This window comes from Heyndrickxia vini (assembly GCF_016772275.1).
GTDB lineage: Bacteria > Bacillota > Bacilli > Bacillales > Bacillaceae_C > Heyndrickxia > Heyndrickxia vini.
Genome location: NZ_CP065425.1, coordinates 979661 through 1037331 on the forward strand (window position 1 = coordinate 979661; position 57671 = coordinate 1037331).

Below are 57671 nucleotides of genomic sequence, written 5' to 3' on the forward strand. Positions count from 1 at the left end.
GTTCGAAGTGAATGAGCAAGGAAAGCCCAAAATATTACGAATTACACATAGTTCGCATCGTTCCAAACAGGAATTGGAATCAGAGCTAGACTGGATTCAACATCTATATCGTTGTGGAATCAAGATACCAAATGTTTTACTTTCACCTGAAGGAAACACAGTAGAAAAATTTACTGTTAAGGATTCCGCTTTTTTCGCGAGCCTTTTTGAAAAAGCCTCCGGTCATCCGATTTCATTAGAAGATTCCATTTTTAATGAAAAACTGTTTTATAAATGGGGAAAAATGATAGGGAAGATGCACCGCCATACGAAAGAATATCAGCCTTCAGAACGAATAGTTTCAAGGCACCATTGGGATGCAAATGATCTTCTTGATTTTGAAAAATATTATGGTAAAGAGGAGTCACAGCTTCTTGAGCATGCAAAAAATGTAGTGCAAGAGATTAAACAGTTAACGAAAAGTAAAGATAATTATGGTCTAATCCATTCTGATATTCATCACGGAAATTTTTTCTATGATGGTGAGATGATCCATGTGTTTGATTTTGATGATGCATGCTACCATTATTTTGTTTCTGATATAGCGATTCCGCTTTACTATGCAACCAATTCAAAGCATTTCATTGGAACAAGGGAAGAACGAAATCGGTTTGCTAAGAAATTTTTAACCGCCTTCCTCGATGGCTATCAAGAAGAAAATAAATTACCTCGTGAATGGATCAAAAAGATTCCTTTATTTTTAAAACTTCGGGACATTGATTTATATGCAGTTTTTAATAAAAAAGTTGCTCCCGAACAACGGAATGATCGTGTGAAACATTGGATGCAAGAAATTAAAGAGCGAATGAAAAAAAATGAAGCCATTGTCGACATCGAATTTTTAACGTGAAATCGAAAATTCGACATGATTTTTAAAAAAGGACAAATTCGACAAAAAAATCTTTCGTTTTAAGCAGGAATATGAAGGGTTATAATAGAAATATATAAACATAGCATGATAATAGGAGGCAGTTTCCAATGATTAAGAAAATGGAAGCAGCACCCATATAATAAGGAGGAGTCCATATGATGAACTACAACATACGTGGCGAGAACATTGAGGTAACTCCAGCAATTAGAGATTATACAGAAAAAAAGGTAAGCAAGCTTGAACGATATTTTACAGAAGTACCTGAAGCAAATGTACATGTGAACCTTAAAGTATATCAAGATAAAACAGCAAAAGTTGAAATAACTATTCCCCTTCCGCAACTAGTCTTACGGGCAGAGGAAATTAATAATGATATGTATGCAGCGATTGACTTAATTGTTGACAAGCTCGAACGACAAATTCGTAAACATAAAACAAAAGTAAATCGTAAATTAAGAGAAAAAGGAAATGCGATGGAATTCTTCGCTACAAGTGGTAGCCAAGTTGAGCCTGAAGATGAATCTGAATTAGAAGTTGTTCGTACGAAGCAATTTGATCTGAAGCCGATGGATAGTGAAGAAGCGGTTCTTCAAATGAACATGCTCGGTCATAATTTCTTCGTCTTCACCGATGCGGAATCAAATAACACAAATATCGTATATCGTCGAAAAGACGGGAAATACGGTTTAATTGAAACGAAATAAGTGAATGGAATGATTCAAAAAAAGGTGAGTACCTACTAGTGTAGTGTCTCGCCTTTCTTTTTCCTTAAAAGTGGGTGATGAAATGAAGTTAGATGATATCGATCGAAAAATTCTTCAAATTTTAACAGAAAACGGACGGGTTTCCTATGTAGATATTGGCAAGGAATTAAATTTATCTCGTGTAGCAGTGCGTGAACGCGTACATCAATTAATGAATAATGGCGTCATTGAAAAATTTACTGTTGTGATCAATTCAGAAAAAATAGGAAAACAAGTATCCGCCTTTTTTGAAGTTGATTGTGAGCCAGCTTATTTAGTTCAAGTTGCACAGGCGCTTGCAGATAATCCAAGTGTTGCCAGTTGCTATCAAATGACAGGTCCTAGCACATTACATATGCATGTTTTAGTCGAAGACTTTATCGCATTGGAGCACTTTATCAATAATGAACTATATGCGTTAGACGGAATAACGAGAGTCGAAAGTAATATTTTATTAAGGCGATTTAAAAGCAGAAACGGATTGAAGCTTTAAGTGAAATAATAACATGTTAAGCGTGGAATTTGAGTTCGTTGTCGTGGAGCCTGGGACCTAGTGGACGAATCCGCCGGATGCGGGAAGATAAAGGTGGAAAAACCGAGCTCAAGTGGACGAATCCGCCGAATGCGGGAAGATAAGGTCAGTAAAACCATGCTCAAGTGGACGAATCCGCCGGATGCGGGAAGATAAGGTCAGAAAAACCATGCTCAAGTGGACGAATCTGCCGGATGCGGGAAGATAGGGCCAGTAAAACCATGCTCAAGTGGACGAATCCGCCGGATGCGGGAAGATAAGGTCAGAAAAACCATGCTCAAGTGGACGAATCTGCCGGATGCGGGAAGATAGGGCCAGTAAAACCATGCTCAAGTGGATGAACCCTCGAAATAAACTTTAAAAATGACATAGCGTACAAATTACTAACATGCGCTTCAAACGAACCGAGCATCTTTTTTTTGCTCGGTTTTTCTAGTTATAAAAAAATTTGTAGAATAAAATGAAAATTTTCTATATAATCATAATTAAGTAAAAATAATTCCGTTTGTAAATTATTTTTAGAAAAAAGACGAACAAATGTTAATTGAAAAGATCATTTTAATTTCAAGGAGTGAAAAGGAAGTGAAATTGGATCATCTGTATCAACCATATTCTTCGGTTCGTAACACAGTATTTGCGAAAAATGGAATGGTAGCGACTTCGCAGCCATTGGCGGCTCAGGCTGGACTAAGTATTCTTCGAAAAGGTGGAAATGCGATAGATGCGGCAATTGCCACGGCGGCAGCTTTAACTGTTGTCGAGCCAACTTCGAACGGAATTGGCGGGGACGCTTTTGCACTCGTTTGGACGAATGGGAAATTGCATGGATTAAATGCGAGCGGACCTTCACCTAAGTCCATTTCTATCGATGAAATCAAGGCAAGAGGGCATGAAACCATGCCGACACACGGTGTCATACCGATTACCGTTCCTGGGGCACCAGCTGCCTGGGTAGAACTATCAAAGAAGTTCGGCAAGCTGCCGCTGCAAGAAGTGCTTGAACCAGCGATTCGCTATGCGGAAGACGGATACCCGCTCACCCCGATATTAGGAAAGTACTGGATGTCTAGTTTTAAACGCTTTAAAGAAATCTTTCGGGGGGAAGAATACCAGCCTTGGTTTGACACATTTGCCCCCAATGGAAATGCACCACTAATAGGTGATATTTGGCGTTCACCGGGGCATGCTGCCACATTACAATCAATTGTAGAGTCAGATGGGGAAAGTTTTTACCGTGGAGAATTAGCGGAAAAAATCGCGAACTTCATTCAGAAATATGATGGATTTTTATCAAAAGAGGATTTAGCTGATTTCAAAGCAGAGTGGGTCGAACCGATTTCTACTCATTATCGCGGCTATGATGTTTGGGAAATTCCGCCGAATGGGCAAGGACTCGTTGCATTGATGGCCCTAAATATTGCACGCGGCTTTGATTTTACCGAAAAGGAAACAGTTGAAACTTATCACAAGCAAATCGAAGCGATGAAGCTTGCTTTTACTGATGGAAAAGCATTTATTACTGATCAAAGGCATATGAAGCTTGAAACAGAGCACTTATTATCTGAAGAATATGCAAGAACTAGACGTGAATTGATTGAAAACATGGCACTAGTCCCTGATCCTTATAAACCGCCAAGCGGAGGTACTGTTTATTTGGCTGCGGCGGATCAAGAAGGAAATATGGTTTCATTTATTCAAAGTAATTATATGGGATTCGGATCAGGAATCGTAATTCCGGGAACGGGAATCGCTTTACAAAATCGCGGACATGATTTTTCTTTAGATCCGGAGCATTCTAATGCCTTACAGCCTGGGAAGAAAACATATCATACGATTATTCCTGGTTTTCTAACAAAGGACAATCAAGCTGTTGGCCCGTTTGGCGTCATGGGTGGTTATATGCAACCGCAGGGACATTTTCAAGTTGTCATGAATACGGTTGACTTTCATTTAAATCCGCAAGCAGCTTTGGATGCCCCGCGTTGGCAATGGATAGAAGGGAAAAAAATTGTTGTCGAAGCGAATTTTCCGAATCATCTTGTCCAGGCATTGATTCGTTTAGGTCATCAAATCGAAATTGCGCCTGATACAGGCGGTTTTGGTCGGGGGCAAATTATTTGGCGAAATCCCGAAACGGGTGTTTTAATGGGAGGGACAGAATCTAGGACAGATGGATCGATTGCTGCTTGGTAGTGAATAGGATTGGTTCCAACTATTATGGTCAATCTAACAATATCGGTCATTTTGTGGTGAGGAATTTTTCAACGAGAATAACATCAATAGAAATGATTAAAGGGTTGTGATAGTTTTGAAACAAATGGATATTTTTATTGCTTTTTTCCGATCGGGTATGCTCGGCTATGGAGGAGGATTATCAGCCATTCCGCTCATGCATAGGGAAGTTGTCGAAACGTATAAATGGATGGATGATGAAGAGTTTTCCGACATATTGGCATTGGCTAATACACTTCCCGGTCCGATTAATACGAAAATGTCTGGATATATTGGCTGGAGGATTGGCGGCTTTTTAGGGATGTTAACAGCCCTTGCTGCAACGGTTCTTCCCACAGTTATTCTGATGATTATATTATTAACGGTATTACATGCGTATAATGATAAACCGTGGGTAAGAGGCATGTCGAAAGCCGTTGTGCCGATTGCCGGTGTCATGTTAGGTGTACTTACTTGGGATTTTATTAAAAAGTCGAAGAACTCGATGGGATGGATATCAACTCTTATTGTCATCGGGATTAGTATTGTCGTAATAAATATTTTAGGACTTCATCCAGCGATTATGATTGTCGGACTTTTAGTTGCTGCTCTATTTTCGAAACAGGAAGAGAAAGAAAAGCAGGTGAAAGCATCATGATCTATTGGCAAATTTTCGTAGCAAACTTTATGGCGAATTTTTTAGGCTATGGAGGAGGACCCGCGTCAATTCCCCTGCTGGAACATGAAGTAGTTGATCGTTATAAATGGTTTACCGTCCATGAATTTAGTGAAATGGTCGCACTAGGGAATGCCTTGCCAGGACCAATCGCGACCAAATTAGCTGGTTTTGTTGGTTACCAGCAAGGGGGAATATTAGGAGCCATTGTCGGTTTATTTGCGACCATTGCGCCCTCCATTATTTTACTAATCATTTTATTGGGGATTTTACTAAAATTTAAAGAGTCTCCGAAAGTAAAAAATATGACGAAACTGGTTCGTCCGGCGATAGCAGTATTATTAGGAGTCATGACAATTGACTTTTTCTCCAGTTCATACGAAGGAATCGGTATCCTACATACCATCTTTTTAGGTGGTGCGAGTCTGCTATTATTAGAAAAGTGGAAAGTAAGTCCCGTCTACGTTATATGTGGAGCTTTAGTATACGGAGCGATCTTTCTTGGGTAAGTAAAATTTTGGCCTGATACATGTTATCAGGTCTTAATTTTTTTCTCCCACTTGTTGTGAGTTGTCACTTCATAGGATACAATGGTAAAATTTAATCAGGTTATAAAATAAAGAATGCTTGGTGAGAGGATTTTTGGTCTTTCATCACGAAAGAGTATAGACCTAACCACAAGTTCCCTCACATTTAATATAAAGGAGCGTTTACTACATGGCAGCTTTTTTAGAAAAAGTTTTTGATGCAAACAAACGTGAAATAAAACGACTTGATAAGATGGCGAATCAAATTGAAGAATTAGCGTCTGATATGGAAAAAATGTCTGATGATCAGCTTCGCGAAAAAACAGAGGAGTTTAAACAACGCTACCAAAACGGCGAATCATTGGATGATTTACTAACTGAAGCTTTCGCTGTTGTTCGGGAAGGTGCTCGTCGTGTGCTTGGTCTTTACCCATACCATGTACAATTAATGGGTGGGATTTCCTTACATGAAGGAAATATTTCCGAAATGAAGACAGGTGAAGGAAAAACTTTAACAGCAACAATGCCGGTTTATTTAAATGCGATTTCCGGAAAAGGTGTCCATGTTGTTACGGTCAACGAATACTTAGCCAGCCGTGATGCGACAGAAATGGGCGAGTTATATGAGTTTCTTGGATTAACCGTCGGCTTAAACTTAAATAGTATGTCAAGTGAAGAAAAGCAAGAGGCGTACGCTGCTGACATCACTTACGGAACGAATAACGAATTTGGTTTCGACTATCTCCGTGATAACATGGTGTTGTATAAGGAACAGCGCGTACAGCGTCCATTGTTCTATGCAGTAATTGACGAGGTCGACTCCATTTTAATCGATGAAGCGCGAACACCTTTAATTATTTCTGGTCAAGCACAGAAATCTACTTCTCTATATATTCAAGCGAATGCATTTGTTCGTACATTGAAAAAAGAGGAAGACTACACGTACGATGAAAAAACAAAAAGTGTTCAATTAACAGAAGAAGGAATCAATAAAGCGGAACGATCTTTCTCAATTGAAAATCTTTTCGACATTTCTCATGTGACATTGAATCACCATATTAATCAGGCGTTAAAAGCAATTGTCAGTATGCATTTAGACGTTGATTACGTTGTACAAGATGGTGAAATCGTGATTGTCGACCAATTTACTGGTCGTCTCATGAAAGGACGCCGCTTCAGTGATGGTCTTCACCAAGCCATTGAAGCGAAAGAAGCCGTTGAAATTCAAAATGAAAGCATGACAATGGCTACCATCACATTCCAGAACTACTTCCGTATGTATGAAAAGCTTGCTGGTATGACCGGTACAGCGAAAACGGAAGAAGAGGAATTCAGAAACATTTATAATATGAGAGTTATTGTTATTCCGACGAATAAGCCAATTGCACGTGATGATCGTCCAGATTTGATTTATGCAAGTATGGAAGGGAAATTTCGGGCTGTCGTTGAAGACATTGCTGAACGTCATAAAAATGGCCAACCGATTCTTGTTGGTACTGTAGCAATCGAAACATCGGAATTAATCTCCAATTTATTACAGAAAAAAGGCGTTCGCCATAATGTATTAAATGCGAAAAATCATGAACGTGAAGCCGAAATTATTGCTGAAGCGGGCCACAAAGGCTCAGTAACGATTGCAACTAACATGGCTGGTCGTGGTACAGATATTAAACTTGGCGAAGGCGTGAAAGAGCTAGGTGGATTAGCGGTTATCGGTACAGAGCGTCATGAGTCTCGACGGATTGATAATCAGCTTCGTGGACGTTCAGGACGTCAAGGTGATCCAGGGGTCACACAATTTTATCTTTCCATGGAAGATGAATTGATGCGCCGTTTCGGGTCAGACAATATGAAAAACATGATGCAGCGTTTAGGAATGGATGACTCCCAGCCAATTCAAAGTAAAATGGTATCGCGAGCAGTTGAGTCAGCACAAAAACGAGTCGAAGGAAATAACTTCGATTCACGTAAACAACTTTTACAATATGATGATGTGTTGCGTCAACAACGTGAAATCATCTATACTCAACGAAATGAAGTACTTAATTCCGAGGATTTACGTGAAATCGTTGAAAAAATGATTCAGTCTGTTCTTGAACGTAATATTCAATTATATGCTTCAACTAACGAAGATGAAGAGCATTGGAATCTTCAAGGCTTGGTTGATTTTGTTCATGGCAATCTTTTACCTGAAGGCGACATAACGGTTGACGAATTACGAGGTAAGGAACCAGAAGAGATGGCTGACCTTATTATGGAAAAAGTCAAAGTTCGTTATGATGAAAAAGAAGAGTCATTAACACCTGAACAAATGCGGGAATTTGAAAAAGTTGTTCTTCTTCGTGCAGTGGATTCTAAATGGATTGACCATATCGATGCAATGGATCATTTACGACAAGGGATTCATCTTCGTGCTTACGGTCAAGTAGATCCATTACGAGAATATCAAAGTGAAGGATTTGCGATGTTTGAAGGTATGGTTGAAGCAATCGAAGATGATGCTGCGAAATATGTCATGAAAGCTGAAATCAGAAATAATCTTCAGCGTGAAGAAGTAGCTAAAGGCCAAGCCGTGAATCCTAAAGAAGAAGGGGAAACGGTGAAAAAGAAACCAGCGAAAAAATCTGTTGATATTGGCCGCAATGCCCCGTGTCCATGTGGAAGCGGCAAGAAGTATAAGCAATGTCATGGTAAGAATGCGTAACTTTAAGAAATAGATTGATTTTTTAAAGGACAGGTGAACATGCCTGTCCTAAACTCATTACAAAATACACCCTGAGGTGATACAAAATGGAATTATTTGAAATACGTTCAGAACTTGAAAAAACAGCTAAAAAATTAGCGGACTTTAGGGGGTCTCTTTGACTTAGAAAACAAAGAAGCCCGCATTGCCGAATTAGATGAAAGAATGCTTGAGCCAAACTTTTGGAACGATCAGCAAGGAGCACAAACGGTCATCAATGAAGCCAATGGTTTAAAGGATTTAGTAAATGAATATAAAGAACTTCTAGATAGTCAAGAAAACCTTGAATTAACGCATGAGCTTGTGAAAGAAGAGAATGATCCGGAACTTGCTGCAGATCTAGAATCCGAATTGGAAACATTAGTGGAGAGAGTAAATCAATTTGAATTACAACTTCTATTAAGTGAACCATATGATAAAAATAATGCGATATTAGAGCTTCATCCAGGTGCTGGTGGCACTGAATCACAAGACTGGGGTTCAATGCTATTACGTATGTACACACGGTGGGCAGAGAAGAAAGGGTTCAAAGTTGAAACACTCGATTATTTACCTGGTGATGAAGCCGGAATTAAAAGTGTCACATTATTAATAAAAGGACATAATGCGTATGGCTACTTAAAAGCGGAAAAAGGGGTTCATCGACTTGTTCGAATCTCGCCATTCGATTCCTCCGGACGTCGTCATACATCATTTGTTTCTTGCGAAATAATGCCGGAGTTTAACGAAGAAATTGAAATCGAAATTCGCACGGAAGACATCAAAATAGATACGTACCGTGCTAGCGGTGCTGGCGGACAGCATATCAATACAACCGATTCAGCGGTTCGTATTACCCATATCCCAACAGGTGTCGTTGTTACATGTCAAAATGAACGATCTCAAATTAAAAACCGTGAACAAGCAATGAAAATGCTTCAAGCTAAACTTTATCAGCGTGAACTCGAAGAAAAGGAAAAAGCACTTGCTGAAATTCGCGGAGAACAAAAAGAAATCGGCTGGGGAAGTCAAATCAGATCCTACGTCTTCCACCCGTATTCAATGGTCAAAGACCATCGTACCAACACAGAAGTAGGAAACGTCCAAGCCGTAATGGACGGCGAACTCGACAACTTTATCAACTCCTACCTCCGCTCTCGCATATAAGTACCTTCCATCAGTGACAACACAGGTGTCATTACATCGGTGCCAGGCACCGTTTGTGGTAGATTCTTTTTAATAAACCTTCACCTTTGTTGTGAAGGTTTTTTACATTACACCCGAAAACTGCAAATCTTAACACGAAATACTAAATTTTCCATTGTAAACCTATAATATTCAGCCCCTATTTTCCCAATAATACAAAATAATCTATACATTTCAAAACATATAGACACATGCAGTGCCTCATGCTATAAATAGGAAGGATATTAAGCTAAAGGGGAATGTGGGATGAATAAAAAACGGGGCGTATATTTAGAAGATACAACGTGGTCAAAAGTTAAAGATTACCTATACATATTAATTGGATCAGCAATAGTCGCTATTTCATTTAATGTTTTTTTATTGCCCAATGAGGTTGCTTCAGGTGGGGTAAGCGGAATAAGTACGATTCTACATGGATTGTTTGGATGGAAGCCTGCTTATGTTCAGTGGGCATTTAATATACCATTATTCATTGCTGGACTTATCTTTCTTGGAGTTCAGTTTGGAATAAAAACACTAGTAGGGACAGCATTTCTTCCTTTCGTCGTTTATTTAACAGAAGGGTGGGAACCGTGGACAAATGATCCGCTTTTAGGTGCACTTTTTGGAGGAATTGGAGTCGGATTAGGTTTAGGTATTGTTTTTCGTGGAAAAGCTTCAACAGGGGGAACGGATTTAGCTGCACAAATAATCAATAAATACACCGGATTTACACTAGGGATGTGTGTTATTTTCATTGATGGTTTAGTCGTTCTTTCAGCGGCAATTGTTTTTGATATTGAAAAAGGCCTGTATGCTTTAATTGGTCTATTTGTAACTAGCAAGACCATTGATCTTGTTCAAGTTGGACTAAATCGATCAAAGGCCGCATTAATTATTACCGAAAAACAGCAAGAAATTCGTGAAGGAATTTTGAATAAAATTGACCGTGGTGTGACAAAACTAACTGCATATGGTGGTTTTACAGAGAGTGAGAGACCGGTTCTTATGTGTGTGGTCGATCAAACAGAATTCACAAAGTTGAAACAACTAGTGAAAACCCTTGATCCAACAGCATTTGTCGTGGTTATGGATGCTTCAGAAGTACTCGGGGAAGGTTTTAAAAGAAGTTAAAAAGGTATATAGTAATAATGATAAAGGATTAATTTTCCAACATCTAAAGGAGGAAACAAAATGGTTAAAAAACTAATAGGGATTCTCATGATTTTCACTTTAGCATTTGGACTTGCTGCTTGTGGATCTAGTAACAAAGACAATGATAATGCTAATAAAAACGAAACAACGACAAATAATAACAAATCGACAAACACAGCAAGTGCTGGAGATGCAGAAAAAATATTTAGTCAAAATTGTTCAAGCTGCCACGGTGGAAACCTTGAAGGCGGCGTTGGTCCAGATTTAACAAAAGTTGGAGCAAAATATAACAAAGATCAAATTCTAGATATCATTAAAAATGGAAAAAAAGGCGGAATGCCTGCAGGAGTTATTAAAGGTGATGACGCTGATAAAGTAGCTACATGGTTATCTGAGAAAAAATAATAGCAATACAAATGACCTGATGTTAGTATTACAAACATCAGGTTTTTTCTTTGTCCATTTTTAACAATGGATTGAAGGAACGGCAAATATATTGCTTAGCTGCGCCCTGCAATAAAAATAGAACTTTCATACTATTGAAAAACTGGTTTAAATATGGAATTTTCTCTCTTAAAAGTGGCGGCATTTTTTTTAGAGATAAGCATTGAAATATAAATGTAATAATATTTTCCATTAACATTCAGGTTTATGATGTTATAATAGTTTTGTGATTAAATTTCGCTATTTTACGGCAGCATTCGAGTTAATTGCGAAAGTTAGCGAAATAGTAAAGAAAATGACAGTTATGAACTATGGACATCTAGTAAAATGATCCTAGAAGAGTAAGGTGATTAAATGATAGAAATGCAAAATGTATATAAAAAATATCCCAATGGGATTATAGCTACAAATGATTTGAACATTCAAATCAAACAAGGTGAATTTGTATATGTCGTCGGACCTAGTGGAGCAGGTAAATCGACTTTTATAAAAATGATGTACCGTGAGGAAAAAGCAACACAAGGTAACATTATGGTTAATGGAATTAATTTAAGTAAGTTGAAAAATAACCGAATCCCATATTTCCGTAGACAAATTGGAGTCGTATTCCAAGACTTTAAATTGCTGCCAACATTAACTGTTTTTGAAAATGTTGCTTTCGCATTGGAAGTAATCGAGGAACAACCAAAGCAAATTAAACAACGGGTAATGGAAGTTCTTAATTTAGTCGGTTTGAAACATAAAGCAAGAATGCTGCCGACAGAGCTTTCCGGTGGGGAACAACAGCGTGTATCGATCGCACGATCCATTGTAAATACACCAAAGGTTGTAATTGCGGACGAGCCTACAGGAAATCTTGACCCGGAAACATCATGGGATATTATGAACATCTTAGAAGAAATTAATACAAGAGGGACAACTGTGGTTATGGCAACACATAACCGTGAAATCGTTAATACGATTAGACATCGAGTGATCGCTATAGAAGGTGGCCGCATTGTCCGTGACGAGCAACGGGGGGATTACGGATATGAAAGCTAGAACAGTTAGACGGCACCTTCGTGAAAGCTTCAAAAGTTTAGGACGTAATGGATGGATGATGTTTGCTTCTGCAAGTGCAGTAACCATTACATTATTGTTAGTTGGTGTTTTCTTTGTCATTATGATGAATATGAACAAAATTGCATCAGATATTGAAAAGGATGTCGAAGTCAGAGTTCATATCGATTTAACAGCAAAACAACAAGATCAAGATGCACTTAAAAATAGAATCGAAAATTTAAGCCAAGTAAAATCTGTTGAATTTTCTTCTAAAGAGCATGAACTTCAAAACTTAATAAATAGTATGGGGAATGACATGAAGTTATTCGAACAAAACAATCCCCTCTATGACGTATTTATCGTAAAAACAAAGAAACCAACAGACACGCCGGCAGTAGCGAAACAAATCGAATCATTTTCCCATGTTGAATCTGCAAAATATGGTGAGGGAAAAGTTGAGAAACTATTTAATGTGTTAAAAATAAGCCGTAATGTTGGACTAGTATTAGTGATTGGTTTATTATTTACCGCAATGTTCTTAATCTCAAATACAATTAAAATTACGATTTTTGCTAGACGTAAAGAAATTGAGATTATGAAATTAGTAGGAGCAACCAACTGGTTTATTCGATGGCCATTCCTAATGGAAGGTCTTTGGTTGGGGATCATCGGATCAATTCTTCCGATCCTCATTATAACTTTCGGCTACTATTATATGCATAGCTTCCTAGCACCGAAATTACAAAGTAATATGATTCAAATACTAGACTTTAATCCATTTGTATTTGAAATTACCGGCGTACTCCTATTAATGGGTATCCTAATCGGGATTTGGGGAAGTACAATGTCCATTCGACGATTCTTGAAAATATAAACATATATCCCGGGGCAGTGTTACTGCCTCGGCATCCATACATATACATATAGAATTTTTAAGGGGGAAAAATTTTGAAAAAACAGTCATTGCTTTCGGTTACTTTAGCATCAGTACTTGGTTTTGGTGGTTTATTTGCCTATCAATCAGATGCATTTGCATCCAAATTATCGAATTTACAAAATCAGCAAAAAGATGTGCAAAATAAACAATCAAATATTAACTCGAATATTAAACAAAAAGAGAATAAGATTGATGAAATTAAAGGAAAACAAAACAATCTTGAAAGCGAATTAGAAACATTAGACGTAAATATTGCCGATACGGATGAAAAAATTCAAGAGAAGCAACAACAAATTAATGTGGCTAAAGAAGAAATTGAAAAGCTACAAACCGAAATAAATGCATTAAAAAAGCGAATCCAAGAACGTAACGAACTATTGGATAAACGCGCACGTACCATGCAAACAAATGGCGGGAGCTCAGTAAATTATTTAGATGTTATATTAGGTGCAGATAGCTTTGCAGATTTGCTTGACCGTGTATCTGCAGTTACTACGTTAGTGAATGCCGATAAACAAATTATTGATGAGCAAAAGAAAGATCAGGCACAGTTAGAAAAGAAACAAGCTGAAGTTACCAACAAACTAAATAAACTTCAAGAAATGCAACAAAAATTGCAAGCGATGAAAGCTGAATTAAATCAACAAAAGTCACGCAAAAATGCAATTTTGAAAGAACTTGGCAAACAAAAGAAAAAGCTAGAACATGATAAAATGTCATTAGAGGAAGAAAATGCAATTCTTTCTGCTCAAAAATCAGCGATTGATAAAGCCATTCAATTAGAAAAAGACCGTATCGCTGAAGAACAACGTGCCGCAGCCGCTGCTGCTGCAGCTCGTCAAAGTAGCTCAGGCGGCAGTTCTAGCCCAGGTGGCGGAGGAGATTCTTCCGGTGCACCACCTGTTTCGTCTGGAACATTTACACGTCCAGCACAAGGCTATGTTTCATCTGAATTTGGCAGACGCTCATTCGATGCAGATGGATTCCACTCAGGAATTGATATTGCCAAGGGAGGAACGGTTCCTATTGTCGCTGCTGGTGATGGAGTTGTAACTCGTTCGTATTTATCTAGTAGTTACGGAAACTGTATCTTTATTACACATTCTGTTAATGGAAAAATCTATACGACAGTTTATGCACATATGAGTTCTCGCAGTATTGGCGAAAATGCAACAGTAAGAAAAGGACAAGTCATCGGGTACATGGGAAGTACTGGACAAGCATATGGTCAGCATTTACATTTTGAATTCTACATTGGACCATGGACAGCATCCCATTCAAACGCAGTAAACCCTAGAAACTATATTAACTTTTAATTAGGCCATCTCCATAACTTTGCGCTTTTTATTAGAGAAAACAGCCTTTAAGAAAGGACCACTTTATGTGGTTCTTTTTTTATGCAACCAATGTGAAATCCGTTTGCTTACATGTAAATAATTAGTATTTGCATTAATGATGTTACAATTTGAAATATATGATATGATACATTGGAGTAAGTGACTAAACTTTTTCTCATCACTATTACAAATACTTTACGAAAATAGCCTAACAAAAAGAATAAGGTATCTTGTTAAAGGAGTTCAGGATGACAATTATTACAATTTTATTGGCATTTTTTTTTATTTTAAACTTTATTTTATCAGGTGCCGTCATCTTTTTAGAACGGCGAAACATAGGTGCTACATGGGCTTGGCTGTTAGTTTTGCTGTTTATTCCTGTAGCGGGGTTCATTATTTATTTAGTTTTTGGACAAAACTTGAGCAGGAGAAGAATCTTTTATTGGAAAGACCAGGAGAAAATTGGAATTAAAGAAATTTCCCATCGTCAGATTGAGTTGTTAAGAAATAATGCCTTCCCCTTTCATGATGAGCGGACTGTTCAATATAAAGAATTAGTTTATATGCTTCTTGTCAATGATGATGCAGTGATGTCACATGATAATGAAGTGGAAATTTTCATCGATGGTGAGGATAAATTCCAATCCCTATTTGAAGATGTGAAGCGGGCAACTAATCACATCCATCTGGTCTATTACATCGTTCGGAATGACTCATTAGGTCAAAAGCTAGTTAAGTTGTTGACTGAAAAGGCCAAGGAAGGGGTCAAAGTTCGATTTTTATATGATGACATGGGTTCACGAAAGCTTCCAAGGAAGTTTTTTAAAGAACTAATTGAAGCCGGTGGAGAGGTAGCGGCATTTTTCCCTGCAAAAATTCCGATGTTGAATTTACGAGTCAATTTCCGAAATCACCGCAAGCTTGCCATTATTGATGGGAGCGTTGGCTATATCGGGGGATTTAATATTGGTGATGAGTATTTGGGTCTGGACAAAAAATTCGGCTATTGGCGAGATACACATTTGAAAATAACGGGTAAAGCTGTTTATGCTATGCAAACACGCTTTGTTTTGGATTGGAATCAAGCCTCAAGCAAAGAAATACGTTATGAAGAAAGGTATTTCCCGGATATACAATCTGTCGGGTACACAGATGTTCAAATTGTATCCAGTGGTCCTGATTCAGAATGGGAGCAAATCAAAAATGGCTATATCAAGATGATTAATGAGGCGAAAAAATACATATACATGCAAACTCCGTATTTTATCCCTGATGATAGTTTATTGAATGCACTTAAAATTGCGATCTTATCTGGGGTGGATGTTCGTTTAATGATTCCGAACAAGCCTGATCATATGTTTGTTTATTGGGCAACTTATTCTAACGTAGGGGAATTATTGAAAACAGGTGCAAAGGTGTATATTTATGAAAATGGATTTATTCATGCGAAAATGCTTGTAGTCGATGGGAAAATTGCAACAGTCGGTACCGCAAATATTGATAATCGCAGTTTCCGCCTAAATTTTGAAGTGAATGCCTTTTTGTATAGCCATCATCTTTCCAAAAAACTAGAAATGATTTACAAAGCAGATATGGAAAAATCAAAAGAATTGACGTTAGAGGATTATTTGCAACGACCAAAATCAATCCGATTCAAAGAATCTGTCTCAAGATTGTTGTCTCCAATTTTATAAAACAGCCTAATGGTAGGGTTTTTCCCTATCATTTTTTGTAGTTTTCTTGAAATGTATGAGAGAAAAAAAGTACATTTCCTTCTAGTAGTTTTTGAGAGAATAAACAGTAACTATTATTTTTTTGACAAAAACACGGAATGGGCGTACAATTTATAAAATTTGAAATCATTTTATAATTAGAGGTGCTTGCATAGTGAATCAATCATTTGAAACGAAAATCGTTCATCAATCTTTAAAAAAAACCAACCATATTCGAAGTAAAACCACACCGATATTTCAAACCTCCGCTTTTACTTTTAATTCATTAGAGGAACTTGAGGGTTTTTATGATGGTGATGCGTCATACTTATATACGAGAACGGGCAATCCAAACACAGATGAACTAGGACAAATGGTGGCAAGTCTTGAAGGGGCACCAAGCGGGGTGGCAACCTCCTCGGGATTGTCGGCAATTCTAGCCGGTGTGTTATCTGTTGCTTCAGCTGGGGATCATATCGTTGCAGCTGAAGACATTTATGGTGGTACACATCATCTATTAAAGCAGGAATTAAAAAATCTAGGAATTGAAACAACCTTTGTCAACTTTGCTGATGAAGCTGCCATTCGGCACGCAATACGGGATAATACAAAACTATTATATTCCGAAACAGTTACGAATCCCTTTTTGCGTGTTGAACGGATTGACAAACTTGTGCAACTAGGTGAGGAATATAAGTTGTATACAATGGTAGACAATACCTTTGCAACGCCATATTTGTTGAATCCTTATCTGGAGGGTATCCATATTGTCGCCCATAGTGCGACGAAGTATTTGGGTGGTCACAGCGATGTAACAGCCGGGGTAGTTGTTGGTTGTGAAGAATTAATGTCGAAAGCACGTCAAAAGGTAGTTAATCTCGGAAGCAATTTGAGCTCATTTGAAGCATGGCTTACTTGCCGTGGTATAAAAACAATGGCATTACGTATGGAACGTCAATCCGCAAATGCGAAACAATTGGCGGAGTCACTCTATCGAAATTCCTATGTGAAAAAAGTCTATTATCCTACCGATCTTTCAAGTAGAGGAAATGGAGCGATTGTCACAATAGAATTAGCAGACACATGTGATATCCATCGATTCTTTTCATCGTTGGGCTGGGTGAAAATTGTACCTACTTTAGCCGGTGTTGAAACGACCGTATCCTACCCGTTAGGTACCTCCCACCGAGCACTGTCACTCGAAGAACAGCAGAACATAGGAATCAACCAACAAGTTGTGCGAATTTCGATAGGAATTGAAGATGCAGATGATATCATTAAACAATTTGATAAAGCCATTCAGGCTTCGGTTTGAAAAATTCCTTTTCCGAAGGATTGTTGCTTTTAACAAGTGCAGAGTGGATTGGAGCGAAAGGAACCTGACTCCTGCGGGATATAGAGGAAAAGTCGAGACCCCGCAGGCGCAAAGCGCTGATGAGGCTCGACTTCTCACCGCGAAAAAGCAGGTTCCTGTAGCGGAAAGTAACGGTCATAGTTTATTCTTTAGAAAAACTTTTAAAAAAAAGGTTGACGAAGTAACAATTCGTCTACTATAATGCAAAACAAGAGCAATTTTAAATTTTCCAAAAAAACTAAATGTATCACTCTTATCGAGAGCGGCGGAGGGACTAGGCCCTTTGATGCCCGGCAACCTTCAAGCAAATTTGCTTGAAAAGGTGCTAATTCCTACAGATCCAATAGAGATCTGAAAGATAAGGGGAGGAACCTATTAATGAGCCCTCTTCTTATGAAGAGGGCTTTTTGCTTCCCTTCGTATAAAAACCACCAACGATAACACTTCAGGAATCTCTCGACTCGCCTAGCGAAAAAATCAAAAACTTTGGAGGAATGTAAAATGACAAGCGAACAATTTCAACCCGAAACATTATTACTGCACGGAGGGCAAGAACCGGATCCTACAACAGGCTCACGTACAGTTCCTGTTTACAAAACAACATCCTATGTATTTAAAGATACCGATCATGCACAAGGTTTATTTGCATTAGAACAGCAAGGTTATATCTATTCGCGAATCGGCAATCCGACAGTAGATGTTTTTGAACAGCGAATTGCCCTATTAGAAGGTGGAACAGCCGCTGTTGGGCTGTCTTCAGGAATGGCTGCAATTGCCTTCTCCATCCTAAATATTGCCGGAGCAGGGGATGAAATCGTCGCTGCTGGAAATTTATATGGTGGAACATTTAATCTGTTTTCAAATACACTTCCGAAATATGGTATTAACGTAAAATTCGTTGATGCAACAGATCCGGAAAATTTTAGATCAGCGATTACACCAAAAACAAAGGCAGTATTTGCCGAAATTATCGGAAACCCTAGCCTACATGTTCTCGATGTTGAAGAAGTTGCAAAGGTTGCTCACGAAAATGGAGTACCACTTATCGTTGATAACACATTTGGTACTCCTTATCTTTCAAACCCTATTAAGTGGGGGGCGGATGTAGTCATCCATTCAGCTACAAAATGGATCGGAGGACACGGAACAACCATTGGCGGAGTGGTCGTTGATGGAGGAAAATTCGACTGGAACAGTGATCGATTCCCAGACTTTAAAGAACCAGACTTGAGCTATCATGGTATCCGCTACGGTGTCGATGTTCCGCAAGCAGCCTTTGCAACAAAATTACGCGTACAAATTTTGCGAGATTTCGGTGCAAGTTTAAGTCCGGATAGTGCGTTTTTGTTATTACAAGGATTGGAAACATTGCACTTGCGTGTACCTAAGCATAATGAAAATGCAGGTAAAGTCGCACAATTTTTGCAAAACCATCCTGCAGTTTCATGGGTCAATCATCCAAGTCTCGAAGAACATCCATCACATGACCGTGCAGTTAAATATTTAAAAGGCGGATTCGGATCCATTGTCAATTTCGGAATTAAAGGCGGAAGAGAAGCAGGGCGTAAAGTCATTGATAACATTCAATTATGGTCACATGTAGCAAATGTTGGCGATGCCAAATCATTAATTATTCACCCGGCATCGACTACCCATCAACAGCTAAGTGCAGAAGAGCTAAAAGTATCAGGAGTGACGGAAGAGTTAATTCGCTTATCCGTCGGACTTGAAGCCGTGGAAGATATTACGGACGATCTAAACCAAGCCATTCTCAAAGCAACAAGTGTAACAGTTTAATCTAAGGTGCCTGGCACCGTACTTCAATATATTGGTAAATTTGTGGTGCCGATGATGATTTGTATAAAATGCCTTCCCGATGAAAGAAATGAAGTTTGGTAAAGGCAGGTGGGAGTTAGTAATGTCAGTTATTAAAGTTGCATTGTTAGGTTTTGGAACGGTGGGTGAAGGTGTTTACAGTGCTATTCAATCACATCAAGCCCAGCTTAGAAAACTTTTGGGAAAAGAAGTTAGGATTGTTGCGATTCTTATTCGTGATCAAACAAAAGAAAGAATGATTGATGCGAATATTCTTGTGACAACCAATTTTGAGGATATTATCGAAATTCCAGATTTAGACGTGATTTTTGAGGCAATTGTTGGGGAGGAACCCGGTAGATCCTATTTGCTCCAAGCCATTGAAAAAGGAATCCATGTGGTTACTGCCAATAAAGAAATGTTTGCTAATCATGGTCATGAACTAATTCAAAGGGCACAGGAAAATGAAGTGAATATCGGCTTTGAAGCTACGACAGCTGGAGGCGTTCCGATCATTCGAACCATTAAACAGCTCTTACAAGTAAATCAAATAACCAAAATTCAAGGGATATTAAATGGAACATCTAATTTTATTTTAACTGAAATGAGAGAACGAAAGCTTTCGTTTGCTGATGCGCTACAACTTGCTCAGAATAAGGGATATGCAGAAGCTGACCCAACGAACGATATAAGCGGGATTGATGCTTTTTATAAATTAATGATTTTAAGTCAATTAGTCATTAATCAACAACCTAACTGGTCGGAAGTAATAATAGATGGTATTAAATCAATCACGCAGGAACAGATTGAACAAGCAGAAAAACGGGGACAACGTTTTAAACATATTGCTGAAATTTCTTTTAATGACCACTCTTTAGTAGCATCCGTTCAGCCAATCATCGTTGATTCGAATCATCCCCTTTATTCAATTGAAGGTGTTGAAAATGCCATTGCAGTAGAAGCGAGTTTAGTCGGAAAAATAACCCTTCAAGGCCCTGGAGCTGGAAAGTTTGCAACTGCAAGTGCGATGATCGAAGATTTTGTAGACATCATCCAACACTCAGCAACAAAGAAAAGACGGGAATATCAATCCATTAAATGAACAGAAAAAAAGAAATCGGGTCCAAACCTTACGAATGTACTTGTGAGGTGCAAAACTTGTAAATCACACTAAAACTTCACAGCATTATTCACAGTCAAAAAGCTTAGAGATGTAAATATCTCTAAGCTTCTTTTTAACAAAACAACAAGTGCATTAGATGCTAAAACGACGTTTGATAATAAGCGGAGAAATTCCCCTTAATTGGAAAAGGGCACTGAAATTAGGTTCAATAGACGGAAGTTTTCCGACTATTGACTCGAAAAACATGAAAATAGGTAATTTTGTTGTGCTTAATCGGAAAAGCTCCGCTTATATCCCCCTAACCAAGCTCTATTCTGTCGTATAACCGGAGAAACTACGCTTATTTTTTACGATTGGTTACCCTGTGTAAATTAGAAAACGGTAAGCAATTAAAATTCTCCAAAATGTTGATAAATCAATAAAAAAACGCACTGTGAATTATATTGTGAATTCAAGTACGTTTGCACATCTAGAGTAAACCCGTCACAAAAAACCGATTTCTCTATTATTTATGTTGCTTACTAAAATCAGTTTCTTTAATCAACTTGATCAGTCGTGAGACTTCTAATAATAGAATCATAAAGCATACCCAAACCCCACCAAAAGCATATCCAGCGGCAAAATCACTTGGAACATGGATTCCTAAATAAATTTCGCTTGCAGCGATTGCTAGTAAAATAAAGATAACAATCAAAAAGGTGAGCAAATTGAGTAAAGTACTTTTACTATGACGAATGATTTCGTACATAAAAAACGAATAAATAATGGAACAGCTTAATGCCTGTTCATTTGGAAAGGATTGACTAAATAATTCCTTTCCGTGTGTAACGTAATGGAAAAGAATATTAAGTCCTTTTCCTAAAAAGACAGCCCCTAAGATACTCATTAAAAAATAAAGGAATTCAATCCGCTTAATTTCCCCCTTCACGGAAATCCAAAGGGCAGTAAAAAGTATGAATACTAAAAGTACTTTCCAATCCGACATTGAATTAAAAAGTGTCATCACATGTTTCCAGCGTTCATTAAATGCATACGCAATGATGGTATTTGTAATCGAATTAAACTGTCCAAATTCATTGGCAATGAAATCTTGTATCATTCCAACGATTAGAAAGATGAGACCAATGAAAGCAATTAGCGCTCCAAATATCAAGAGCTTTGTTTTTAAAAAACTATTGAATCGATTAAATGTATTTTCAATTAACAAAAGTATATTTTCTTTAATTTTCTTTCTGTTTGTTTTTATTAAATAAAAGGCTAAATAAACAATACCGATGCCAATGCAGGCAAGTGTAACATATATTTTTGCCTCATTATGAAACGACTCCCATTTTGGACCGAAAATATTACCTAAACTAATAAACGTTCCTACCCAAATAAAGACACCTATATAAGCAAAAATGGCGAATGTTTTAAAAGGGATACGTGTAACACCTGAAAAGATGCTGGTAATATGACGGACGCCGGGAATAAAGTAAGAAAAGAGTAATAAACCTTTCCCATATTTTTTATTCCATTTCGCAATTTTTTCAATTTTGTCAGGTCCCATATGAATTTTGCTTCCATATTTATTAAAAAATGGCTTCCCCAATTTGTAACCGATCCAGTAGGAAATACTTACTCCCACTATTCCGCCAAGTCCACCAAATAAAATGGTTAAATATAAATTTAATTTATGTTGGTAGACAAGGAAACCAACATAGCTCATCAATATTTCATTAGGGATAGGAACTATGATTAATTCTAGCATCAAAGAAATAAATAGAACTAAATATCCATACTGATCGATTAAATGAAATAGCCAACTCAAAATGACTTCCCCCTCGATAAATAAAACAAAAACGCATTATATAGACTTTTTTATCATGATAAAAGTTTCACAAACTAAAAAGGAGTTCTCTATAAATTTATTATAAACAAATATTGAAAGGAATAGAAAATACTCTACCCAATAGAAGGAAAATTAATCACCTCTTTTAATAATAGAATCATCATAACTCGTCCTTTTCACACATATATTGAAATATTAACAGCGTTGAATCCTAACAAATTAGGGGGAGTCACATGAATCGAAAATGGATGGCCGTTATGGTTTCAGGGGCATTAGTCACTGGGGCTGGCGGTACATATATAGGAATGAAGTGGCTGGAGCCAGAGCCAATACAAACTCAAGATTCTGCAAAAGAAAACCAAATGGTTGATTATGCAAAAAACAAAGGAAAATCACTACCGGACTTAGCGAAAATTGCCCAAGCATATGATTTAATTAAAGGTTCCTATGTTGAAACAGTGGATGAAAGTAAATTAGTTGAGGGCGCGATTCAAGGAATGGTCAGCACGTTAAATGACCCATATTCAGTCTATATGGATGCAAAAACAGCTTCGCAATTTAATGAATCTCTCGAATCAACGTTTGAAGGAATCGGTGCCGAAATGACATCAAAGGATGGAAAAGCAATAATTGTTGCACCTTATAAAAACTCTCCAGCGGAAAAAGCGGGTTTAAAGCCGAAAGATGAAATTGTCAAAGTTGATGGGACGAGTGTTAAAGGTCTCGATCTATATAAAGTGACAACAAAGATTCGTGGGAAAAAAGGGACAACCGTAACACTTGAAATTAAACGTGAAGGTGTAAGCGACCCTCTCGAAATTAAAGTGAAACGTGATAAAATTCCGATGGAAACTGTATTTGCCAGCATGAAAGAAGATGGATCCCAATCAATTGGATACATTGAGATTACTCAGTTCTCACAAAATACAGCAGCTGATTTTAAAAGAGAATTAAGTAAGCTGGAAAAACAAAAAATGGATGGACTAATCATTGATGTCAGAGGAAATCCGGGCGGACTTTTAGTAAGTGTAGAAGAGATTTTAAGTGTTTTAGTTACGAATCAAAAACCATCCTATCAGATTCAACAGCGCGATGGGGAAAAGCTTCCATACTACTCCAAATTAAAACAAAACAAAGAATATCCTATTTCTGTATTAGTAGATGAGGGAAGTGCATCAGCTTCCGAGATCCTTGCTGGTGCATTAAAGGAAGCTGAAGGATATACATTGATTGGCGAAAAGACATTTGGAAAAGGAACCGTTCAGCAGGCTGTTCCAATGGGGGATGGAAGCACGATTAAGCTAACCATGTTTAAATGGCTCACCCCTAATGGAAATTGGATTCACCATAAAGGAATTGAGCCAAATATTGAAATTAAGCAACCTGATTATTTTTATATCCATCCATTAGAAGTAGAAAAAACAATGACTGTTGATATGAATAATGAACAAATAAAAATCGCACAGCAAATGCTTGATGGACTTGGATATGCTACTGGAAGGGCTGATGGATATTATGATGAACAAACCGAAAATGCGGTAAAAGCATTTCAGAACGAAGCGGGGCTTCCGGCAACAGGAGAAATTGATCCAAAAACAGCCCAATCGTTAGAAGAAGAAATTACTTTAGCTGTAAAAAATGAAAAAAACGACCTGCAGCTGCAAGTTGCACTTAAAAGCTTTAAGAAGTAAGGAACAGAACACTGTTCCTTATTTTTTTTTGCCAATACTTGATAGGTTTTATTTGCACAATCTGATAAAATAGAAATAATAGATAGTTTTGTAGGCAGGTGGTGAAAAAGTATGACTCAAATGTGGATAATGGAAATATTAAAAGGGATTGGGAAGATGTTTCTACATCCAATTTTCTACTATTCTATTATTTTCGCTGTCATTTCGGGTATTGTTCGAGTGAAAAGGGAACGAAGTGATTTTCATATAAGAGTGAATGAACCGCTGCAAGAATTACGTTTTTTATTTCCTGCAGGAATAGTCATCGGGTTCATCCTTTCTATTATTACAATAGGAAGTGGGTTAACAATTTCTTACTCCATCGTTGCCGTATTAGCGATTATAACCATTGTGCTTACGCTTTTAGGAAATTTCCGCTTTTTATCACCGGCATTTACGCTTGGAATTTCATTTGTTTTGCTATTTTTAGCGAAACAATTAAATTGGAATCTTCCTATCATTTCAGAACATCCATCTGATAATAGTTTACACGGTTTTATTGTATTGCTAGGGTTATTGTTAATTAGTGAAGGCATACAAATGATACGAAATGGTTCAAAGAAATTTTCGCCAATCCTCCGAAATAGTAGAAGAGGTTTAGTTGTAGGTGCCCATCAGGTCAAACGAATATGGCTAATCCCTGTATTTTGTTTTCTGCCAATTGGTTCATTAACGGCACCTTTCGAATGGTGGCCGACTTTTGACTTTGGGACAAGCTCGTATTCTTTCATTCTTGTACCGTTTGCTGTAGGATTTCAACAGCAAATTCAAAGTACTTTGCCTCAATTAGCGGTAAAACGGATTGGGAAACAGGTAATCGCATTAGGAATGGTTATCTCAGCCATTGCTATATCAGGAATGTGGGTGCCGATTCTATCAATAGTCGCAGTGATCATCGCAATCGTTGGCAGAGGGTGGATATCTTATCGACATCGTGTCCGTGAAAACGCGGCGCCATATTATTTTACACCACGAAAAAATGGGCTTATCGTTTTAGCCGTTATCCCTCATTCTCCCGCTGAAAAATTAGGGCTCCAAACAGGAGAGATTATTTATAAATGCAACGGGCAACTCACTGGAAATAATAAAGAGTTTTATAAAGCCCTTCAAAAAAATCGTGCGTACTGCAAATTAGAAGTTCTTAATTCTGAAGGAGAAGTCCGCTTTGTACAAGGGGCACTATTTGAAGGAGATCACCATGAACTCGGTATATTAACAGTAGAAGATAGGAAGAAATGGAACGGGAATGAAGCTTCTTAATTTTTAAATTGATAACCTTTTGAAAAAGGATAGGAAAAAACAACTTAAGAATACCCAAAAACCCTGATTTAATAAATCGGGGTTTTTGTTAATCCTAACGCATAATTATTTCATCGTTATTCTTGACTTAACTTAACGAATAACTTTCTACATGTTTTTCGAGTTTTGTAATCGAATTTACGTGGAATTTTTTATCTTTATAAACGATTAATCCTTCGCTTACACATTGAGCTATTGAACGATTTAAACTTCTAATTGGAGCACAGACCTCACTAGATAATATTTGTTTCGTAAGGGTATGTAAATCCCCCATTTTATAATGGTTGTGTATACTTAGCAATACACGATCGCTCACCGTTAGTAGTGATAACTTCGCTGCAATATCTGAACTTAAAGTCAATTTTGATGCAAGCTGTTTCACGATGTAAAGATTAAAGTCAAAATCTGATTTCATCCACTCAAAAACCTTTTCTTTATGGATAGCGATCGTTTCACATTTCTGTTTTGCAATAACCCCCAGTGTTTTAATGTTTTCGTTGAAAATTTCAATCTCACCAAAACAACTGTATGAGTGATAAATATATAAGGAGAACATTGTACCCACATAGCTTTGCCTGTATACCTCTGCCATACCTGTTGTAAGTATGAATAGGTAATCATTTTGCTCATCTGGATGAAGAATAAGACTCCCTTTTTCGTGTGTTCTAAAAGTAAAATCTTTTTTAATTTGTGCAGGTGCGTGATTCACTATATTTTTCAAATTCATGACTTTACCTTCTTTTTGATTTTTGGTCATTTGACCTATCTTCATTATAAGTAGAATTATATAATATGGCCAAATAGGAAATGGAGGTCAAAGTATGAGAAAGTTAATTATTGATACAGATACGGGGAGTGATGATGCAGTTGCATTAATAATGGCACTTAAATCGCCGGAAGTTGATGTGCTGGCGATTACGACTGTTTGTGGCAACGTACCTGTGGAACTAGCAACTAAAAATGCCTTAATGACCGTTGAAGTAACGAATGCTCAACAGCCACCTATTTATGTAGGAGCAGCTAAACCACTAATGAGAGATCTTGTAACCGCAGTAAATGTCCATGGTGATGACGGTATGGGAGATGATGACTTAATTCATCCTACTACTTCGCCTAAACTTGGTCACGCAGTTGACGCAATCTTAAACTTGATAGAAAAAAATCAAGAAGAAATTGAAATTGTTGCTATTGGTCCAGTTACAAATATAGCCCTGGCAATATTAAAAGCACCAGAAACCATGAAGAAAGTTAAGCGTATTTATTCCATGGGCACTGCTGGATTTGGTCCCGGAAACACTACACCTGTGGCTGAATTTAATGTATTTGTTGATGCAGAAGCATATAGCATTATGATGAAATCAGGAATACCTATTACTATTATCGGTTTTGATATTTGCCTTGGGGAAGCCTCTTGGAATAGAGAAGACATGAAACTTTTAATGGAGAGCCAAAAGGAAGAAGCAATGTTTGCTGTGCAATGTAATCGTTGCCTTCTCGAATACAACCTCCAAGCAATTGGAGGGCATTTTGTTGATTTGCCTGATGCGGTAGCAATGGGGGTTGTATTGTGGGAAGATATCGTTCTTGAGGACAAGTTATGTTACTGCTATGTATGCACGATAGAAGAAGCTACCTATGGCCAGGTGATCATAAATGACGGGAGTAAGTTAGCCATATCAGATGGTTTTGGCACCAATCTTCCTAATGCAACTGTATGTAAACGTATTGACAATCATTTATTTAAGAACCGGTTATTAGAGATATTGGTGTGCTAACATAGTCTGTGTTTCGATGAAATTTTGAATCGCTAACTATTGATCGGCAGCTTTAGTGTTTAAAATAGGATGGTTAAATGTGGAAGGTGGTTCTAAATCGTAGGAAAGGGGAAGTTTAATGAACGAAATAAAAAAATATATAAATTTTATTAAAGAGGTTGAAGGGTTGAAGTCCGTTACAAGGACGGCATGTATGCAATCGGGACGCCAAGAAAGCACAGCTGAACATTCATGGAGATTAACGCTTTTCATAGCCATTACAGCCAAACAATTCCCGGAATTAGACTATGAAAAATTACTTTTCATGAGTTTAATCCATGATCTTGGTGAACGTTATAGTGGAGATCAATCTGCGGTATTGTTGTCAAATAGAGGAGAGAAGACAAAAGTAGAACGGGATGCAATTGAAAAGTTAGCAAGCTTTCTCCCTTCAGAAATTGGTAAACAAATAATTACTTTGTGGCAGGAATATGAGGAAGGTGTAACGAAAGAAGCTGTTTTCGTAAAAGCACTTGATAAAGCCGAAACCATCATACAACATAACCAAGGACAAAATCCGCAGGACTTTAATTATGAATTTAATCTAACATATGGTTTAAAATATTTTGAAGGAGAAGTCTTTTTAAAAGATTTAAGAGCGGAGTTGGATAGGGAGACAAGCGATAAAATAGTGAATAAAAGTATATAATTAGTTAATATCGATCAGTTCATTCCTTAGTGTTGGAAAGATTAATAAAAAATCATTGAGTTTTCAAGAGAATTATCAAATAATAAAGAGGGTAATATGATATTATCCTCTTTTTTGTGGATTGAAAATATCAATAGATAATAAAGGCAAATTTCAAAAATATTAAAGGATGAAATTATACAATGGTTAAAAGCTCAAAACACTTAGCACGTATTTCACTAGCAATCATGGGAGTGGGCTTTGTACTTACTTTCCCACTTAGTGATTCGAAGATTATCGCACTTTTACACGGTGGATTTGAGGCAGGGATTGTCGGGGGGTTAGCAGATTGGTTTGCTGTCACAGCACTTTTTCGTTACCCGTTTGGAATACCTATTCCTCATACTTCATTATTAACGAAAAATCGTTCAAGGATCACGAAAGCGCTAATTTCTACTCTAGAAAATGATTGGCTTTCTAAGAAAAGTATTCAGGATAAACTGAATACTATTCAAATGACAGAGAAAATAATGAATATAGCCGAAAGTGAATTACAATCACCACGATTAAACAAAACGATGGCAACATTATTATCACAAATGATTGTAAAAATTGACGTCCAAAAGCTTGCTCCTATTCTTTCGAAATATATAAAGGAGTATCTTTATTCGTATAAAACACAACAACTTCTCGAAGCTACATCCAAAAAAATTCTTGATCACCAACTTGATCAGAAAGGATTAGATTATCTATTGGTACAAGGGGAGAAATGGATTTCGAAAGAAGAAACGAAGTACAAGCTTGGTAGTATGGCTGTAGCTGCTCTAAATAAAATTGAATTAGATGGTTTTCTGCAATTTGCTCTAAAATCCTTTCAAAGCTTAATTAACGAAGAGAAAATGGGGAAAATCATTCAAAATCTTATAAGTAATGTAATTCATGATCTCCAAGATCCGAATAGTATTGATCGGGAAAAGGTTTTATTATCTATCCAAACGTTCTTACATAATGCTGGAGACAATCAAGCGCTCATTGAAGAATTAGAGAAATTTAAGCAATCGTTACTTGAAGAATGGGATCCGTCTGAAAGTATCGAAAAAATTCTGATTGACGTACAACGAAAACTAGCTGACTATATTCAAAATAGTCCTTTTGTGGAAGCACATCTTATTCCTTTAATTATGGAGCTATTCCAATCGCTTAAAGGAAATCAAGAAAAAATGATGGCAATCGAAACATGGTTGCACACACAAATCACAAACTTTGTAGAAAAAAATCATTCAAAAATAGGAAGACTAGTTGAAGAAAACCTAAACAAACTCGACAATCAAACACTTATTGACATGGTAGAAAACAATATCGGTAAAGACCTGCAATGGATAAGAGTAAACGGAGCCATCTGCGGATTTATTATTGGAATTTTAATCACCGGAATTGAAATGTTATTTACTCTATAAATAAGTCTTCTTTTCTAATAGATTGTCGCTTTTAACAATATTAAAAGCACGGAGTGGATTGGAGCGAAAGGGTGCGAGACTCCTGCGGGACATAGAGGAAGGGTCGAGACCCCACAGGCGCAGGAGCGCCGAGGAGGCTCGACTTTCTCCCCACGGAAAGCGAGCACCCTGTAGCGGAAAGGAACGGTTCATTCTAATTCCCCAATAACCTTAAATAAATAAGATGTTTAATAGAAGATAGATTTCGATTGATGAAGTATATCTTCTTTTTTTATTTAATTATCGAAACAGAAATATTTTTAATAAATAAAAATAATCGGAATATATAGACTAAATAGATATTATTTTGTACAATATTTTCAGAACTTGGTTTTTATTTCGAATAATAAAAATATAATTAGTGAGGAGGAAGAAATACCTGCTTCCAATAAGTAAAATTTACTATATCTAAAAGGGGGAACTTAGAGATATGAAGAAAATATTAGGTATTTCGATGTCACTTTTGCTTTCTGCTGGACTTATGGCCGGCTGTGGCAGTGCAAAGAGTGGGGGAAAAGGCGGAGATGAGATACTAATCGGGGCAAATCTCGAATTATCCGGTGGTGTCGCTTCTTACGGTCAATCGATTTTAGAAGGGGTGAATCTCGCTCTTGACGAAATCAATAAAGAGGGAATTGACGGAAAGAAAATTAAACTAGTCAAAGTAGACAATAAATCTGATGCTGCAGAAGCAACAAGTGCGGCAACAAAATTAATAGATAAGGATAAAGTATCGGCAATTATTGGTGCGGCAACAAGTACAAATACGCTTGCACAAGTACAAATTGCCCAAGGGAAAAAAATCCCGCTCATTACTCCAACCGGTACGAGCCCGACTATTACCTTTGATAAAGGAAAACTAAATGATTTTGTGTTTAGAACATGCTTTATCGATCCGTTTCAAGGAACAGTCGCAGCGAATTTTGCTTCTAATGAATTGAAAGTTAAAACAGCTTCCATCCTTATCGATAGTTCAAGTGACTATGCAAAAGGATTAGCTGCTGCATTTAAAGAAGCATTCGAAAAGAACGGTGGAACAATTGTAGGAAATGATGAAGCGTATGTACAAAAAGATACAGATTTCCGCTCCACATTAACTCGTATTAAATCAAAAAATCCTGAATTTGTGTTTGTACCTGGATATTATGAAGAAGTTGGCTTAATTTTGAAACAAGCGCGTGAAATAGGTTTAGATGTACCGTTTATGGGTGGAGACGGATGGGATTCTCCTAAACTAATTGAAATTGGTGGGAAGGAAGCAACGAATAATTCGTATATTACGAACCACTACTCTTCAGGAGATTCCGATGCGAAAATTCAAGATTTTGTAAAGGCATTTAAAGCGAAGTATAAAGATAAAACTCCGGATGCGTTCAATGCCCTTGGATATGATACGTTATACCTCCTTACAGATGCCATTAAACGTGCAGGCAGCTCTGAGCCGGAAAAAATTCAAAAAGCACTTGCAGAGACAAAAGGACTTGAATTAATTTCCGGAACAATGACACTTGATGATAAGCATAATCCAATTAAATCAGCAACGATTTTAAAATTTGTAAACGGCGAACAAAAATTTGAAGCAAAAATTAATCCATAAAAAGAATAGCAATAAATAGGGGGCGTGTCCCCCTATTTGGAGTTTATAAGGATTTAAAGGGGAGTGAGACAATGGAGATTATTCAGCAGCTAGTAAACGGTATCTCACTAGGCAGTATTTATGCACTCATTGCATTGGGCTATACAATGGTCTATGGAATTGTAAAACTAATCAATTTTGCTCATGGGGATGTCTTCATGATCGGGTCCTTTATAGGATTTTATTCTATTACTTTTTTGCATCTTGGTTTCTTTCCGGCATTGATTATATCGATGGTCGTTTGTGCAATTCTAGGAGTAGTAATTGAAAGAATCGCCTATAAGCCGTTACGTAATGCTACGAGGATTGCCGCACTTATTACCGCAATTGGTGTTTCTTTATTAATTGAATATGGAATGATTTATTTAAGAGGTGCACAACCAGAGGCTTATCCTATTAATACACTTCCATCAAAAAGCATCCACCTTTTAGGTATTACGATAAATAGTCAATCATTATTTATTCTGGGCATTTCTATTGTATTGATGATTGTTCTACAATTTATTGTTCATAAAACGAAAACAGGAAAAGCGATGAGAGCCGTATCACATGATGCAGAAGCTGCGAAATTAATGGGAATTAGTGTTGATCGTACGATTTCTGCTACCTTTGCCATTGGTTCTGCTCTAGCAGGGGCTGCCGGCGTAATATTCGGAACTTATTATATAAAAATTGAACCATTAATGGGCCTAATTCCTGGAATAAAGGCATTTGTTGCTGCTGTTTTAGGTGGAATTGGAATTATTCCTGGAGCAATGGTAGGTGGATTATTATTAGGTGTCATTGAATCACTTGTCAGTGCATTTGGCTATTCATTATGGCGTGACGGTGTTGCCTTTGTCGTACTCATTCTTATACTTATTTTTCGACCATCAGGACTATTTGGCAAAAACTTCAAGGAGAAAGTTTAAGAAGGAGGAGAAGGTATGTCGATACTTAAACAATCAAAAGGGTTTTGGCTGTCAGTCATTATATCCTTAGTATTTTTTGGAGTTGTCCAATGGCTAATTAGTAGTGAGGTGCTTAATTCATATTACACAAATACACTCTTTACTTTATCTATTAATATTATTCTAGCGATAAGTTTACATTTAATTATTGGGATTACGGGCCAGTTTTCGATTGGACATGCTGGTTTTCTAGCCGTCGGTGCCTATGCATCAGCGATAATGACGATGAAGCTTGAAATGCCATTTCCTGTTGCCTTAATTGTAGGGGGAATTGTTGCTACTATTGCCGGACTTATTATTGGTATTCCTAGTCTTCGTTTAAAGGGTGATTATTTAGCGATTGCTACTTTAGGATTCGGAGAAATTGTTCGGATTATCTTTTTGAATATTGATTATGTTGGTGGGGCAAGTGGTATGCAAGTAATGAATTTAACTACTTGGCCATGGGTCTATGCTTGTCTTTTAATTTCTATTATTGTAATCGTCAACTTTACAAATTCTACTCACGGGCGAGCGTGTATTTCTATTAGAGAAAATGAGATTGCTTCTGATGCAATGGGAATCAATACGACTTATTATAAAGTAATTGCATTTGCGATCGGCTCCTTTTTTGCTGGGGTTGCAGGAGGATTATATGCTCATAATTTCTATATCATCCAACCGACGAACTTTGGTTTCTTAAAATCATTCGATATTTTAATCTTTGTTGTGCTTGGGGGATTGGGAAGTCTATCAGGAGCAGTGATTGCGGCTATCATACTAACGATTGTTTCTACGTTTTTACAAGACTATGCCGAAACAAGGATGATTATTTATTCATTAGTCCTTATCATCATGATGCTTTTCCGTCCACAAGGATTACTTGGGACGAGAGAAATCACATCATTCTTCAAAAAGAGCAAAGATGCTGGCGGAGGGACACAAAATGGAAACAAACAAACCACTGCTTAAAGTAGATCATGTAGGGATTACATTCGGGGGGCTGAAAGCCGTTTCCGATGTAAATGTGGAGTTGAGAAAAGGTGAGTTGGTTGGTTTAATTGGACCAAATGGTGCAGGAAAAACAACGTTTTTTAATCTATTAACGGGTGTTTATGAACCTACCATGGGAAATATTGAATTAAACGGAAAACGGATTAATGGGAATGCCCCTTATCAGATTACAAGAAAAGGAATTAGCCGGACCTTCCAGAATATTAGACTATTTAACGAGCTAACGGTTTTAGATAATGTTAAGGTTGCCTATCATTCCAATGCTAAACATGGAATATTTAGCTCTATTCTGCGCCTTCCCTCGCATTTTAAAGGTGAGAAGGAGATGGAGCAGGAGGCGATTGATTTTCTAAAAATCTTTAATCTTGATTTCTATAAAAATGAAAAAGCAAAAAATTTGCCGTATGGACAACAAAGACGTCTTGAAATTGCGCGAGCATTGGCAACAAAACCAAGCCTACTATTGCTTGATGAGCCTGCGGCCGGAATGAATCCTCAAGAAACGGAATCATTAATGAAATTAATTGCTTTTATTCAAGAAAAATTTGATTTAACAATCCTGCTTATCGAACACGATATGCAGCTTGTCATGGGTGTATGCCAACGAATTTACGTTCTGGATCATGGACAATTGATTGCAGAAGGCACACCAATCGAAATACGAAACAATCCGAAAGTAATCGAAGCATATTTAGGTGAGGAGGTTTCATAATGCTAACAATTGAGAACATCAACGTATTTTATGGAAACATCCAAGCATTAAAAGGAGTCTCCCTAACGATTAATCAAGGCGAAATTGTCACATTAATAGGTGCAAACGGTGCGGGAAAAAGTACATTATTAAAAACAATTTCTGGATTACTAAAGCCTAAACAAGGTCAAATTTTGTTCGAAAAAAGCTCCATAGCTGGGAATGCCGCACAAAGTATTGTTAAAAAAGGAATTTCCCATGTTCCTGAGGGAAGAAGAGTTTTTGCCAACATGACCGTTGAGGAAAACCTTGAATTAGGAGCATTTTTACGAAAAGATAAAGCTGGAATTAAACAAGATTTCGAGAAAGTTTATCAGCTTTTTCCTCGCTTATTGGAACGTAAAAAACAACAGTCCGGAACTTTGTCGGGTGGTGAACAACAAATGCTGGCAATGGGTCGTGCACTGATGGCCAGACCTAGATTATTGCTGCTCGATGAGCCATCGATGGGACTAGCACCACTTCTAGTAAAAACCATTTTTAAAATTATTGAAGAAATAAATCAGTCAGGTACAACGATATTACTTGTTGAACAAAATGCCAATATGGCATTATCGATTGCTAATCGTGCCTATGTAATTGAAACAGGCCGTGTGGTTGCATCAGGAACACCAGAAGAATTAAATAGTAGTGATCAAGTGAAATTAGCCTATCTTGGCGGTCATTAAAAAAAGGGGAAAGCATTGAATTTGTTCAGTGCTTTTTCTTTTTGCTATTTTTGTGAAACAGTAGGAATTAATTATGTTAAAATATAGTGGTCATCATTTGAAGGATATGGAAGAAAAACTAATATACTGGGAGATTGAAGATTTTACGAAAGGAATAGGTGAGGAGATTAATGAGTAAGAAAAAATTACTGTTTTTCGGTGTGATTACTTCACTTCTTTTGTCGGCCTGTAATGCTGCAAGAGTGCCAATGTCGGTAAAAGAGCATGATATGAGCTCAATGATACCGGTAACGGGTGATGAAACGAAATCAGACTGGACGCTGCCGAAAGATCCAAAAGCAAATGAGGATGTTCCAATGTCCATTTTAATTAAGGATAAACACGATAAACTTATAAAACAATTTGAAACCGTAAGCGAAAAGAAAATGCATTTAGTCGTTGTCAGTAAAGATTTATCCTATTTCAGTCATATTCACCCAACATTAAAGGATAATGGCGAGTTTACAATCACCACGAAATTTCCGGCAGGCGGCGATTATAAAATGACTGCTGAAATGACACCAGTAGGTGCGAGCGAATACAGTTTGGAAGATCATTGGATTCATGTTGCGGGAGATGAGCCAAAACCGAAACCAATCGTTCCCGACAAAAATCTAACGAAGGTAATCGATGGTAAGAAAGTCACACTCTCCTTTGAAAATGAATTAAAAGCGAAAAAGAATACGAATATCACGTTTACATTGTCCGATGAACAAACAAAAAAACCAATTAAGGATCTTCAACCCTATCTAGGAACAATCGGTCATGCGGTAGCAATCGATAAAGACTTGAAACATTTTTTACATGTACACCCTATCTATACGAAAACGACTGGACCTGAAGTTACATTTATGACGTATTTTCCGAATAAAGGAATCTATCGTATTTGGGGGCAATTTAATGTTGATGGAAATATCCTGACTGTTCCATTTACACTTGAAGTTTCATAATTGTTTTACTAATAGATATTCGAAAAATAAAATGCGCTTAGTACAAGACTACTAGGCGTATTTTTAGTAGATTCATATAGATAATCTATCAATCTTGTTCAAATTGCTTTTCTAAATTCTTATCTAATATAAATACTTCAATTCTTTCCCCCATTTTTGTACTAATATCACTATGACTTGAGATTACTGTACAATTCGTAAGTTTCTCGACAATTCTCTCGAAGTTTTCGCTATACATTTCCCTAAGAACTTGACGCATTTGTTTCACTAGCTTTTTACCATATTGGTGATTAACTAAATGTTTCTCTTCAATGGTTAAAACACCCTTAAATCTAGCAATGACCATATCATGGACAATATATGTTTTTGTTTCTTGTGGCCCACGGCCAATAAGATCTCGTTGAAGTTTAATAAAGGCTTCACTAAGATCCGCTTCTAACCTTTTTTTTGTTATTGCCATGGTCAATGCCCCCATTCCATTATCTTGAAGATAATATTACTTTTGGATGTTTACCATTGTCAATAGAAAAATAAAAAAATAAAAAACCAACGAAATATTACGAAAAAATTAGTAATAAATAGATAATTTGAGAAATGATATGGAAATTGAGAAAATTCAACCGGATTTCGTTAAATTTCGTAATTTACAAATAAGCAAGGAGCGAAGTAGAATAAGCGTCATAATAAAAAATATTTCGGCCTAGTCTCAAAATTGAGAACGGAGGAACCACTTTCTTGGGGTTAATTCTACGGTTTGTAGAAGGGATGAGATCTTCTCTTTCGCCATCCTACCCGTCAGCTAACTTCGTCGGCTAAAGCGAAGGAGGTCTAAAGAGACCACCTTACCAAGGTGCTTTTTTGACTATGTTCTATACATAATCAAAAAGGAAACTTGAATGAATAGTAGGTCTTTTTGTTTTGCCTATTTTTAAAAAAGGATACTTGGAAGACAGAATGCAAAGGGAGCGAATGCTTGCTGGGCATTAGGTAGACCGATGTGTACTTTTTCTCCAAAAAATTGAGAAAAATGATTCGAATCAGAGGCATTCAAATCGAATGCATATTTACTGACCGGAACTTTTTATACTCAAGCGGAGGGAAAGTATGTATTGGTCTATTTTTTTTGGAGGTGAAAGAAGAAAAGTAAAGATTTATTGCAGTGACTAGTTGAAGTGTAAGTTAAAAATCAGTCAAAGGAGGAAAGAATATGACTTTAGTTTTAATTACGATGATTCTAATACTTAGTGGCTGTTATTTATTGCTTTTAGGTTTTATTAATTGGTGTGACAAACTAGTTGAAGGAGTGGGAGGTGGAGAAAAATGATTATCGTTTGTGTGATGACTGTGTTGATCTTTGGCTATTTAACGTATGCTCTCATCCACCCAGAGAAATATTAATAAAGGGGATAAAAAAATGGATCTATTACAATTATTCATCGTTATTCTATTGTTGGTATTGTTAGTTAAGCCTTTAGGGACATACATTTATCATGTGTTTTCAAATAAAAGCAATAAAACCGACAAACCATTTATGTGGCTGGAAAAAATGATTTACGGTATTTCAGGTTTAAAAGAACGACCACAAATGACATGGAAAAAATATACGCTTTCATTAATTTTAACAAATGTAGTGTTTGTAGTAATAGGTTTTGTCATTTTATTAATCCAAGGATCTTTAGCTTTTAATCCGAATGGAATTCGGAATATGGAGCCGACACTTGCCTTTAATACCATTATTAGTTTTATGACGAACACAAACCTGCAGCATTATAGTGGTGAATCGGGTTTATCCTATTTTTCGCAAATGGCCGTCATCATTATGATGATGTTTACTTCAGCCGCGACTGGGATTACCGTTGCAATTGCTTTTATTCGTGGAATAACCTCAAAAGGAGCAACGATTGGCCATTTTTTTGAAGATTTCACAAAAGCAATCACTCGAATTCTCTTACCTTTATCAATCATCATGACAATTGTTCTTGTCGGTTTAAAGGTTCCGCAAACACTTGAACCGACTGTTCAGGCTACAACAGTCGAAGGGGAATCTCAAAACATCGCAGTTGGCCCTATTGCATCTCTAGAGGCAATTAAGCATTTAGGTACAAATGGTGGGGGACATATGGGTGCGAATTCTTCTCATCCATTTGAAAATCCGACCCCATTAACCAATGTTCTGGAAATATTAATGATGTGGTGTATTCCAGCGGCATTGACCTTTACGTATGGAAAATTTGCAAACAAGCAAAGTCAAGGATGGGTAATTTTTAGCACAATGCTTATCCTTTTTATGGGATTTCTCTCACTCGCTTATTATTCAGAGAGCCAAGGAAATCCACTCTTCAATCAGCTTGGTTTAAATCAGGAGCAAGGAAATATGGAAGGGAAGGAAATACGATTTGGAATCGCACAATCTGCTCTTTTTACAACGGTAACGACATCAGCTACAACCGGTACAGTCAATAATATGCATGATACATTAACCCCAATTGGAGGACTTGTTCCGCTCGCATTAATGATGCTGAATTCAGTTTTTGGCGGGGATGGGGTTGGATTAGTCAATATGCTTATGTATGCCATTCTTGCCGTTTTTATTTGTGGTTTATTGGTTGGCAGAACCCCGGAGTTTTTAGGGAAAAAAATCGAACCGAGAGAAATGAAGCTGATTACCATTGCATTATTGGCACACCCGTTAATTATTCTTGTACCAACTGCTATTTCATTCCTAACTAATCTTGGCCAGGGCGCAATATCCAATCCAGGTTTCCATGGTATATCGCAAATCTTATATGAGTTTACCTCATCTGCTGCAAATAATGGATCAGGGTTTGAAGGTTTAGGGGATAATACACCGTTTTGGAATATATCAACCGGGCTTGTTATGCTATTCGGTCGTTATGTTTCCATCATTTCTTTAATGGCTGTAGCAGGTTCACTTGTTAAAAAACAATGGGTCCCAGAGACGATTGGTACATTTCGGACGGACAATGGATTATTTATCGGAATACTCATTGGGGTAGTTCTTCTCGTTGGAGCTCTTACCTTTTTACCGGTTTTATCGTTAGGACCAATTGCAGAATATTTATCGATCCGATAGTTAAGGGGTGTTTCAAATGTCAAATAACAGTAAAAGCCTGTTATCGAAAGAAACGATGACAAAAGCGATAAAAGCAAGCTTTATAAAGCTTCATCCAAGCTACATGATGAAAAATCCAGTAATGTTTGTCGTTGAAATAGGAACTTTCATTGTATTAATGACGTTATGTTTTCCATCTTATTTTCATATACAAGAATCCTATTTTTATAATTTAGCTGTTTTTATAATTTTATCTTTCACCATCCTGTTTGCAAATTTTGCAGAAGCACTTGCGGAAGGAAGAGGTAAGGCACATGCTGATAGCTTAAAGAAAACAAAGAAAGACACGATGGCAAAATTATTGCAAAAGGATGAAAGTATAAAGAATATTTCATCATCCGATTTAAAAAAAGGAGATCTTGTTTTAGTTGAAGCGGGAGATTTAATCCCCGGTGATGGAGAGATTATAGAAGGTTTGGCTTCTATTGATGAATCCGCTATTACAGGGGAGTCAGCACCAGTCATTAAGGAAGCTGGCGGGGACTTTAACTCGGTTACAGGTGGAACAAGAGTAATTAGTGATTGGATTATTATTAAAATCCAATCAAACCCTGGTGAATCATTTTTAGATAAAATGATTTCCCTAGTAGAAGGGGCAAAAAGACAAAAAACACCTAATGAAATTGCCCTCAATATTTTATTAATTACGTTAACGATTATTTTTCTCTTAGTTGTCGCAACGTTGTATCCAATTGCTCACTATGTTGGAATCAATCTATCTATTTCAACATTGGTTGCTTTACTCGTTTGTTTAATTCCAACTACAATTGGTGCATTATTATCAGCGATCGGTATCGCAGGTATGGATCGTGTGACGCGATTTAATATTTTAGCGATGTCAGGAAAGGCAGTTGAAGCTGCAGGAGATATAAATACGATTATTTTAGATAAAACTGGAACGATCACATATGGAAATCGAATGGCGAGTGAATTTATACCTGTTGGCCTAACAACAATGAAAGAGGTTGCCCAAATTTCTGAGATTAGTTCATTAAGGGATGATACGCCCGAAGGGAAATCAGTTATTCATTTAATGAATAAATTATCCATTCCAAAAAAGAATCTCGATTTGGATGAGTGTGAATGGATTGAATTTAAAGCTGATACGCGAATGAGCGGAGTGAATTTGAAAACGGGGGAACAAATTAGAAAAGGTTCAGTGGATGCCATCAAAAAATGGATTTTACAAAAGGGAGGAAGTATCCCTTCTGATTTAGATAATAAAAATAATGAAATTGCTTTAAAAGGTGGAACTCCGTTAGCAGTTGCAAAAGATCAACAAATCTTAGGGTTAATTTATTTAAAAGATACGGTGAAGCCAGGGATGAAAGAAAGATTTGCTGAACTAAGAAAAATGGGAATCAAAACGATTATGTGCACGGGTGATAATCCATTAACTGCCAAAACTATTGCAAAAGAAGCGGGAGTTGATGAGTTTATTGCAGAATCAAAGCCTGAAGATAAAATACGTGTCATAAAAGAAGAACAGCAACAAGGGAAGCTAGTAGCTATGACAGGTGATGGGACCAATGATGCACCTGCACTTGCCCAAGCAGATGTTGGACTAGCGATGAATAGTGGGACGATTGCTGCGAAGGAAGCAGCCAATATGGTTGATCTTGACTCTGATCCAACGAAAGTCATTGAAATTGTTTCGATTGGTAAACAATTATTAATGACTAGGGGGGCATTGACGACATTTAGTATTGCGAATGATATTGCAAAGTACTTTGCCATTATCCCCGCGATGTTTATGATTGCGATTCCGAATATGGACGTGTTAAACATTATGAAATTAGCTTCACCAACATCGGCCATTCTTTCGGCGTTAATATTCAATGCGATTATCATTCCACTTTTAATTCCTTTAGCTATGAAAGGAGTTAAGTATGTTCCGATGAAAGCTAGTAAACTATTAACACGAAATTTACTAATTTTCGGGGTTGGTGGAATTTTTACACCGTTTATCGGTATAAAGTTAATTGATCTGACGATTGGTATCATATCTTAAAAGCGAGGCATTCAATTTGAACGGCTCTTGGAAAAGAGCCTTCAAAAATAAAGGAGTGTAATTAAATGAAAATGGTACGTCTTTGTTTATTGTTCATTTTGCTATGTGGGTTAATTTATCCATTAGTGACAACAGCTGCGGCTCAACTAATTTTTCCGAAGCAAGCAAAGGGAAGTCTAGTATATGATGAAGATAATATAATAGGTTCTGAATTAATTGCACAACAATTTACATCGAAGCAGTATTTTCACGGAAGAATATCATCGATTCAAAATGATGGAGCTGCTAGTGGTTCTACTAATTATGCACCATCCAATAAAGACTTACTCAAACGAGTAAAAGAATCGATTGAAACCTTAAAAGGAGAAAATCCTGGAATAAAAACAAGCGATATTCCATTGGATTTGATTACGAATTCAGGATCAGGACTTGACCCGGAAATTTCTATTAAGGCGGCTGAATTTCAGATTTCCCGAGTTACAAAAGAAACTGGAATTTCTGAGGAAAAACTTCATCTATTAATTAATCAGTATAAAGAAAAAAGGTCCTTAGGACTATTTGGAGAACCCAGAATTAATGTATTAACACTTAACCTAGCATTGATGGATTTACTGGAGCATGAAGAGTAGACATTTTATGGTAATCTAAACTTTGGTCTTTGGGGTGATTAAAATGTTTGTAAGCGATAATTTTAGTTTTAGAAGAAAAACCCCCGAGGAAATTCTTCAGGAAATTGAACGATTAAACAAAGGTAAATTAAAGTTATATATTGGCTCTGCACCTGGAGTTGGGAAAACCTATCGAATGCTCCTTGAAGCTCATGACTTAAGAAATGAAGGAATTGATGTAGTGATTGGTTTCATCGAAACACATAATCGTCATGAAACTGAGAAACTTATTCAGAACCTTGAAATAGTGCCATTAAAGGACATTTCATATAAGGGTAAAATCTTTAAAGAGCTAAACCTAGAAAAAATTATTGAAAGAAACCCTGATGTCGTCATCATTGACGAACTAGCACATACAAATGTTCCGGGTTCTTCTAATGAAAAACGATATGCAGACGTTCAGGAGATTCTAACTTACGGGATAAACGTTATCTCCGCCGTGAATATTCAGCATTTAGAAAGTTTACATGATATTGTTCAACAAATAACAGGGGTTCAAGTGAGAGAACGAATTCCTGATTTTATTTTAAATTCTGCTCATGAGGTAATCCTTGTCGATGTGACGCCCGAATTATTACAAAAGCGTTTGAAAGAGGGAAAGATTTATACGGCCAATAAGATTGACCAGGCACTGCAAAACTTTTTTACTAAATGGAATTTATCAGCATTAAGAGAATTGTCACTACGTGAAGTCGCTAATGATGTAGATGAAAAAGCTGAAAAGGAAAATTTCATTCCCCATGGAACAAGTGAAAAAATTTTAGTTTGCATTCAGAATGATCTAAATGCAGAAAAGCTTATTAGAAGAGGATGGCGTATCGCCAGTCGTTTAAAATCAGCTCTCTATATTTTTCATGGAACCTATAAAAGCATGGACATCATGAATAGTAAGGAGAGGAAAAACATACTCGTATGGGAACAGTTGGCACTAGAATTCAATGCACAATTTATTGTAGAAGAAATGACCAATAAAAAGATTGCAAAAGTAATAACAGATATCTCAAAAAAATACAATATTACTCAAATTATTTTAGGTCAATCAGCAAGGTCACGGTTTGAGGAAATAACAAAAGGCTCCATCGTAAATGAAATAATGCGATTAACATCTGGAATTGACATTCACATAGTAGCCTAAACAAAGTTTTTTTAGTCAAAGGTATCTTCGAAAATTGTAAACTTCACCGACATGTATAAATAAACCATTCCGAGAGAAAACTTCTCCCGGAATGGTTTCATTACCCAATCATAAATCTTCCCTTTGGATAACGATAAAGTTCTTTAGTTTGTTTATGTGTTAAGGCAATAGCAATTGTTAGTGGACCTAATCGGCCAATAAACATCGTTATTGAAATAATAATTTTCCCTAGTATGGAAAGCTCCGGAGTAAGCCCCATTGATAGTCCAACCGTTCCAAAGGCCGAGGTTGCTTCAAATAAGATAACCTCGAAGTTTTTCTCTGTTTCAGTTATCGAAAGAAGCATCGTGACGATCACAACGACTGTAAAACCAATTAATGCTACAGTGATTGCCTTATAAATCATCGTGGGAACTAAGCGTTGGCGAAAGAAAACGACATCTTCCTTCCCTCTCATTTGTGCCCAAGCTGCTCCTAATAACGTAACAAAGGTTGTCGTTTTAATTCCGCCACCCGTTGAGCCTGGAGAAGCACCAATAAACATTAAGATAATAAGTAAAAATATCGTGGAATCAGTTAAATCAGGGATGTTCACTGTATTTGCCCCCGCCGTTCTAGCTGTAACTGATTGGAAAAGGGAAGCAAGGATTTTTCCACTGGAAGAAAGCGGTTGTAGTGTCTTAGGATTACTATATTCTAATAAGAAAATAAACATTGTCCCAAATAATACTAAAGCTCCGGTCGTGCAAAGTACCACTTTACTATGTAACGAAAATCTACGGAAGGATTTATGTTCAAGGAAATCATGAACAACAATAAAGCCAATTCCTCCTAGAATAATTAATGAGGAGATCACCAAAGTTACAACAGGGTCTGATACGTATCCTGTTAAACTCCGGAATCCGCCCATTAAATCAAAGCCTGCATTATTAAAGTTAGAAATGGAATGAAAAACTCCGAAATATATCGCTTTTGCAAGGGGCATATCAAATGAAAAACGGATACTTAATAAAATTGCTCCTAGCCCTTCCGTAATTAGCGTAAAGAAAAGGACTGTTTTAACTAGTCGGACTACCCCCTGAGTAGAAACAACATTTAATGCTTCCTGTAACAATAATCGTTCCTTCAAAGAGATCTTTCTTCCAATTAACAGGGCGAATAAAGTCGCAAAGGTCATAAACCCAAGTCCCCCAATTTGAATTAAGGCCAACACAGTCATTTGTCCAAATACAGTAAAGGTTGTTCCAGTATCAACAACAACGAGACCTGTAACACATGTTGCAGAAGTTGCTGTAAATAAGGCATTAATCCAGCTTAACCCCTTCCCATCCTGGGTAGCGATAGGTAATTGAAGAAGCAAACAACCAATGAATATAATTACAACAAAACCAAGGATTAATATTTTTGGAGGTGAAAGCTTTAAGCGTTTATACAGATTATTAATCATCGTTTTCGTCCTTTTTTCAAGAATCTTAAGAATAGTTTACAATGACCCTTTTCTTTAATTATTTTTCTATTATATTTGAAAATTATTGAATTTCATATATGTTCATATTCCCCTTTTCAAAAAAATTTAATTACAAATATTAATTACCTTATTTTATTGACAGAAACCAATTTATCAATTATCTTTAATTCAAGATATTTAATATACGAAATTATTTTTGGGGAAATAAGAGATAAAATATGTACAAAAGGAGTTGGACACTATGCAACTAAAAGGAATCCATCACGTATCTGCATTTACTGCAAATGCGCAAAATAATTTTTATTTCTATACAAAAACACTTGGAATGCGCTTAATCAAAAAAACTGTAAATCAAGATGATGTTTCGGTTTATCATTTATTTTACGGTGATGAACTAGGTAATGCCGGTACAGAGCTCACCTTTTTTGAAATCCCACATGCGGCAAGGAATCATGACGGAAATAATAGTATTTCTGAAATATCATTACGTGTAAAAAATAATCAAGCATTGGCATTTTGGAAAAATCGATTTGAAGAGTTGGCGATCGAACATAGAGAAATTGAAGAAGTTTTTAATCGGAAAGTCCTTCGATTTAAAGATTTTGAGGGGCAGCGACTCATTCTTGTTTCAGATGAAAATAATCAAGGCGTGGCAGCCGGCACTCCTTGGGGGAAAAGTCCGATTCCAAATGAGTATGGGATTATTGGATTAGGACCCGTAAAATTAACCGTTCCGAATAGTGAACCCACTGTAGAGGTACTTACTGACATAATGGGATTCAGTCTAAAAGGAAAGTACCCTTCGGCGGTTCACGGCCAGCCAGATGTTCTCGTTTATGAAACCGGTGAAGGTGGAACAGGAGCCGAAGTTCATATCGAGGAAAGAACAGATTTGCCAAGAGAAAGATTGGGGCGTGGAGGGGTACATCACGTTGCATTCCGGGTGGACAATGAAGAGGAATTAAAGGAATGGGTTCAAAAAATAAAAGGGGAGAGAATGCCAAACTCCGGATTTGTAGATCGATTTTATTTCAAATCTTTATACTATCGAGAGACGAATGGTATTTTGTTTGAGCTTGCAACGGATGGGCCAGGCTTTGCAACAGATGAGGATATTGAGCACTTAGGAGAAAGATTAGCATTACCACCATTTTTGGAACAAAAACGCAGTCAAATTGAAGCAAACTTAAAGCCGCTAGACACGAAACAATCATAAACAAAACTACTTGATTTTTCTTTTGTAGCTTGCTTATAAATGGGAAAGTCGTAAGTTTAGAATATGAACCGGAAGATCAGATCAAATATGAATAAGAAGAGATGGGAGCACATTACATTAAATGGTGCTCCCAATTTTTTTGTCTAAATACAGGGTGCTAGACACAATGGATCGAGCACTATGTGCAATCAGAAATTGAGCCAAATAATAAGTCGTCATAATTAATACATTTGAATATGGAATGCTTGCGACAAACATATTCCATGATAGGATGGAATCAGAAAGAACGAATAAAATACTTCCTATGCTCGCCCATATGTTACCGGTCATGATTGCCGACCAAGTCATTAATGAAATAACAATTACATAGAAGATTACAGGAATGACAAGTGAAGCATTTCCATTTTGAATAATTGCTGTAATTAATTCCTTTCCCATGAAAAAGGAATAACAAACAATCGGAATAATGGAAACGAAACGGAGCCATGAAAACCGCCATTTGCTAAAAAAAGCACCCATATAAAAAAGGTGTCCAATAAGAAAAGCGGATAGTCCAACGATAAACCAATGAAGAGTTCCATCACCAAGCATACAGAAAAATAATCCAAAAATAATGGTCCAATAGGTTTTTGAGGACGTGGATGGGCGATGTAAATAAGCATAGCTAATAATTAACCACATCGGAACTAGTTTGAACAAAATCTTAATTAGCATTGGATGTTCTGGGATGAAAAAAATATACAAAACGCTCATTATTAAAATAAAGATTGGTAACAAATACTTTTTCAATTTGATCCCCGCCTAACTAAATATAATTCAGATAATTCCTAATCTTATAGTACCAAACTGATTCTTAAAGTAGAATGAAAATAAAAACTTTTTACTTGAAAGGGGAATTATGAAAGGAGAATAACATGGAAAGAATCGCAGGAAAAACTGTTGAAGAATGGAAAAAGAACTATCCTTTAATTAAGCAAATGATTTCAACCGAAGAAGTATTTTGGAAAAATCCGAAATACGGAAGATTTAAAGAAGCAATGAAACATATATCCTTGAGTGAAAAAGATGTAAAAGAAGCAGAACAAAGATTACTACGTTTTTCTTCTTATATTGCGCAAGTGTTTCCTGAAACAAAAGAAATGAATGGAATCATCGAATCGCCTACTGTCGAGATTCCTCATATGCAAAAAGTGCTTGAAAGTAAAATGAAAAAAACAATGGAAGGAAGACTTTTGCTCAAATGTGATAGTCATCTTGCCATATCAGGATCAATAAAAGCAAGAGGGGGAATATACGAAGTATTAAAACATGCCGAAGACCTCGCCATCGAAGCAAATATGCTAACGTTTAAAGATGACTATTCTATGATTGATAGTGAGAGGTTTAGAAAATTTTATTCACAATACTCGATTGTCGTCGGCTCAACAGGAAATTTAGGGTTAAGTATTGGGATCATGAGTGCGAAGCTTGGATTTAGCGTAACCGTACATATGTCTGCTGATGCGAAGCAATGGAAAAAAGACCTGTTAAGAAATAAAGGAGTAAATGTAGTAGAACATCCATCCGATTATAGTAAAGCAGTAGAAGAAGGGAGAAAGCAAGCAGAACAAAATCCTAACGGCTATTTTATTGATGATGAAAATTCGACTACTTTATTTTTAGGGTATGCAGTTGCAGCGTTTCGATTAAAAGAACAATTTGACGAGATGGATATTAAAGTGGATGAGGAGCATCCATTATTTGTTTATCTTCCATGTGGAGTTGGGGGCGGACCAGGCGGAGTAGCTTTCGGGCTTAAATTAGTATTTAAAGATCATGTTCACTGCTTTTTTGCTGAGCCGACCCATTCTCCTTGCATGCTTCTAGGATTAATGACAGAACAGCATGATCATATATCAGTACAAGAATTTGGAATTGATAATGTAACAGCAGCGGATGGACTCGCTGTTGGAAGACCATCACGATTTGTCGGTAAAACATTGGAAAATCTAATTAGCGGAGTATATACAGTAAGTGATGAACACTTATATGCTTTACTTAGCACTTTAGCCGATACAGAGGGGATGTATTTAGAACCTTCGGCGTTGGCGGGAGTAGCCGGACCGATTCGACTATTTAATGATCGGTCGGGACTAAAGTATTTGGAAGACCAATTTGTATTAGGAAAAATGCGAAATGCAGTTCATCTTGCTTGGGGCACAGGCGGGAGTATGGTCCCGAAGGAAGTGATGGAAACCTATTATCAAAGAGGATTGCAATTCCAATTAGGAAAATAATTACTTCGAAAAAACAAACCGGTTCGAATAAAGAACGGGTTCACTTTTGAGGTGCAAACATTGTAAAACACATAGGAAAACGCACTTGAATTCACACTATGATTCACAGTGCGTTTTTTACTGATTTATCAACATTTTGGTGAATTTTAATTGTTAATTGTTTCCTGAATCACATAGTAAAAGCACGGAGTATGAAATAATTATTGGAGGTGTGTGAGTTTTTTGTGATTTAGTATGTGGATTATGTTGTGATTACAGGGGTTGTTGGATTTAATTTTAATGGATAAATTTCCCGGGCACACAGATTCCTACATGATTAGCGGTCTTAGAAGACCCCACAGATGCATTTTTACCTCGCGAAGGCTACCTGAAATGTATCCAAATGAGGTTAACTAGATTTCTTACCTTAATTGAAGAAACCAGTGATATTTAATAAGCGGAGATTTTCCGCTTAAACTACAGAATAGAGTCCTAGTTCAGGGATATAAGCGGAGATTTTCCGGTTAGGCAAAGAAAAAATACTCATTTTTACGTTTTTCGAGTCAATAGGCGGAATTTCTCCGTCTATTAGGTCATTTTCAGTGAAATTTATTAATTAAGGGAAGTCAAGTCCTTAATATTGTGTAAAATCCTTATACAATGTTTTCAACCTGTTATGATATTTGGGGTTAATCCTTCCCCTTTACATTTTTTGAGCGAAACTTCCATGCGTCTTTTACTCCATATCCAGTCAAGGGTGTCAAAGGTGGTTTTCCTTTGATAGCCTTGACTGGATATGGAATAATCCAAGAATGGAAGTTACCTTAAAAATGAAACATAGCTATCTCTTAATAGATTTTTGTTTTGAATATACGGTCTCTTGATAATGCATTAAAACAGCTCCAACTAAACGAAAAGCAGACTGTGTATTTGGAAAGATACGGATAACTCTTTCTCTTCGACGTACTTCTTGGTTTAAACGTTCAAGAGAATTTGTACTACGAATGTGACATCGTATATCTTCCGGGTACTCCATGTATTGAATGGTATCTTCGAACCCTTCATCTAAAATAGAGAGTGCCTGTTTATACTTAGAATTTTCACCAAACTGATCCATCAGCTCCTCTTTACATTTCCGGGTGTCTTCGATAGTGACCGCTTCAAAAATACGCTTTATCATCATTCGAATATCGGCGGAGTCTTTTTTAGGTAGTCTTTCAATGATATTTCGTTTAAAATGTACGTTACACCTTTGCCAGCTAGTTCCAATGAATTCTCGTTGAATGGCTTTTTGTAGTCCTTGATGAGCATCTGAAATCACTAACTTTGGAGATTGAAGACCTCGTGATTTAAGTTGTTTAAAAAAATGGCTCCAACTCTCAAAACTTTCAGCGTGATCTACACTTAGACCAAGTATTTCACGCTTTTTGTGATCCGTAATAGCTGTGGCAATATAAACAGCTTTAGAGACTACACGGTTATGTTCTCTTACTTTTATATACATTGCATCCAAAAAAACAAATGGATAGTATGTTATATTTAAAGGCCGTTTGTCCCAATCATTGACGATAGGATCAAGCTTCTGAGTAAGGGAAGAAACGAATGACTTCGAGATATTTTCGCCACAAAGTTGTTCTACTATGTGCGTAACCTTACGGGTAGAAACCCCGTTGATAACCATCTCCAGCATAGAGAGAACTAAAGCCTGGTCGCACCGAGAGAATATTTTTCAAAAACGGAAGATGAAAACTCCCCATTTCGAGTTCTAGGCACTCTTAGTTTTATTTTACCGATACTCATGGTTAGTTCTCTTTCATAGTAGCCATTGCGGTAATCTAGACGTTCAGGAGAGCGTTCATAAGCGTCCGCATGTAAATAATCATCTCTTTCCTTTTCCATGTACTCATTTAAAACTAAAACAATCGCTGATTTAATAACTGCGTCAATATTGGAATTCAAAACAGATTCTTTTAAAAGATCCATATCTAGGTTAAACTGTAATTGGGTCATTCTATATTCCTCTTTTCATTGTTTATCGTCGTTGAAAACATTGTTTCCAAGAGGGATTAAAATGACTCTTTTCTTTTTACACAATTATATGGACTTAATCTTAAGGGAAATTTCTCCGCTTATTTTTCAAACTTGCTAGGGCATATACTGAACTTATACAACTGGTTAGTAAAATTAAAAAAAAGGCATGGGATATTTGTATCCCTACACCTTTTTGACTGTGCAATATACTGTGAATTGTGTTGTGAAATTTATGTGATTATGTTTGTGATTTAGCGTTTTGCACCTAACAAGTGAACCCGTTATTCGAATAAACCGGTTTGTCTTTTCTCAATCTCCTTTAGAGTTCTTACCTTTATTTCGTTTATTTCCCTTACTGTTATCCCCGCTAAAAGGATCTTGGCCATGTGATTGGGGTGCGTTTTGATTTTTACTTCCTTTGTTAAATTTTTTTGTCATGAACACCATCTCCTTTCTTATTTCCATTTCAGTTTGTCCTTATTTGATGTACAGCATTCTATTATTTCTGCTCAGCAGAAACCTTTTCCGCTTCCCAGTAAAATTCGCTGTAAACGTCCGCAATAGCTTCCGCTGTACGATACAATTCATCGAGATTGTTGTCAACACCACCGATTTCGAATAGCATCGCATTTTTAGCAAGATCTTGATTATATTTCCCATTTCCTTGATTATACCCTTTGATCATTACACCATGAAGCATAATCCCTGGATATTTTTTCTCCATTTGTTTAGCAAACTTCAGAGCAAAGCTTCGATTTTTTTCAAAGTTGTTCACTTCTTTTCCTACAATAATAGAAATTTTAGCATAAGACTCCCCATTAATTTTTGTAGTCGTTAATTTTCGTGGTTGGGAATCTCTATGAATATCAATTATATTCGTAATATCTTTATTTCTGGATAAAGTTGATGCAACCATACTTCTAGATAAGGTGTATGCATCATTTGCAGTCCAGCCTTTGGCATGAAGTGCTTCCGCCATATTTGTTTTATCGTGCATCACACCAATCCCGCGTTCTTCAAGTTCTTCGGTAAGTTTTGTTCCAACAGCAACAACATTTACTCTTTCATTGTTACTGGAATCAGCCCCGTTTTTTAAAAGTGGTTTAAACGACTCATAACTATGGGTATGGTAAATATAGACAACCTTTCTCCCGTTTGTCGTTATATTAGGTTTTACTTTATTTTTTTTCGGAACATCTGGTTTAACATTCTTTTCATTAATTTCATTATTTTTTAATGCTTCTTCTAGTGGAATGGGTGATTCAACAGGTAAATTTGTATAATCGGCTCCTTTTCCAGCAAAAAAGATTTCCGCATCATAGGAGTAAAATCCAGGCAGTTCCCTGCCAAGTAAGCTCCGAATATCACCTGGCTTCAAATTGGTAGCTGCATTAAAGACAACTGTCGATATTTTCGGCGGTTTACTTTTTTCCGGTAATACTTCATGTACTTGTGAAAATTCTAATCCCATTAAATAGACAAAGTTTTCTGGAGAGAAGTTTTTTATGGATTGACTTACATAGGAGGAAGTAAAATATTTGCTGCCAACTGAGGTTAGAAGGCCGGAAATAAACAAAATTGCTGCCACAAGTAAAAAGGGGACAATTACTGGAGTCCTTATCTTCATCAACTCACCTCGTGATTCATGTTACTCTATTTATATGTTTGAAAAAATTTTAGTAGAATCACAAAATGGAATAGCTGAAATGACAAAACGCCTGATGGTTCAGGCGTTTTAAGGTTATAAATCTTTTTGTGTTAGCTGTGAACAAAGTATTTGCTTTGTGTTTTAGCTTTTCGTATCAAGATGTGAAAAATTTACGTGCTTTTTCGAAATACTCCATGTCCTCATCAAGCAGTTCCTCTTCGTGAAAGATTGCATCAACAGGACAAACGGCTTGGCAAGCACCGCAATCAATACAAATATCCGGATCGATATAAAATTGATCCTTCCCTTCAGCGATACAATCAACTGGGCAAACCTCTACACATTCTGCAGCTTTCTCCCCTTGACAAGGAAATGTAATTACATAAGCCATATAAACTGACCACCTTTACATGATTTCTCATTAAGTAACTGGAATGATATTAGTATAGAACAAATAGAAGCCAATAGGTTCTAAATTCATTATACTACCACTCTGGATATAATTATCCTCTATTCTATCATATAAAATAAATGAAGATTTTATTTATGATTTAAAGATTTTTGCATGAAAACGACTTGATGTGCAAGTCCGTTTATACGCTGAATGACATCTTGATCGATGATTTCATTGCTTGAATTGAAATGAGTATCGTGAACATAGACATAGTTTGGTGCGACAAAAGAACGGAAAAATCCCGCAATCGGTTTTAATTGGTTTTCAATAACTAAGTAATGCTGGTATGTTCCACCTGTAGCTGCAAAACCGATTACTTTCCCATTAAATGCATCAACAGGAACTAAGTCAAACAAGTTTTTCAATGCGCCTGTCATGGATGCTTGATAAATCGGTGTTCCAATAATGAAAAAATCAGCTGAAGACACGATATCAATAACGGTTTTCGTATCCCCCGTATACGTAGATGGATTACGACCATCACAAAATTGAATATCATATTTTTGTAAATCTAATAATTCGATCTCTATTTCAGGAAATTGTTCTTTCGCGGATTGAAGTATTTTTTCAACAACTAACCGTGTTCTTTCACCTGAAATAGTACCAGAAATTCCAAGTAGTTTCATGTTAATCTCCTCAATTATGTAGTAGTACTTTTAAAATATGCAAGGCATTTTGATAAGGTACACTTTTTATATATTTTTGTATAAAATGTTGTTATAATCAATATAACAAAATAAACTACTTCGTACAACGAAAAAAATTCGGAGGTGAGAAAGTTGAAAAAAAAATCTTCAACGAGGGATCAACTTCTTCATTTATTAAAAAGATATAAAAAATTAAGTGTGGTTGATTTGGAATCTCATCTTGAAATAACCGGAATGGCGGTAAGACGCCATTTAAATAATTTAGAAAATGAGCGACTAATCCAATCGGAAACAATCCGGAAATCGATGGGAAGACCTGTCCAAGTGTATTTTTTGACAAAAACAGGTGAAAATCAATTTCCGAAAAGCTATTCAAATATAACCGTTGAATTTCTGGAAGATATTGAAGAAATGAATGGGAATGAGATGGTTAATACGTTATTCAAAAACCGTGAAATTCGTTTGGAAAATAAATACAAAGAGCGTATTCAACACAATCAATTAAAGGATCGGGTAGCGGAACTGGCCGATATTCAAAACGAAAATGGATATATGGTGGACTGGATTGAAAAAGAGGATGGTACCTTTGAATTAACGGAATATAACTGTCCGATTTTTGATGTTGCCAAAAAGTACCCAAAGGCATGTTCATGTGAGCATTCTTTATTTCAAAAGATATTAAAAACAAATGAAATTGAGCAAGTTTGCTGTATGTCTAAAGGTGGCGATCATTGTAAGTACGTGATTAAAGAAAATAATGACATACATTTCCCTTCCATGTATGATAAAGAAAAATAAGCTGCTACTCGGAGGGAGCCTTTAACATGAATAAAATACTAGTAGTCGATGATGAACCTTCAATCGTTACACTATTAAAATTCAACTTGGAACAAGCAGGATTTTCCGTTACTACTGCCGCAAATGGTACCGAAGGTTATGAACTTGCCTTGAAAGAACATTTTAGTTTTATCGTTTTAGATTTAATGTTGCCTGGGATGGACGGAATGGAAATTTGTAAAAGACTGCGCCAAGAAAAAATTAAAACTCCAATCTTAATGCTGACAGCTAAAGGAGACGAATTTGACAAGATTCTCGGACTTGAGCTTGGTGCCGATGATTATTTAACCAAACCGTTTAGTCCAAGAGAAGTTGTTGCTAGAGTAAAAGCTATCTTACGAAGAACAACGGAAATGAATGAAGTAAATGAAACCGAAGAACCGCATCATACAATCGGCCACTTGAAGGTATATCCAGAGCAATTTGAAGCTTATTTTAAAAACGAGAAGCTGGAACTAACACCGAAGGAATTTGAACTTTTGCTTTATTTATCAAGTAATCGAGGGAAAGTTTTAAGTAGAGATCAACTGCTAGATTCAGTATGGAATTATGATTATGCAGGAGATACTAGAATTGTGGATGTCCACATTAGTCATTTGCGCGAAAAAATTGAAGAAGACACGAAACAACCACAGTATATAAAAACGATAAGAGGCTTTGGATATAAAATGGAAGGACCGAAAAATGAATAAACTTTGGTTGAAAATTTCTTTCCGTTTTTTAATATTATTGTTTTTTGTCCTATTAGCGATAGGATTTTTTATCGGGGATATGATGAAAAATACATACATGGATATGACAAGGAATCAATTATTTCAAGATGCAAATATTGTATCTGAATTTATTAATGCAAAAGAAATTCAAAAACAATCAATCGAATTGCAAACAAAGGTCGAAAGCTTCTATGCTGAAAACCAACCTAGAATTACCATCATTGATGTGTACGGTGATGTGATTGCAGACTCTGAAGATACCCCAGCTAAGATGGAAAATCATGCGAATCGCCCCGAGTTTAAAGATATTGTTAAACGCCATAAAAAAAATGCCGAGTCCATTCGATATAGTGAAACACTTGGTTACAATATGATGTACGTGGCGACTCCTATTCAAAATGAAAATCAGATAGTTGGAGTAATAAGGGTTGCCTTTACATTGCAAAATATCGATCATGCTATTAAAAAATTGTGGCTAAGTCTTGGTTTAGCGATGGGAATCACGTTAATTTTAGCAAGTGTTATTGCCATAAGTTTAGCGAAAGGAATTACTAGACCGATTGAAGATATTATTCAAGTAGCTAGGAGACTTTCCGAAAAAGATTATAGTAGCAGAGTAAGAGCGAAAACAAAAGGCGAACTGGAACAGCTATCGATTGCCGTCAATAAATTAGCAAAAAGTTTACAACACCAGATGGAGGAGATTAGCGAAAATCAGCAAAAATTAACAGGTGTGCTAACTAATATGGTTAGTGGTGTCATGCTAATCAATCCTGATGGCCGCATCGCTCTTGTAAATCCCGCGATGGAAAAAATTATTGGATCAACGGCCGATCAATTAAGAGGTAAACTACATATCGAAGCAGGTAAAAGTTTTGGCCTTAGTCAATTAATTGACCAATCCTTAAAGAAAAAAGTAAAAATTCATGATGAAGTACAAATGTATTATCCGGGTCAAAGGATTTTAGATGCTCACTTAGCACCATATGTAGGTGCAAATGGAGAAATAAAAGGAATTATTACAGTCCTTCATGATATAACAGACATTCGGAGACTGGAAAAAATGAGAAGTGAATTTGTTGCTAATGTTTCACATGAATTAAAAACGCCTATTACATCTTTGAAAGGATTTGCAGAAACATTGTTAGACGGTGCAATGTATGATCCTGAAATAGCGAAATCCTTCTTAACGATTATTCATGATGAAAGTGAACGTCTCCATCGATTAATTACCGATATTCTTCACTTATCAAAAATTGAACAGCATCAGCTTCCATTTCATCCAGAACCACTGAATGCAACAGATGTCATATATGAAACAGTCGATACACTTCAAGAAGAAATTAATAAAAAACAATTAATACTAAAACTTCCTACTAAAAAACCAGTCATCATTGATGCAGAAAAGGATCGTTTGCAGCAAATTATATTGAACCTTGTTGCCAACGCTGTGACCTATACTCCAGACAAAGGAACAATTGAGATTGGGATTGATGAGAAAGAAGACCAGATTAATTTAACTATTAAAGATACTGGAATTGGAATTTCGCAAGAAGAGTTGCCACGGATTTTTGAACGTTTCTATCGAGTTGATAAAGCTCGCTCACGTAATTCAGGAGGAACAGGACTCGGACTTGCGATTGTCAAACATCTAGTCGAATCCCATCATGGCTCTATCCAAGTAGAAAGTGAAGAAGGCAAGGGAACCCAGTTTACAATAACCCTTCCTAAAAAACAAAGTAGGTAGATTTTCTCGATATTCTATCAAACACATCCGATTATGGATGTGTTTTTTGTTTGTCATTTAATGTCAGATTCTTTTTTCGAGTTTCGGGATAACTCAATATAGATTTGTTCTTTATCTCGCAAATAGTCGCTGCTTATATCCCGAAACAGCCACATTCGGGAAGGAAAGTAATAGAAATCACAGCTTACGTGCATGAATCCGCTACATTTAAGAAGAAGGAGCTGCTACTTTTTTACAAAGCGTAGTTGATTGTCGCTACTGAACAAGGTTCCCCGCACTTTTTCTAATTTACAATATCTTAACATTTCATTAATACACGCTTAACACCCATAGATTATCTTAATCTTGTAAGATAAATCACCTAAAAAACTAGGGGGCAAAAAGTAGATGAGAAAAAGAGTCTTAGCTTTATTTAGTATGTTACTAGTATTTGCGATTTTCGCAGCGGGATGTGGAAATGGTAATGAAACAGGCTCGAAGGCTAATGCAGATGGTGGCGATAAAAATACAGAAGAAACAGCAAAAGGCTCAATCACTGCAGTTGGATCAAGCGCATTACAACCATTGGTAGATGAAGCAGCAAACCAATATATGAGCACGAATCAAGGAGCTACCATTAATGTCCAAGGAGGCGGAAGTGGTACAGGCCTTAGCCAAATTAGTGAAGGTGCAGTAGATATCGGTAACTCTGATATTTTTGCTGAGGAAAAGGATGGAATTGACGGTAGTAAATTAGTAGATCATAAAGTTGCAGTAGTTGGCATGGGGCCAGTCGTAAATAAAGATGCAGGTGTGGAAGACATTACGAAGAAACAGCTCATTGATATCTTTACAGGGAAAATTAAAAACTGGAAAGACGTCGGCGGTAAAGATGAAAAAATCGTTATTATCAATCGTGCGGAAGGATCAGGAACTAGAGCAGTATTCGAAAAGCATGCACTTGATGGAGCAACTCCAGCTAAGGCACAGGAACAAGATTCATCTGGTACCGTTCAAAAAATTGTTAGTGAAACTCCAGGAGCAATTAGTTATCTAGCATTCTCATATTTCAATGATTCGATTACTCCATTAAAAGTTGATGGTGTGGCTCCAACAGAAGCAAATGTAGAAACAAATGATTGGAAAATCTGGGCTTATGAACATATGTACACAAACGGTGAACCTAAAGGACTAACAAAAGAATTTTTAGACTTCATCTTAAGTGATGACATTCAATCTTCACTTATTACGAAACTAGGATATATCCCAGTGACAGGAATGAAAGTTGAACGTGATGCTGATGGAAATGTAAAGAATAAATAAGTGATTACTATGATTGAAACTTCCGTTTATTAGCTTAAAAGCTATGAATGGAAGTTTCCTTGATTGTAAGAAAAAAGGGAGAAGTATTCGTTTTTTTTATGATTGTGTTAGCAGCTAGGATTATTTTTCATCAAGAACCTGACACATTTCTTTTTTGAAAGGGGAAAGTATCTTGGAATTAAAGGATATAAAGATGACTGAAAAACAGTGGAATTCTTCAACTAAAATTTGGACTGAAAAAAGGGGAAGAATTCTCACTTTTACTTCTGTTTCGATCATGATTATGATTGCCATTTCTATTTTATATTTTGTCGCATCAAAAGGGTTTAGTACTTTTACAGTTAATAAAGCAAGTATCGTTGACTTTTTTACAGGTATAGAGTGGAAGCCAGGGAGTTTAAATGAATTAGGAAAACCAATTGTAGGGGCTTTGCCGCTTATTTTCGGTTCCTTTGCCGTCACGCTTTTGGCAGCAATTATTTGCTCCCCGCTAGCCGTTGGAGCAGCGATATTTATGACAGAGATCTCTCCTAAGTTTGGCAAGAAAGTGTTACAGCCAGTTATTGAGCTTCTCGTTGGTATCCCCTCAGTCGTATATGGATTTGTCGGCTTAAGTGTCGTTGTTCCGTTCTTAAGGGAACATCTTGGTGGGAGTGGATTTGGCATTGCAGCAGGAACGATTGTTTTGACGGTAATGATTTTACCGACAATTACGAGTCTTTCAATGGATGCTATTGAATCCGTGCCCATGCAGATAAGAGAAGCCTCTTTAGCACTAGGTGCAACACGTTGGCAAACCATTTACCGCGTTATCCTTAAAACCTCATTACCCGGCTTATTGACAGCGATTGTTTTTGGAATGGCTCGTGCATTTGGTGAAGCTTTAGCCGTACAGATGGTAATAGGGAACTCTACCGTCATTCCGACTTCATTTGTAGAACCTGCTTCAACATTAACGAGTATTTTAACAATGGGAATGGGCTATACCGTCATGGGGAAAGCAGAGAATAATGCTTTATGGTCGTTAGCATTAATGCTACTTCTCATGTCGCTAGTCTTTATCATCATTATTCGCATCTTAGGTCGCAGGAGGGTTTACTAATGAATGCAAAACTTGCTGATCGTATGGCAACCGTTATTTTTTACGTAATTGCGGGTGTTATTGTCGCACTCCTAGCCGGATTATTTGGCTATATT

50 protein-coding genes, 1 pseudogene and 2 riboswitches (2 of these 53 running past the window's edge) are annotated in these 57671 nt (G+C 36.8%); of the genes and pseudogenes, 41 read left to right on the forward strand and 10 right to left on the reverse strand.

What is annotated here, in order from left to right:
• The 17 genes from I5776_RS04900 to I5776_RS04980 all read left to right on the forward strand — a co-directional run.
• Nucleotides 1-889, forward strand: partial view of a phosphotransferase enzyme family protein gene (locus tag I5776_RS04900; protein ID WP_202779241.1) — the 3' portion only. It extends 110 nt beyond the left edge of the window; the window shows 889 of its 999 coding nt (coding positions 111-999); the start codon falls outside the window, past its left edge; it ends in the stop codon at nucleotides 887-889.
• A 176-nt stretch (nucleotides 890-1065) separates the two neighbouring features.
• Nucleotides 1066-1614 carry a ribosome hibernation-promoting factor, HPF/YfiA family gene (gene hpf, locus I5776_RS04905; protein WP_281397288.1) on the forward strand — a complete coding sequence of 183 codons (549 nt, stop codon included), beginning with the start codon at nucleotides 1066-1068 and terminating at the stop codon, nucleotides 1612-1614.
• An 82-nt stretch (nucleotides 1615-1696) separates the two neighbouring features.
• The gene (locus I5776_RS04910; protein ID WP_202779242.1) at nucleotides 1697-2146 is read left to right on the forward strand and encodes an Lrp/AsnC family transcriptional regulator; all 450 of its coding nucleotides are present in this window, start codon (nucleotides 1697-1699) and stop codon (nucleotides 2144-2146) included.
• Nucleotides 2147-2767: 621 nt separating this feature from the next.
• A complete protein-coding gene (locus I5776_RS04915) occupies nucleotides 2768-4378 on the forward strand; it encodes a gamma-glutamyltransferase family protein (protein ID WP_246483923.1) in 1611 nt (536 codons plus the stop codon).
• 115 nt (nucleotides 4379-4493) lie between these two features.
• Nucleotides 4494-5054 carry a chromate transporter gene (locus tag I5776_RS04920; RefSeq protein WP_202779244.1) on the forward strand — a complete coding sequence of 187 codons (561 nt, stop codon included), beginning with the start codon at nucleotides 4494-4496 and terminating at the stop codon, nucleotides 5052-5054.
• Complete coding sequence (locus I5776_RS04925) at nucleotides 5051-5581, forward strand: chromate transporter (RefSeq protein WP_202779245.1); 531 nt, start codon at nucleotides 5051-5053, stop codon at nucleotides 5579-5581. Before I5776_RS04920 ends, I5776_RS04925 begins: the two co-directional genes overlap by 4 nt.
• 208 nt (nucleotides 5582-5789) lie before the next feature.
• Nucleotides 5790-8303 carry a preprotein translocase subunit SecA gene (gene secA / locus I5776_RS04930; protein ID WP_202779246.1) on the forward strand — a complete coding sequence of 838 codons (2514 nt, stop codon included), beginning with the start codon at nucleotides 5790-5792 and terminating at the stop codon, nucleotides 8301-8303.
• Nucleotides 8304-8389: 86 nt separating this feature from the next.
• Nucleotides 8390-9488, forward strand: a protein-coding gene (gene prfB, locus I5776_RS04935; RefSeq protein ID WP_246483924.1) for a peptide chain release factor 2 whose coding sequence is annotated in 2 segments (ribosomal slippage) — nucleotides 8390-8452 and nucleotides 8454-9488 — 1098 coding nt in all. Because the reading frame shifts where the segments join, the coding sequence is not laid out codon by codon here.
• Nucleotides 9489-9773: 285 nt separating this feature from the next.
• The gene (locus tag I5776_RS04940) at nucleotides 9774-10640 is read left to right on the forward strand and encodes a YitT family protein (RefSeq protein WP_202779248.1); all 867 of its coding nucleotides are present in this window, start codon (nucleotides 9774-9776) and stop codon (nucleotides 10638-10640) included.
• Nucleotides 10641-10700: 60 nt separating this feature from the next.
• Nucleotides 10701-11066: a cytochrome c551 gene (gene cccB, locus I5776_RS04945; protein ID WP_202779249.1), complete on the forward strand. Its 366-nt coding sequence runs from the start codon at nucleotides 10701-10703 to the stop codon at nucleotides 11064-11066.
• 393 nt (nucleotides 11067-11459) lie between these two features.
• On the forward strand, nucleotides 11460-12146 hold the full coding sequence (gene ftsE / locus I5776_RS04950) for a cell division ATP-binding protein FtsE (RefSeq protein WP_202779250.1): 687 nt from the start codon (nucleotides 11460-11462) through the stop codon (nucleotides 12144-12146).
• Nucleotides 12136-13020 carry a permease-like cell division protein FtsX gene (gene ftsX / locus I5776_RS04955; RefSeq protein WP_202779251.1) on the forward strand — a complete coding sequence of 295 codons (885 nt, stop codon included), beginning with the start codon at nucleotides 12136-12138 and terminating at the stop codon, nucleotides 13018-13020. Before ftsE ends, ftsX begins: the two co-directional genes overlap by 11 nt.
• Before the next feature lie 74 nt (nucleotides 13021-13094).
• Nucleotides 13095-14399 (forward strand): murein hydrolase activator EnvC family protein, encoded by a 1305-nt coding sequence (locus I5776_RS04960; protein ID WP_202779252.1) that lies wholly within the window; start codon nucleotides 13095-13097, stop codon nucleotides 14397-14399.
• A 269-nt stretch (nucleotides 14400-14668) separates the two neighbouring features.
• On the forward strand, nucleotides 14669-16114 hold the full coding sequence (gene cls / locus I5776_RS04965; protein WP_202779253.1) for a cardiolipin synthase: 1446 nt from the start codon (nucleotides 14669-14671) through the stop codon (nucleotides 16112-16114).
• A gap of 193 nt (nucleotides 16115-16307) precedes the next feature.
• Nucleotides 16308-17447 (forward strand): trans-sulfuration enzyme family protein, encoded by a 1140-nt coding sequence (locus I5776_RS04970; protein ID WP_425490335.1) that lies wholly within the window; start codon nucleotides 16308-16310, stop codon nucleotides 17445-17447.
• 289 nt (nucleotides 17448-17736) lie between these two features.
• Nucleotides 17737-17851: riboswitch (SAM riboswitch) on the forward strand.
• A gap of 136 nt (nucleotides 17852-17987) precedes the next feature.
• On the forward strand, nucleotides 17988-19283 hold the full coding sequence (locus I5776_RS04975) for an O-acetylhomoserine aminocarboxypropyltransferase/cysteine synthase family protein (protein ID WP_202779254.1): 1296 nt from the start codon (nucleotides 17988-17990) through the stop codon (nucleotides 19281-19283).
• A gap of 79 nt (nucleotides 19284-19362) precedes the next feature.
• On the forward strand, nucleotides 19363-20403 hold the full coding sequence (locus I5776_RS04980) for a homoserine dehydrogenase (RefSeq protein ID WP_246483925.1): 1041 nt from the start codon (nucleotides 19363-19365) through the stop codon (nucleotides 20401-20403).
• 526 nt (nucleotides 20404-20929) lie between these two features.
• On the opposite strand, the gene I5776_RS04985 is transcribed toward I5776_RS04980, so the two are convergent.
• Complete coding sequence (locus I5776_RS04985) at nucleotides 20930-22234, reverse strand: VTT domain-containing protein (protein ID WP_202779255.1); 1305 nt, start codon at nucleotides 22232-22234, stop codon at nucleotides 20930-20932.
• Between the two features lie 254 nt (nucleotides 22235-22488).
• Here I5776_RS04985 and I5776_RS04990 point away from each other — a divergent pair, with 254 nt between their 5' ends.
• A complete protein-coding gene (locus tag I5776_RS04990) occupies nucleotides 22489-23946 on the forward strand; it encodes a S41 family peptidase (protein ID WP_202779256.1) in 1458 nt (485 codons plus the stop codon).
• Nucleotides 23947-24057: 111 nt separating this feature from the next.
• Nucleotides 24058-25245, forward strand: a complete 1188-nt coding sequence (locus I5776_RS04995) for a PDZ domain-containing protein (protein ID WP_202779257.1) — start codon at nucleotides 24058-24060, stop codon at nucleotides 25243-25245.
• A 127-nt stretch (nucleotides 25246-25372) separates the two neighbouring features.
• Here the strand turns inward: I5776_RS04995 and I5776_RS05000 are convergent, their stop codons facing one another.
• Entirely contained in the window at nucleotides 25373-26056 is a 684-nt protein-coding gene (locus tag I5776_RS05000) for a Crp/Fnr family transcriptional regulator (protein ID WP_246483926.1), read from the reverse strand.
• 49 nt (nucleotides 26057-26105) lie between these two features.
• Between I5776_RS05000 and I5776_RS05005 the strand changes: the two genes are divergently transcribed.
• The 9 genes from I5776_RS05005 (at nucleotide 26106) to I5776_RS05045 (ending at nucleotide 35209) form a co-directional block, all read left to right on the forward strand.
• Nucleotides 26106-27059 carry a nucleoside hydrolase gene (locus tag I5776_RS05005; protein WP_202779258.1) on the forward strand — a complete coding sequence of 318 codons (954 nt, stop codon included), beginning with the start codon at nucleotides 26106-26108 and terminating at the stop codon, nucleotides 27057-27059.
• Between the two features lie 118 nt (nucleotides 27060-27177).
• A complete protein-coding gene (locus I5776_RS05010) occupies nucleotides 27178-27747 on the forward strand; it encodes an HD domain-containing protein (RefSeq protein ID WP_202779259.1) in 570 nt (189 codons plus the stop codon).
• A 182-nt stretch (nucleotides 27748-27929) separates the two neighbouring features.
• Entirely contained in the window at nucleotides 27930-29183 is a 1254-nt protein-coding gene (locus I5776_RS05015) for a DUF445 domain-containing protein (RefSeq protein WP_202779260.1), read from the forward strand.
• 469 nt (nucleotides 29184-29652) lie between these two features.
• Nucleotides 29653-30819 carry an ABC transporter substrate-binding protein gene (locus I5776_RS05020; RefSeq protein ID WP_202779261.1) on the forward strand — a complete coding sequence of 389 codons (1167 nt, stop codon included), beginning with the start codon at nucleotides 29653-29655 and terminating at the stop codon, nucleotides 30817-30819.
• A 71-nt stretch (nucleotides 30820-30890) separates the two neighbouring features.
• Nucleotides 30891-31769: a branched-chain amino acid ABC transporter permease gene (locus tag I5776_RS05025; RefSeq protein WP_202779262.1), complete on the forward strand. Its 879-nt coding sequence runs from the start codon at nucleotides 30891-30893 to the stop codon at nucleotides 31767-31769.
• Nucleotides 31770-31784: 15 nt separating this feature from the next.
• The gene (locus I5776_RS05030; RefSeq protein ID WP_202779263.1) at nucleotides 31785-32759 is read left to right on the forward strand and encodes a branched-chain amino acid ABC transporter permease; all 975 of its coding nucleotides are present in this window, start codon (nucleotides 31785-31787) and stop codon (nucleotides 32757-32759) included.
• Nucleotides 32734-33513 carry an ABC transporter ATP-binding protein gene (locus I5776_RS05035; RefSeq protein WP_202779264.1) on the forward strand — a complete coding sequence of 260 codons (780 nt, stop codon included), beginning with the start codon at nucleotides 32734-32736 and terminating at the stop codon, nucleotides 33511-33513. The genes I5776_RS05030 and I5776_RS05035 overlap by 26 nt, the downstream gene beginning before the upstream one ends.
• Entirely contained in the window at nucleotides 33513-34220 is a 708-nt protein-coding gene (locus I5776_RS05040) for an ABC transporter ATP-binding protein (RefSeq protein WP_202779265.1), read from the forward strand. Before I5776_RS05035 ends, I5776_RS05040 begins: the two co-directional genes overlap by 1 nt.
• Before the next feature lie 170 nt (nucleotides 34221-34390).
• On the forward strand, nucleotides 34391-35209 hold the full coding sequence (locus tag I5776_RS05045) for a DUF8832 domain-containing protein (protein WP_202779266.1): 819 nt from the start codon (nucleotides 34391-34393) through the stop codon (nucleotides 35207-35209).
• 88 nt (nucleotides 35210-35297) lie between these two features.
• On the opposite strand, the gene I5776_RS05050 is transcribed toward I5776_RS05045, so the two are convergent.
• Entirely contained in the window at nucleotides 35298-35669 is a 372-nt protein-coding gene (locus I5776_RS05050) for a Na-translocating system protein MpsC family protein (RefSeq protein WP_108070118.1), read from the reverse strand.
• Nucleotides 35670-35896: 227 nt separating this feature from the next.
• A riboswitch (cyclic di-AMP (ydaO/yuaA leader) is annotated at nucleotides 35897-36038 on the forward strand.
• 509 nt (nucleotides 36039-36547) lie between these two features.
• Here I5776_RS05050 and I5776_RS21785 point away from each other — a divergent pair.
• From I5776_RS21785 to kdpDN, 5 genes are all read left to right on the forward strand, one after another.
• The gene (locus I5776_RS21785) at nucleotides 36548-36607 is read left to right on the forward strand and encodes a potassium-transporting ATPase subunit F (RefSeq protein ID WP_425490369.1); all 60 of its coding nucleotides are present in this window, start codon (nucleotides 36548-36550) and stop codon (nucleotides 36605-36607) included.
• Nucleotides 36608-36623: 16 nt separating this feature from the next.
• The gene (kdpA, locus tag I5776_RS05060) at nucleotides 36624-38303 is read left to right on the forward strand and encodes a potassium-transporting ATPase subunit KdpA (RefSeq protein WP_202779267.1); all 1680 of its coding nucleotides are present in this window, start codon (nucleotides 36624-36626) and stop codon (nucleotides 38301-38303) included.
• A gap of 16 nt (nucleotides 38304-38319) precedes the next feature.
• The gene (kdpB, locus tag I5776_RS05065) at nucleotides 38320-40353 is read left to right on the forward strand and encodes a potassium-transporting ATPase subunit KdpB (RefSeq protein ID WP_202779268.1); all 2034 of its coding nucleotides are present in this window, start codon (nucleotides 38320-38322) and stop codon (nucleotides 40351-40353) included.
• Nucleotides 40354-40418: 65 nt separating this feature from the next.
• Nucleotides 40419-40982 carry a potassium-transporting ATPase subunit KdpC gene (gene kdpC / locus I5776_RS05070; RefSeq protein ID WP_202779269.1) on the forward strand — a complete coding sequence of 188 codons (564 nt, stop codon included), beginning with the start codon at nucleotides 40419-40421 and terminating at the stop codon, nucleotides 40980-40982.
• 43 nt (nucleotides 40983-41025) lie between these two features.
• Nucleotides 41026-42156, forward strand: coding sequence for a KdpD-like non-kinase potassium sensor (gene kdpDN / locus I5776_RS05075; protein ID WP_108071986.1), 1131 nt, complete (start codon nucleotides 41026-41028; stop codon nucleotides 42154-42156).
• Between the two features lie 100 nt (nucleotides 42157-42256).
• Here the strand turns inward: kdpDN and I5776_RS05080 are convergent, their stop codons facing one another.
• Nucleotides 42257-43603, reverse strand: coding sequence for a TrkH family potassium uptake protein (locus I5776_RS05080; protein ID WP_108071988.1), 1347 nt, complete (start codon nucleotides 43601-43603; stop codon nucleotides 42257-42259).
• Between the two features lie 262 nt (nucleotides 43604-43865).
• Between I5776_RS05080 and I5776_RS05085 the strand changes: the two genes are divergently transcribed.
• Nucleotides 43866-44840 carry a ring-cleaving dioxygenase gene (locus I5776_RS05085; RefSeq protein WP_202779270.1) on the forward strand — a complete coding sequence of 325 codons (975 nt, stop codon included), beginning with the start codon at nucleotides 43866-43868 and terminating at the stop codon, nucleotides 44838-44840.
• 117 nt (nucleotides 44841-44957) lie between these two features.
• On the opposite strand, the gene I5776_RS05090 is transcribed toward I5776_RS05085, so the two are convergent.
• Nucleotides 44958-45554 (reverse strand): lysoplasmalogenase, encoded by a 597-nt coding sequence (locus I5776_RS05090; protein ID WP_425490336.1) that lies wholly within the window; start codon nucleotides 45552-45554, stop codon nucleotides 44958-44960.
• Between the two features lie 200 nt (nucleotides 45555-45754).
• On the opposite strand from I5776_RS05090, the gene dsdA reads away from it, so the two are divergent.
• The gene (gene dsdA, locus I5776_RS05095; protein WP_202779271.1) at nucleotides 45755-47116 is read left to right on the forward strand and encodes a D-serine ammonia-lyase; all 1362 of its coding nucleotides are present in this window, start codon (nucleotides 45755-45757) and stop codon (nucleotides 47114-47116) included.
• A gap of 820 nt (nucleotides 47117-47936) precedes the next feature.
• Here dsdA and I5776_RS05100 read toward each other — a convergent pair.
• From I5776_RS05100 to I5776_RS05115, 5 genes and pseudogenes are all read right to left on the reverse strand, one after another.
• Nucleotides 47937-49105: pseudogene (locus tag I5776_RS05100) on the reverse strand (IS256 family transposase).
• Nucleotides 49106-49435: 330 nt separating this feature from the next.
• Nucleotides 49436-49564 (reverse strand): hypothetical protein, encoded by a 129-nt coding sequence (locus I5776_RS21565; RefSeq protein ID WP_281397290.1) that lies wholly within the window; start codon nucleotides 49562-49564, stop codon nucleotides 49436-49438.
• A gap of 61 nt (nucleotides 49565-49625) precedes the next feature.
• Entirely contained in the window at nucleotides 49626-50753 is a 1128-nt protein-coding gene (gene spoIIP, locus I5776_RS05105) for a stage II sporulation protein P (protein WP_202779272.1), read from the reverse strand.
• Nucleotides 50754-50928: 175 nt separating this feature from the next.
• Nucleotides 50929-51165: a ferredoxin family protein gene (locus I5776_RS05110; RefSeq protein WP_058002912.1), complete on the reverse strand. Its 237-nt coding sequence runs from the start codon at nucleotides 51163-51165 to the stop codon at nucleotides 50929-50931.
• A gap of 149 nt (nucleotides 51166-51314) precedes the next feature.
• Nucleotides 51315-51854 (reverse strand): NADPH-dependent FMN reductase, encoded by a 540-nt coding sequence (locus tag I5776_RS05115; RefSeq protein WP_202779273.1) that lies wholly within the window; start codon nucleotides 51852-51854, stop codon nucleotides 51315-51317.
• A 153-nt stretch (nucleotides 51855-52007) separates the two neighbouring features.
• Here I5776_RS05115 and I5776_RS05120 point away from each other — a divergent pair, with 153 nt between their 5' ends.
• From I5776_RS05120 to pstA, 6 genes are all read left to right on the forward strand, one after another.
• Complete coding sequence (locus I5776_RS05120; protein WP_202779274.1) at nucleotides 52008-52673, forward strand: helix-turn-helix transcriptional regulator; 666 nt, start codon at nucleotides 52008-52010, stop codon at nucleotides 52671-52673.
• Nucleotides 52674-52699: 26 nt separating this feature from the next.
• The gene (locus tag I5776_RS05125) at nucleotides 52700-53404 is read left to right on the forward strand and encodes a response regulator transcription factor (protein ID WP_202779275.1); all 705 of its coding nucleotides are present in this window, start codon (nucleotides 52700-52702) and stop codon (nucleotides 53402-53404) included.
• Nucleotides 53397-55172, forward strand: a complete 1776-nt coding sequence (gene pnpS / locus I5776_RS05130; protein WP_202779276.1) for a two-component system histidine kinase PnpS — start codon at nucleotides 53397-53399, stop codon at nucleotides 55170-55172. Before I5776_RS05125 ends, pnpS begins: the two co-directional genes overlap by 8 nt.
• 387 nt (nucleotides 55173-55559) lie before the next feature.
• Nucleotides 55560-56474 carry a phosphate ABC transporter substrate-binding protein PstS family protein gene (locus I5776_RS05135; RefSeq protein WP_202779277.1) on the forward strand — a complete coding sequence of 305 codons (915 nt, stop codon included), beginning with the start codon at nucleotides 55560-55562 and terminating at the stop codon, nucleotides 56472-56474.
• A 154-nt stretch (nucleotides 56475-56628) separates the two neighbouring features.
• Nucleotides 56629-57576, forward strand: coding sequence for a phosphate ABC transporter permease subunit PstC (gene pstC, locus I5776_RS05140; RefSeq protein WP_246483928.1), 948 nt, complete (start codon nucleotides 56629-56631; stop codon nucleotides 57574-57576).
• On the forward strand, nucleotides 57576-57671 hold the beginning of the coding sequence (gene pstA / locus I5776_RS05145) for a phosphate ABC transporter permease PstA (protein ID WP_202779278.1). 789 nt of this gene lie beyond the right edge of the window; the window shows 96 of its 885 coding nt (coding positions 1-96); its start codon is at nucleotides 57576-57578; its stop codon lies beyond the right edge, outside the window. The genes pstC and pstA overlap by 1 nt, the downstream gene beginning before the upstream one ends.

Excerpts from the sequence above, each read along its gene's own strand:
- I5776_RS04975 (WP_202779254.1), top strand. The coding sequence starts at position 17,988 with ATGACAAGCGAACAATTTCAACCCGAAACATTATTACTGCACGGAGGG.
- I5776_RS04925 (WP_202779245.1), top strand. The coding sequence starts at position 5,051 with ATGATCTATTGGCAAATTTTCGTAGCAAACTTTATGGCGAATTTTTTA.
- I5776_RS05020 (WP_202779261.1), top strand. The coding sequence starts at position 29,653 with ATGAAGAAAATATTAGGTATTTCGATGTCACTTTTGCTTTCTGCTGGA.
- I5776_RS05025 (WP_202779262.1), top strand. The coding sequence starts at position 30,891 with ATGGAGATTATTCAGCAGCTAGTAAACGGTATCTCACTAGGCAGTATT.
- pnpS (WP_202779276.1), top strand. The coding sequence starts at position 53,397 with ATGAATAAACTTTGGTTGAAAATTTCTTTCCGTTTTTTAATATTATTG.
- I5776_RS04940 (WP_202779248.1), top strand. The coding sequence starts at position 9,774 with ATGAATAAAAAACGGGGCGTATATTTAGAAGATACAACGTGGTCAAAA.
- I5776_RS04990 (WP_202779256.1), top strand. The coding sequence starts at position 22,489 with ATGAATCGAAAATGGATGGCCGTTATGGTTTCAGGGGCATTAGTCACT.
- I5776_RS05125 (WP_202779275.1), top strand. The coding sequence starts at position 52,700 with ATGAATAAAATACTAGTAGTCGATGATGAACCTTCAATCGTTACACTA.
- I5776_RS05090 (WP_425490336.1), bottom strand. The coding sequence starts at position 45,554 with ATGCTAATTAAGATTTTGTTCAAACTAGTTCCGATGTGGTTAATTATT.
- cccB (WP_202779249.1), top strand. The coding sequence starts at position 10,701 with ATGGTTAAAAAACTAATAGGGATTCTCATGATTTTCACTTTAGCATTT.
- I5776_RS05080 (WP_108071988.1), bottom strand. The coding sequence starts at position 43,603 with ATGATTAATAATCTGTATAAACGCTTAAAGCTTTCACCTCCAAAAATA.
- I5776_RS04980 (WP_246483925.1), top strand. The coding sequence starts at position 19,363 with ATGAAAGAAATGAAGTTTGGTAAAGGCAGGTGGGAGTTAGTAATGTCA.
- I5776_RS04995 (WP_202779257.1), top strand. The coding sequence starts at position 24,058 with ATGACTCAAATGTGGATAATGGAAATATTAAAAGGGATTGGGAAGATG.
- cls (WP_202779253.1), top strand. The coding sequence starts at position 14,669 with ATGACAATTATTACAATTTTATTGGCATTTTTTTTTATTTTAAACTTT.
- I5776_RS21565 (WP_281397290.1), bottom strand. The coding sequence starts at position 49,564 with ATGACAAAAAAATTTAACAAAGGAAGTAAAAATCAAAACGCACCCCAA.
- I5776_RS05030 (WP_202779263.1), top strand. The coding sequence starts at position 31,785 with ATGTCGATACTTAAACAATCAAAAGGGTTTTGGCTGTCAGTCATTATA.
- I5776_RS05005 (WP_202779258.1), top strand. The coding sequence starts at position 26,106 with ATGAGAAAGTTAATTATTGATACAGATACGGGGAGTGATGATGCAGTT.
- kdpB (WP_202779268.1), top strand. The coding sequence starts at position 38,320 with ATGTCAAATAACAGTAAAAGCCTGTTATCGAAAGAAACGATGACAAAA.
- kdpA (WP_202779267.1), top strand. The coding sequence starts at position 36,624 with ATGGATCTATTACAATTATTCATCGTTATTCTATTGTTGGTATTGTTA.
- I5776_RS05000 (WP_246483926.1), bottom strand. The coding sequence starts at position 26,056 with ATGAAGATAGGTCAAATGACCAAAAATCAAAAAGAAGGTAAAGTCATG.
- I5776_RS05135 (WP_202779277.1), top strand. The coding sequence starts at position 55,560 with ATGAGAAAAAGAGTCTTAGCTTTATTTAGTATGTTACTAGTATTTGCG.
- kdpDN (WP_108071986.1), top strand. The coding sequence starts at position 41,026 with ATGTTTGTAAGCGATAATTTTAGTTTTAGAAGAAAAACCCCCGAGGAA.
- I5776_RS05085 (WP_202779270.1), top strand. The coding sequence starts at position 43,866 with ATGCAACTAAAAGGAATCCATCACGTATCTGCATTTACTGCAAATGCG.
- I5776_RS05110 (WP_058002912.1), bottom strand. The coding sequence starts at position 51,165 with ATGGCTTATGTAATTACATTTCCTTGTCAAGGGGAGAAAGCTGCAGAA.
- I5776_RS05015 (WP_202779260.1), top strand. The coding sequence starts at position 27,930 with ATGGTTAAAAGCTCAAAACACTTAGCACGTATTTCACTAGCAATCATG.
- I5776_RS05050 (WP_108070118.1), bottom strand. The coding sequence starts at position 35,669 with ATGGCAATAACAAAAAAAAGGTTAGAAGCGGATCTTAGTGAAGCCTTT.
- I5776_RS05045 (WP_202779266.1), top strand. The coding sequence starts at position 34,391 with ATGAGTAAGAAAAAATTACTGTTTTTCGGTGTGATTACTTCACTTCTT.
- secA (WP_202779246.1), top strand. The coding sequence starts at position 5,790 with ATGGCAGCTTTTTTAGAAAAAGTTTTTGATGCAAACAAACGTGAAATA.
- hpf (WP_281397288.1), top strand. The coding sequence starts at position 1,066 with ATGATGAACTACAACATACGTGGCGAGAACATTGAGGTAACTCCAGCA.
- I5776_RS05035 (WP_202779264.1), top strand. The coding sequence starts at position 32,734 with ATGGAAACAAACAAACCACTGCTTAAAGTAGATCATGTAGGGATTACA.
- ftsE (WP_202779250.1), top strand. The coding sequence starts at position 11,460 with ATGATAGAAATGCAAAATGTATATAAAAAATATCCCAATGGGATTATA.
- ftsX (WP_202779251.1), top strand. The coding sequence starts at position 12,136 with ATGAAAGCTAGAACAGTTAGACGGCACCTTCGTGAAAGCTTCAAAAGT.
- dsdA (WP_202779271.1), top strand. The coding sequence starts at position 45,755 with ATGGAAAGAATCGCAGGAAAAACTGTTGAAGAATGGAAAAAGAACTAT.
- I5776_RS05115 (WP_202779273.1), bottom strand. The coding sequence starts at position 51,854 with ATGAAACTACTTGGAATTTCTGGTACTATTTCAGGTGAAAGAACACGG.
- I5776_RS04910 (WP_202779242.1), top strand. The coding sequence starts at position 1,697 with ATGAAGTTAGATGATATCGATCGAAAAATTCTTCAAATTTTAACAGAA.
- kdpC (WP_202779269.1), top strand. The coding sequence starts at position 40,419 with ATGAAAATGGTACGTCTTTGTTTATTGTTCATTTTGCTATGTGGGTTA.
- spoIIP (WP_202779272.1), bottom strand. The coding sequence starts at position 50,753 with ATGAAGATAAGGACTCCAGTAATTGTCCCCTTTTTACTTGTGGCAGCA.
- I5776_RS05010 (WP_202779259.1), top strand. The coding sequence starts at position 27,178 with ATGAACGAAATAAAAAAATATATAAATTTTATTAAAGAGGTTGAAGGG.
- I5776_RS05040 (WP_202779265.1), top strand. The coding sequence starts at position 33,513 with ATGCTAACAATTGAGAACATCAACGTATTTTATGGAAACATCCAAGCA.